The sequence below is a fragment of the Methylomonas albis genome, assembly GCF_014850955.1.
GTDB classification, from domain to species: Bacteria; Pseudomonadota; Gammaproteobacteria; order Methylococcales; family Methylomonadaceae; genus Methylomonas; species Methylomonas albis.
This window is the reverse complement of sequence record NZ_JACXSS010000001.1, coordinates 1,902,041-1,959,711: the sequence shown is the minus strand read 5'-3', so window position 1 is coordinate 1,959,711 and position 57,671 is coordinate 1,902,041. Positions and strand designations below refer to the sequence as shown.

The 57,671-nt window shown below is 52.6% G+C and carries 47 protein-coding genes, 1 pseudogene and 1 riboswitch (1 of these 49 cut by a window edge); of the genes and pseudogenes, 8 read left to right on the top strand and 40 right to left on the bottom strand.

Translation table 11 applies throughout. From position 1 onward, the window contains the following. The first annotated feature begins 351 nt into the window (after positions 1 to 351). Positions 352 to 558 (top strand): hypothetical protein, encoded by a 207-nt coding sequence (locus EBA_RS08990; RefSeq protein WP_192374411.1) that lies wholly within the window; start codon positions 352 to 354, stop codon positions 556 to 558. A gap of 165 nt (positions 559 to 723) precedes the next feature. On the opposite strand, the gene EBA_RS08985 is transcribed toward EBA_RS08990, so the two are convergent. The 6 genes from EBA_RS08985 to EBA_RS08960 form a co-directional block, all read right to left on the bottom strand. Further along, entirely contained in the window at positions 724 to 2,856 is a 2,133-nt protein-coding gene (locus EBA_RS08985; protein WP_192374410.1) for an efflux RND transporter periplasmic adaptor subunit, read from the bottom strand. Beyond that, positions 2,841 to 4,178, bottom strand: a complete 1,338-nt coding sequence (locus EBA_RS08980; protein ID WP_229427874.1) for an efflux RND transporter periplasmic adaptor subunit — start codon at positions 4,176 to 4,178, stop codon at positions 2,841 to 2,843. Before EBA_RS08980 ends, EBA_RS08985 begins: the two co-directional genes overlap by 16 nt. A gap of 7 nt (positions 4,179 to 4,185) precedes the next feature. Further along, positions 4,186 to 4,956: an efflux RND transporter periplasmic adaptor subunit gene (locus EBA_RS08975; RefSeq protein ID WP_192374408.1), complete on the bottom strand. Its 771-nt coding sequence runs from the start codon at positions 4,954 to 4,956 to the stop codon at positions 4,186 to 4,188. Continuing rightward, positions 4,953 to 6,542: a TolC family protein gene (locus EBA_RS08970; RefSeq protein ID WP_225616047.1), complete on the bottom strand. Its 1,590-nt coding sequence runs from the start codon at positions 6,540 to 6,542 to the stop codon at positions 4,953 to 4,955. The genes EBA_RS08975 and EBA_RS08970 overlap by 4 nt, the downstream gene beginning before the upstream one ends. Positions 6,543 to 6,565: 23 nt before the next feature. Beyond that, positions 6,566 to 12,667: an autotransporter-associated beta strand repeat-containing protein gene (locus EBA_RS08965; RefSeq protein ID WP_192374406.1), complete on the bottom strand. Its 6,102-nt coding sequence runs from the start codon at positions 12,665 to 12,667 to the stop codon at positions 6,566 to 6,568. Positions 12,668 to 13,230: 563 nt separating this feature from the next. Beyond that, positions 13,231 to 13,935, bottom strand: coding sequence for a DUF4347 domain-containing protein (locus tag EBA_RS08960; RefSeq protein WP_192374405.1), 705 nt, complete (start codon positions 13,933 to 13,935; stop codon positions 13,231 to 13,233). Here EBA_RS08960 and EBA_RS08955 point away from each other — a divergent pair. Continuing rightward, positions 13,922 to 14,074 (top strand): hypothetical protein, encoded by a 153-nt coding sequence (locus EBA_RS08955; protein ID WP_192374404.1) that lies wholly within the window; start codon positions 13,922 to 13,924, stop codon positions 14,072 to 14,074. The two genes, EBA_RS08960 and EBA_RS08955, sit on opposite strands and share 14 nt — an antisense overlap. 45 nt (positions 14,075 to 14,119) lie before the next feature. Here EBA_RS08955 and EBA_RS08950 read toward each other — a convergent pair whose 3' ends face one another. Continuing rightward, positions 14,120 to 15,781, bottom strand: a complete 1,662-nt coding sequence (locus EBA_RS08950) for an ATP-binding protein (RefSeq protein ID WP_192374403.1) — start codon at positions 15,779 to 15,781, stop codon at positions 14,120 to 14,122. Between the two features lie 252 nt (positions 15,782 to 16,033). Between EBA_RS08950 and ald the strand changes: the two genes are divergently transcribed. After that, positions 16,034 to 17,149, top strand: a complete 1,116-nt coding sequence (ald, locus tag EBA_RS08945) for an alanine dehydrogenase (protein ID WP_192374402.1) — start codon at positions 16,034 to 16,036, stop codon at positions 17,147 to 17,149. An 82-nt stretch (positions 17,150 to 17,231) separates the two neighbouring features. Here ald and EBA_RS08940 read toward each other — a convergent pair whose 3' ends face one another. After that, positions 17,232 to 18,239 (bottom strand): cytochrome-c peroxidase, encoded by a 1,008-nt coding sequence (locus tag EBA_RS08940; RefSeq protein ID WP_192374401.1) that lies wholly within the window; start codon positions 18,237 to 18,239, stop codon positions 17,232 to 17,234. A gap of 1,222 nt (positions 18,240 to 19,461) precedes the next feature. Here EBA_RS08940 and EBA_RS08935 point away from each other — a divergent pair. Beyond that, positions 19,462 to 19,635, top strand: coding sequence for a hypothetical protein (locus EBA_RS08935; RefSeq protein WP_192374400.1), 174 nt, complete (start codon positions 19,462 to 19,464; stop codon positions 19,633 to 19,635). Positions 19,636 to 19,637: 2 nt separating this feature from the next. On the opposite strand, the gene EBA_RS08930 is transcribed toward EBA_RS08935, so the two are convergent. The 16 genes from EBA_RS08930 to EBA_RS08855 all read right to left on the bottom strand — a co-directional run bounded on the left by EBA_RS08930 (position 19,638) and on the right by EBA_RS08855 (position 37,418). Further along, positions 19,638 to 20,306 carry a Crp/Fnr family transcriptional regulator gene (locus EBA_RS08930; protein ID WP_192374399.1) on the bottom strand — a complete coding sequence of 223 codons (669 nt, stop codon included), beginning with the start codon at positions 20,304 to 20,306 and terminating at the stop codon, positions 19,638 to 19,640. Between the two features lie 166 nt (positions 20,307 to 20,472). After that, complete coding sequence (locus tag EBA_RS08925; protein WP_192374398.1) at positions 20,473 to 21,549, bottom strand: phosphotransferase; 1,077 nt, start codon at positions 21,547 to 21,549, stop codon at positions 20,473 to 20,475. 9 nt (positions 21,550 to 21,558) lie between these two features. Continuing rightward, positions 21,559 to 24,834, bottom strand: coding sequence for an efflux RND transporter permease subunit (locus EBA_RS08920; RefSeq protein ID WP_192374397.1), 3,276 nt, complete (start codon positions 24,832 to 24,834; stop codon positions 21,559 to 21,561). Further along, on the bottom strand, positions 24,831 to 25,928 hold the full coding sequence (locus tag EBA_RS08915; protein ID WP_192374396.1) for an efflux RND transporter periplasmic adaptor subunit: 1,098 nt from the start codon (positions 25,926 to 25,928) through the stop codon (positions 24,831 to 24,833). Before EBA_RS08915 ends, EBA_RS08920 begins: the two co-directional genes overlap by 4 nt. Before the next feature lie 10 nt (positions 25,929 to 25,938). Continuing rightward, positions 25,939 to 27,276, bottom strand: coding sequence for a TolC family protein (locus EBA_RS08910; RefSeq protein WP_192374395.1), 1,338 nt, complete (start codon positions 27,274 to 27,276; stop codon positions 25,939 to 25,941). A gap of 235 nt (positions 27,277 to 27,511) precedes the next feature. Further along, a complete protein-coding gene (locus tag EBA_RS08905) occupies positions 27,512 to 28,783 on the bottom strand; it encodes an NAD(P)/FAD-dependent oxidoreductase (protein ID WP_192374394.1) in 1,272 nt (423 codons plus the stop codon). A gap of 43 nt (positions 28,784 to 28,826) precedes the next feature. After that, a complete protein-coding gene (locus tag EBA_RS08900) occupies positions 28,827 to 29,039 on the bottom strand; it encodes a YgaP family membrane protein (RefSeq protein WP_192374393.1) in 213 nt (70 codons plus the stop codon). After that, on the bottom strand, positions 29,036 to 29,191 hold the full coding sequence (gene cydX, locus EBA_RS24720; protein ID WP_192374392.1) for a cytochrome bd-I oxidase subunit CydX: 156 nt from the start codon (positions 29,189 to 29,191) through the stop codon (positions 29,036 to 29,038). Before cydX ends, EBA_RS08900 begins: the two co-directional genes overlap by 4 nt. Positions 29,192 to 29,202: 11 nt before the next feature. Beyond that, positions 29,203 to 30,342 carry a cytochrome d ubiquinol oxidase subunit II gene (gene cydB / locus EBA_RS08890; RefSeq protein WP_192374391.1) on the bottom strand — a complete coding sequence of 380 codons (1,140 nt, stop codon included), beginning with the start codon at positions 30,340 to 30,342 and terminating at the stop codon, positions 29,203 to 29,205. Between the two features lie 24 nt (positions 30,343 to 30,366). Then, positions 30,367 to 31,917 (bottom strand): cytochrome ubiquinol oxidase subunit I, encoded by a 1,551-nt coding sequence (locus EBA_RS08885; protein ID WP_192374390.1) that lies wholly within the window; start codon positions 31,915 to 31,917, stop codon positions 30,367 to 30,369. Further along, a complete protein-coding gene (locus EBA_RS08880; protein WP_192374389.1) occupies positions 31,907 to 32,149 on the bottom strand; it encodes a hypothetical protein in 243 nt (80 codons plus the stop codon). Before EBA_RS08880 ends, EBA_RS08885 begins: the two co-directional genes overlap by 11 nt. 32 nt (positions 32,150 to 32,181) lie before the next feature. After that, positions 32,182 to 33,222, bottom strand: coding sequence for an urease accessory protein UreH domain-containing protein (locus tag EBA_RS08875; RefSeq protein ID WP_225616045.1), 1,041 nt, complete (start codon positions 33,220 to 33,222; stop codon positions 32,182 to 32,184). A gap of 109 nt (positions 33,223 to 33,331) precedes the next feature. Then, the gene (locus tag EBA_RS08870) at positions 33,332 to 35,188 is read right to left on the bottom strand and encodes a multicopper oxidase family protein (RefSeq protein WP_192374388.1); all 1,857 of its coding nucleotides are present in this window, start codon (positions 35,186 to 35,188) and stop codon (positions 33,332 to 33,334) included. 164 nt (positions 35,189 to 35,352) lie between these two features. Continuing rightward, positions 35,353 to 35,781, bottom strand: coding sequence for a phosphate-starvation-inducible protein PsiE (locus tag EBA_RS08865; protein ID WP_192374387.1), 429 nt, complete (start codon positions 35,779 to 35,781; stop codon positions 35,353 to 35,355). A gap of 17 nt (positions 35,782 to 35,798) precedes the next feature. Further along, positions 35,799 to 36,710, bottom strand: a complete 912-nt coding sequence (locus tag EBA_RS08860) for a sulfite exporter TauE/SafE family protein (RefSeq protein WP_192374386.1) — start codon at positions 36,708 to 36,710, stop codon at positions 35,799 to 35,801. A 15-nt stretch (positions 36,711 to 36,725) separates the two neighbouring features. Further along, positions 36,726 to 37,418 carry an MBL fold metallo-hydrolase gene (locus EBA_RS08855; protein ID WP_192374385.1) on the bottom strand — a complete coding sequence of 231 codons (693 nt, stop codon included), beginning with the start codon at positions 37,416 to 37,418 and terminating at the stop codon, positions 36,726 to 36,728. Positions 37,419 to 37,616: 198 nt separating this feature from the next. Between EBA_RS08855 and EBA_RS08850 the strand changes: the two genes are divergently transcribed. After that, positions 37,617 to 38,981, top strand: coding sequence for a sigma-54 interaction domain-containing protein (locus EBA_RS08850; RefSeq protein WP_192374384.1), 1,365 nt, complete (start codon positions 37,617 to 37,619; stop codon positions 38,979 to 38,981). Between the two features lie 13 nt (positions 38,982 to 38,994). On the opposite strand, the gene EBA_RS08845 is transcribed toward EBA_RS08850, so the two are convergent. The 8 genes from EBA_RS08845 to EBA_RS08810 all read right to left on the bottom strand — a co-directional run bounded on the left by EBA_RS08845 (position 38,995) and on the right by EBA_RS08810 (position 46,122). After that, positions 38,995 to 39,384 (bottom strand): sulfite exporter TauE/SafE family protein, encoded by a 390-nt coding sequence (locus EBA_RS08845; protein WP_192374383.1) that lies wholly within the window; start codon positions 39,382 to 39,384, stop codon positions 38,995 to 38,997. Positions 39,385 to 39,444: 60 nt separating this feature from the next. Next, entirely contained in the window at positions 39,445 to 40,281 is an 837-nt protein-coding gene (locus EBA_RS08840; protein ID WP_192374382.1) for a DUF4405 domain-containing protein, read from the bottom strand. Positions 40,282 to 40,582: 301 nt separating this feature from the next. Continuing rightward, positions 40,583 to 41,218 (bottom strand): carbohydrate binding domain-containing protein, encoded by a 636-nt coding sequence (locus tag EBA_RS08835; RefSeq protein WP_192374381.1) that lies wholly within the window; start codon positions 41,216 to 41,218, stop codon positions 40,583 to 40,585. Between the two features lie 79 nt (positions 41,219 to 41,297). Next, positions 41,298 to 42,425, bottom strand: coding sequence for a PEP-CTERM sorting domain-containing protein (locus tag EBA_RS08830; protein WP_192374380.1), 1,128 nt, complete (start codon positions 42,423 to 42,425; stop codon positions 41,298 to 41,300). A 66-nt stretch (positions 42,426 to 42,491) separates the two neighbouring features. After that, a riboswitch (cyclic di-GMP riboswitch) is annotated at positions 42,492 to 42,573 on the bottom strand. Positions 42,574 to 43,146: 573 nt separating this feature from the next. Next, positions 43,147 to 44,220 carry a class I SAM-dependent methyltransferase gene (locus EBA_RS08825; protein WP_192374379.1) on the bottom strand — a complete coding sequence of 358 codons (1,074 nt, stop codon included), beginning with the start codon at positions 44,218 to 44,220 and terminating at the stop codon, positions 43,147 to 43,149. 149 nt (positions 44,221 to 44,369) lie between these two features. Beyond that, positions 44,370 to 44,678 carry a YdhR family protein gene (locus EBA_RS08820; RefSeq protein ID WP_192374378.1) on the bottom strand — a complete coding sequence of 103 codons (309 nt, stop codon included), beginning with the start codon at positions 44,676 to 44,678 and terminating at the stop codon, positions 44,370 to 44,372. A 43-nt stretch (positions 44,679 to 44,721) separates the two neighbouring features. Next, a complete protein-coding gene (locus tag EBA_RS08815; protein WP_192374377.1) occupies positions 44,722 to 45,456 on the bottom strand; it encodes an SDR family NAD(P)-dependent oxidoreductase in 735 nt (244 codons plus the stop codon). 9 nt (positions 45,457 to 45,465) lie between these two features. Continuing rightward, the gene (locus tag EBA_RS08810; protein ID WP_192374376.1) at positions 45,466 to 46,122 is read right to left on the bottom strand and encodes a DUF938 domain-containing protein; all 657 of its coding nucleotides are present in this window, start codon (positions 46,120 to 46,122) and stop codon (positions 45,466 to 45,468) included. A 222-nt stretch (positions 46,123 to 46,344) separates the two neighbouring features. Here EBA_RS08810 and EBA_RS08805 point away from each other — a divergent pair, with 222 nt between their 5' ends. Continuing rightward, a complete protein-coding gene (locus tag EBA_RS08805; protein ID WP_192374375.1) occupies positions 46,345 to 47,895 on the top strand; it encodes a sigma 54-interacting transcriptional regulator in 1,551 nt (516 codons plus the stop codon). A gap of 169 nt (positions 47,896 to 48,064) precedes the next feature. On the opposite strand, the gene EBA_RS08800 is transcribed toward EBA_RS08805, so the two are convergent. Both EBA_RS08800 and EBA_RS08795 read right to left on the bottom strand, forming a co-directional pair. Next, the gene (locus tag EBA_RS08800) at positions 48,065 to 49,636 is read right to left on the bottom strand and encodes a pyridoxamine 5'-phosphate oxidase family protein (RefSeq protein ID WP_192374374.1); all 1,572 of its coding nucleotides are present in this window, start codon (positions 49,634 to 49,636) and stop codon (positions 48,065 to 48,067) included. Between the two features lie 57 nt (positions 49,637 to 49,693). Continuing rightward, the gene (locus EBA_RS08795) at positions 49,694 to 50,239 is read right to left on the bottom strand and encodes a carboxymuconolactone decarboxylase family protein (RefSeq protein WP_192374373.1); all 546 of its coding nucleotides are present in this window, start codon (positions 50,237 to 50,239) and stop codon (positions 49,694 to 49,696) included. 132 nt (positions 50,240 to 50,371) lie between these two features. Between EBA_RS08795 and EBA_RS08790 the strand changes: the two genes are divergently transcribed. Continuing rightward, positions 50,372 to 51,274: a LysR family transcriptional regulator gene (locus tag EBA_RS08790; RefSeq protein WP_192374372.1), complete on the top strand. Its 903-nt coding sequence runs from the start codon at positions 50,372 to 50,374 to the stop codon at positions 51,272 to 51,274. 146 nt (positions 51,275 to 51,420) lie between these two features. Here the strand turns inward: EBA_RS08790 and EBA_RS08785 are convergent. The 3 genes and pseudogenes from EBA_RS08785 to cysK form a co-directional block, all read right to left on the bottom strand. Then, a pseudogene (locus tag EBA_RS08785) lies at positions 51,421 to 51,567 on the bottom strand (IS5/IS1182 family transposase); the annotation flags it as partial. A 168-nt stretch (positions 51,568 to 51,735) separates the two neighbouring features. After that, positions 51,736 to 52,254 (bottom strand): hypothetical protein, encoded by a 519-nt coding sequence (locus EBA_RS08780; RefSeq protein WP_192374371.1) that lies wholly within the window; start codon positions 52,252 to 52,254, stop codon positions 51,736 to 51,738. A gap of 484 nt (positions 52,255 to 52,738) precedes the next feature. Further along, a complete protein-coding gene (gene cysK / locus EBA_RS08775; protein ID WP_192374370.1) occupies positions 52,739 to 53,716 on the bottom strand; it encodes a cysteine synthase A in 978 nt (325 codons plus the stop codon). Between the two features lie 241 nt (positions 53,717 to 53,957). Between cysK and EBA_RS08770 the strand changes: the two genes are divergently transcribed. After that, on the top strand, positions 53,958 to 54,104 hold the full coding sequence (locus EBA_RS08770) for a hypothetical protein (RefSeq protein ID WP_192374369.1): 147 nt from the start codon (positions 53,958 to 53,960) through the stop codon (positions 54,102 to 54,104). Positions 54,105 to 54,768: 664 nt separating this feature from the next. On the opposite strand, the gene EBA_RS08765 is transcribed toward EBA_RS08770, so the two are convergent. From EBA_RS08765 to hrpA, 3 genes are all read right to left on the bottom strand, one after another. Beyond that, positions 54,769 to 55,092 carry a hypothetical protein gene (locus tag EBA_RS08765; RefSeq protein WP_192374368.1) on the bottom strand — a complete coding sequence of 108 codons (324 nt, stop codon included), beginning with the start codon at positions 55,090 to 55,092 and terminating at the stop codon, positions 54,769 to 54,771. 167 nt (positions 55,093 to 55,259) lie between these two features. After that, positions 55,260 to 55,955, bottom strand: coding sequence for a rhomboid family intramembrane serine protease (locus tag EBA_RS08760; RefSeq protein WP_192374367.1), 696 nt, complete (start codon positions 55,953 to 55,955; stop codon positions 55,260 to 55,262). A 42-nt stretch (positions 55,956 to 55,997) separates the two neighbouring features. Then, positions 55,998 to 57,671 carry the 3' end of an ATP-dependent RNA helicase HrpA gene (hrpA, locus tag EBA_RS08755; protein WP_192374366.1) on the bottom strand. 2,220 nt of this gene lie beyond the right edge of the window, so the window shows 1,674 of its 3,894 coding nt (coding positions 2,221–3,894); the start codon falls outside the window, past its right edge; the stop codon is at positions 55,998 to 56,000.

The window sequence follows — 57,671 nt, the reverse complement described above, 5'->3', positions numbered from 1 at the left end:
CTCCCGCTGGTGGAAACCCAGTTTGCGTTCCGGCTTCCTGGCTGCGGCGATGACAACCACCGAGTATTTAACACGCCCCTGATAGTGAGTGATGTCGATGATTATATTGTCCTTTACAAAAAGTCGTTGTTCAGTATGCTGAATCAATGCTAATCCCTGCTTTTGGCAATAATAACGCTTAAAACTGTACGCTAGAACAATACCCGACCGGCTACCGTCAGGGCGAAGATATACGCAACACTCGCCACTTGTTATTTGCATCGCAAAATCAAGCCAAGAAAGTTGCCAAAAAACTAAATTTGTAACAGGAAGATCTGTTGTTATTCAATCCGGACTACCAAGGACATAGAAATGAAAATTTACCTGATAACGGAAGACCAATTAGAAAACATTGGAAAAAAGCACGACTCACTGCTTAAAACCGGAACCATGTGCGATCTTATGTTGGACATTGCGTTGCAAACCGATGATTTTCAAACTTTCGATGCAGCTCTAGAATTTGCCAACTGCGAATTGGACAGATTGGAACTGTTTTTCGATAACTGTGATTTAGTTTGAACCCGTAACCTTGGCCACCCTGGTATCAGGGTTAAGCAGACATTACATCACCCGATGCCAAAACAGAATTATTGATCGCCCTGGATTTATCCGAATGTCCTTCTGATCAGAATAATTAAAGCTTACAAACTCGCTAAGAAAACATTTGGTGGGTTTCTGATTCACTTAAAATCCGGATTCACGCACCAGCACTGTCGTTACCTGCCGGACGAAGCGGCGCAACAGACCACTAGCCGGCGTATCCAGTCTGACACTACCACGCCTTTCTCCCGGAAAATGCGGGAGATTCTGACTCTCAGCCTCAGGCCTCAAAATAATGCGGTAAACCGCACTTTCCGGCACAGCTTGTTGCTGGGCATCGAACCGGGCTGCAATCGCGCCGCCATGCATCGAAGCCAACATCGCCGGAACCCGAGCCGCCCCGCCTTGATCGATACGCTCCACGCGGCAGCTTATTGGTGACATCCCCGGTTGATCGGGATAAAACACCGCGCTGTCGGCCTGCCCCACCGCCTGCAAATCCTCTTCGGCCACATAGGCTTCGATCAGTTGGCTACCCGGATCGGCCACAATTAATAAGGCTTCGCCTTCCTTTAACCATTGCCCCACTTGCGCCTGCTGGTTTAAATCCAAAGCCACCCCGTCAAACGGCGCCTGTATCGTTAACTGGGTTTGCTGATGCCGAAAGCCGGCTTGCTTCGCGCCGGCCGACTCCAGTTCCTTCAATAACACCTGCCGGCGCTGATTCAAATTTTGCTCTAAGCCCTGATATGCCAGTTGCCATTCGACCAATTGCCCTTCCAGCGCGGAATTGCGGGCTTGAAAGTCCAGTTCACGCGAACTTAGTTGCGCCAATAGCTCTCCGCTTTTCACCGCTTGCCCGGTTTTAACTTGCCAAGTATCCAGGCGCGCCGCAGTGGGTAAATAGATCTCGGCGTAGCGCTCGGCCTTGATTAGCGCCGGCGCAAGCACATGGCCTTGCCACGGCACAACCAAAACTGCGATGCCGACAATTAACAGCAACAGCGTAATTCGGCTCTGCGGCTTAATCCAGGCATCAAACCCCAAGTTTCTCCACACTGCCAGCTCGGACCAGATCGGCCGCAGAATAAACCACCCCACTTCCACCGCCATCATCAATAGCCCCAGCAACTTAAAGAAAAAGTGATATACCAGTAGCGCGATGCCCAGAAACAGAAAGAAACGGTACAACCACGTACACCAGGCGTAGCCGATAAAAAACCACTGCCAGCGTTTCGGTAACGATTCCGGCGGCGCCTGCTCCAGTCCGAATAGCAAGCGCCGCAAATGCCAGCGGTTATAGGCAAATGCCCGCGGTTGCAGATTCTCGATCCCCAACCAGTCCCCCAATAGGTAATAGCCATCGAAGCGCATAAACGGACTAAGATTGATGGCCAGCGTCATGATCCAGGTCGAGGTTGCCAATAAAAACACCCCGCTGCGTAAGGGGCCGTCCGCCAGGAAATTCCAGGCCAAAGCAGCAAACACTGCCAAACCTAACTCGGCGGCAATCCCAGCCCCGGCAATCGCCACTCTTTGTCGACGCGAGCTGAGCTTCCAGGTTTCGCTGGCATCGGTATACAGCATCGGGTACATCACCATGAACGCTACGCCCATGGTTGGCACGCGGCAACCATAGCGATGCGCGGTCAAGGCATGGCCGAATTCATGTAGGGTCTTGGCCAGCATTAAGGCCAAAAAATATTGCGCCAGCCCGGACCAGTTGAAAAAATGCGGGAATGTCGCCAGGAAGCGCTCCCATTGCCGGGACAGTAAAAACCCGGCCAACAGCGCGCAACCCATCAACAACACAGCGAACTGTCCGCTGTAAATCCAGGCCAAACGCGGATACAGCCAAGCAAGTAAGGCATCGGGTTTTAGCAAGGGAATTTTAAAAAACAGATAGTTGTGCAACAGCCATTGAGCCCAGCTTTGCTTGCGCATCGCCACCTGTTGCCGCAGCCGTTGCAGCCCGGCATCACCGCTCAAGCGCAGCAGGTTGTGATTCAACAAGAATTGGGCAAATTCGCCTACCTGATCCGCATCGATGTGTAACGTGGTCTCGCGGTTCACTGCTTGGGCAATCGCTTCTGTTTGCCCCACGGCCCAGCGCGCCAGTATTTCGAATTCTTGCCAACCGATCCGAAAAAACCGGTTATTGGCCGGATCATGCAAGGTCCAGGTCGGTGCGCCATCGAAACCCTGCGGCCCGGGTAGGCAATGCAACTCTTCGCGCAGCGGCGCCAGCGCCGAGGCGGCCTCTACAACCCCAGCCATTGCCGTAAACCGGACAGCGGTCGCCTGAATAGGTAATAAAACAACGTCACCCGTTGGCCGTATAGTTTGGCGGTGCCTTTCAGACCGATGCGCGGTATTTGCTTGGGATCCGCCAAACGCGCCTTGACCCGATAAGCCAAGACCTGATCGGGGCCGACCTCGGTCTGGTAACTGAGCGAATACACCAGGGCATCCAACGGGTGTTGCGGATCGATATTCAAAAACATCACAGCATCGGCACCATCGGCCAATTCGATAAAATCCGCGACCGGCACCCGCATTTCTAGCTCAACCTGCGTCGGATCGGCCAGATTCAATATCCGTTCGCCCAAGGCCACCGGCCGGCCGATCCAATCGTGCACATCGCTGAAAATCGCTACGCCGGCATGCGGTGCCTTGATTTGCGAACGCGCCAATTGGTCCGCCAGATACTCTACTTCGGCCACGTGCTGCTCCATCCGGCCTTTCAGCACTGTCATCTCCGCCTTACTGTCTGCATCGAACATCGCCTGCTGGGCAGTCTTGCGATATTCGGCTTCGGCTACCGCCAATACTTTGCGCGAAACTTCCAGGCGATTGGCAATATCGGTGTTCTCCAACGTCAACAACAATTGCTCCGCAGCGACGGTTTGATTGGGTTGCACCTGAAATGTGTCGACCACGCCTTCCAGAGGCGCGCGAATCACGGTGGGTTGGGCAGCAATCACTTCGGCCGGTGCCAGCACGGACAGTCGTACCGGGATCAATAACAGCAAGAATGCCGCCACCGCCCCGCGTTTAACAGCCGTGGGCGTGTAAAGACCTCGCCACCAAGGTTTACGCGGCTGTAAAGCGTGCCAGGCATGGGCATAGGCATCGCTCAGCTCGGCCAGCAACACCGCTTCGCCCTCCTGCCAAGCTTGCTCACGCGCCAACAGCCAACCGCCCAGTGTCCGTCCCTGAACCTTCAACGGCAGCCATAGGCCGAACGCCGGCAGCCATTGCTGCCACTCGGCCTGTAAGGTCGCTGGCAAATCTGTGGCTTGCAATAATTGGTAGGCAAGGTTGTTATCGGTTTGACACTGCCTGCGACAAACGCCATTCAGCCAAACAATATAAGGGGCCTGCGCGTCGAGTTGGGCGATGCCGGATACCGCCGCCACCGGCTGAATTGGCCTATCCAGCCACAATGCGGCTTGGCGATATTCCACCAAGCTGCGACTCTCGTTGACGATGACAAAACCTAAGGCAGCTAAATCCTCGGCGGCACGAGCCTTGCGTTGCAACTGTAATAGCAGCGCCAGCCCCCGCAACTGGCGTTGCTGAGGGTCTTCTGGTTGCACAGCCAAATCAATGCGCCTTGTCCGGGAACAGCGCCCGGCCGCTCATGCCCGCCAACAGTTCGCTATGCTTGCCTGTGACCCGACCCGTTATCGAGACTGTTTGACTCACCGGATCGATACGGGCACCCAGTGTCACGACCTCGGCCGGATAATCTCGGTCCAGCTCGTCGATATGTACCTGAAATACCTGCTTTGGTTTTAACCAGCGTAGCCATAAGGAAGGCACGATTAATTTGATTTCCAGCTGGCTATCGTCCAGCACGTCCATGATCGGATCGCCGACCTTCAGATGTTGATGCTCATGCGCCTTCAGCGCCGCGACCCGGCCATCGAACGGTGCGTGAATCCGGCATTTTTCCAGCCCGGCCTTGGTCAGGGCGATGTCGGCCCTGGCTTCGCCTAACTTGGCTTTGGCCACGTCAACTTCCAGAGAACTGACCGATTCCAGTTGCGATAGCCTGGAATTGACATCAAAGGTCTTACCGGCACCGTCCGCGGTGGCTTGGGCTTTTTGCAACTGCGCCTGCTGGATCGAACAATCGAAACCCACCAACATTTGACCTTTCTTGAAACGCTCGCCTTCGCGTACTGCCAACTCTTTGATCACCGCCGCCACTTCTGCGGATAAAGTGGTTTCGTTGCGCGGCGTCAGCTGGGCGCGAATTTCGGTTTCGACGGTACGGTTTTGAGCCGGGGCCGGTTCGGCTGAGGCACCAGACAACAGCAAGCCTGACAATAAGGTTAGCGTCCAGGCACACAAGGGTTTTTTCAATATCACGATTTGCCTGCCCCTGTCGCCGTTTCAGTGGTATTTTCCGGCTGCGGATCGTCAGTCGCTTGCGCCGGATAATGCCCCTGGTTCCATTCCTTATCGATGGCTTCTATGGCATTGGCCAAGGTATCCACAGAGTCGTCGGCCATCGTCGCCGGCAGCGGATCGAAGCCCAAGGATACATACAATTTGCCCAAGGCATCTTGAGAGTCGGCATAAGCCTGCCGCCGCTGTAATTCCGACAATACTGAATCCACAGACACCCGAATCCGCTCCACGGAACTCATCGCTTCGGTCAACTCGCTATTCAGTACATGGTGATGAATTTTTTGATTGACATCGTCCAGTTCGGAACTGCGTTGGTACTGCTTATCAGCCAAGGCCAATTGCTGTTGGGCCAGATGCACCTGGGTCAGAATCGCCATATGCGCCGCCAAGCGCCGGGAATGCGCCAGCGACTCCTGTGTTTCGGCGGTAGCGATGGCTTGCGGCGCCGAAAGCAACTCGAACAGGTTTTTGGAAATCTGGGTACCAATTTCGCCCCAGCTTTGATTTAACAGATAAGAGTTGGAATCGTAGTTGCCGCCCAACTGCACTTCCACACCGGGCAATAAGCGCAGCATGGCTTTTTTAACTTCGGCGGAGCCGATGCGGGTTTGATACATTTCCTGACGCAGTTCCGGCCGCAGTTGCAGGGCCAAATCGCCCATTTTATCTATATCCAACTGCGGTTTGACCACCTGTGGCCAGGGATTGACGCTATCATCGGCCAGTTTAAAGTCCTGATTGGGCGGCAAGTTAATCAAACCGGCCAGCTCGGACTTAGCCATTTGCTGTTGCTCCAATAGCCCTTCCAGGCGGCGAACGATTTCCAACAGGCTTTTGCGATAACGCAGCGCCTCCAGCGGTGAACGTAGTTTTTCCGCCTCGGCTTGTTCAGCCAGCGCCAGCGCGTGTTGCGCTTCTTCCAGCACCGGCTGAATTCTGGCGGTCATCCGCTGCGCGCTCAAGGCCCGCCAATAGGCACTACGTACGTCTTTCATCAAATTGTGACTGACTTTGCGACGGCTTTCGGCGGTGACCAATGCCTTGTTGCCCTCTTGCTGGGCGCGAAAATAACTGACGCCGAAATCCAGGATGTTCCAGCGCAGGCTTAAATCGCCCATGAAACGGCTACGATCCTGGGACGTCGACGTTTCCAGCGATTGCCGACCGGTGGAAATCGAACGGCTGTTGGACGCATTGAAATTATCCCGGCTTCTATACCCGGCCGAGGCTACCACATCGGGCAAAAGATCGAATCGCGCCAATGTAGCCTGGCCTTCTGCCACAGCCCGCTCCATCATTTTCACCCGATGATCCAAGTTATATTTCAGGGCGCGCGACATGGACTGATACAAGCTAAGCGGCGCGATCACCGGCTCCTGCTGCTGAAACAACTTGACCTGATCGCTGCCGATCTGGCTTTGCCGTTCCTGTTGGGTCAACGGGGCTGGGGCCAGCGAGCAACCATTCAGTAAGACTGCGCTGATCGCCACCGCCAATAGGCTAGGAACAGAGCGATTGACGGGTATTGAAAAATCTTTAGACATAACAAGTTCCTGTTTCAATGAATTCATGCGGCATCCCGCGGTTCGGCGAACACGCGCGCCAGATTTTCCAGCAAGGCATCGGCATCCTGCTGAGTACCTTGTGCACCGAAGCCTCGCAACTGCGCGCTAAGCGGTATTTTGCCCAATTGAGCGCGCGGTTCGCCGCCGGTAGGCCGGCCCTGATTGGGTCTGCCCTGACCACCGCCTTGACCTTCCTGGCCACCCGGCCTGCCTTCGCTGTTTTGGCGCTGTCCCGGTTGTTGAGGTTCCAACACCACGGTAATCACAGTCTGGTTACCCCTGCCGTCGGTCGCAGTAATTTTAACCACCGTTCTTTCACCGCTGCCTTCATTCAGGCTCAATCTGCCGGTTGCGGAATCGAAGCGCACCCAGGCCGGCAAGCTTGCACCGTCGGCTTGAGCCGCCTGAAAACTGACGCCGGTGCTAGTATCCAAACCCAACAGTGCCTCGGCCGGCACGGTGAAATTGTTGCTACTACCACCGTCTAACTGAGCTTCCATTTGTAGCGAGGTAGTTTGAGTGCCAGTGGAAGACATACCCGCGTCGCTGAAACTGCTCGAAAAAATCGATGGGCCAAAGCCGCCACTGCCTCCACCCAGGCTACCGCCAAAACCTCCGCCTACTGCTCCGCTCAAGCCACCCGCGCTGAAGCCCGATCCACCACCTGGGCTTGTCGACAGGCCGCCGGCCCCACCGTTGCTACCAAGTCCCAAGCCGGCGTTGATGGGCTGTATCAAGTTGCTCGGGATCTGACTGCCAGTCGTAAACGAACCACCGCTGAAACCGCCTGTTGAGCCGGTATTAAACTCCACGGTTTGCGTGGCATTGGTAGTGTTGCCACTCGTCACTGCGACGGTAGCCGTCGAGCTGACGGTCTCTACTTTACCCAGACCATCAGTATAGCTGGCGGTAACGATGATGGTTTTATCGAGATACTCCAGGGCCAGAACCAAGCTGGGACCGGTCCCCAGGATATTGCCGTTACCGTCTTTCCAAGTGTAAACAATGCTACCCAGACCATCAGCATCCGCAAGCGTATTGCTGACAGAGAGCGTTTCGCCCACGATAGCAACACCGCTGATCGTCACATCCCCCGTCGGCGCGCCGTTAACATTGATGGTAATCGGCACCACCGTCGTCAGCACCACATCGTTGCCAGTGCCGCTGGCATAACTCACCGAATAAATGTCACCGTTGCTGGTTAGATTGCCACCTTCGGCCACGCTACCGAAAATACCGGTCGCGCCAGTGACGGCGTCCGTACTGTCGTTGTCGATCAGTCGATAGCTGGCGCCGTTGATCGCGGTATAACCGCCAACCCTCGCCACAGATAGGGAACCGCCGTTCAAACTGACAATACCATTGACCACCACTTGGTCAAAATCGGTACCACCCACCCCGCCGGCTCCTGCCAGCTCGGCCTCCAGGCCACCGCTAAGCCGCAGATTGCCGTTGACCGTCAGCCTGCCGATGCCGTTGTTGGTGCCGGCCACGCCGGGCGCCAGCGTCGCCCCGCTGTTAATCGTCAGATTGTTGGACGAACTGGCCGCGAAGATGCTTCCCGTCCCTGCCAATGTGGCCCCGGATGCTACCGACAAGCCACTGGTAGCACCCAGCGAACCCGTGACCAACAGCGTACCGGCCGATACGGTCGTAACGCCGGTATAGTTGGAAGTAGCGCTCATTATTAGGGTGCTGCTGCCTAGCTTGCTCAACGCAAATCCCCCCGATACCGAGCCGCTTAGCGTTAACGATCCTGCGGTAGTGCCGATGCCGCTGTCGGCGCCCAGCGTCACGCCGGCACTCAATGTGTTGATTCCGCTGACGTTAACCAGCGCCCCGGTGCCCGAAAGGCCGCTACCGCTCAACGTCAGCGTCTCGGCTAAAGTAATGCCGCCCTGAATTGCAAGGGCCGCACCTGAGGACACTGTGGTCCCGACGCCTATGGTGCCTAATGCCGCCGCATTCTTCGCCTCCAGCGTACCCGCACTCACCGTGGTGGAACCCGTGTAGGTGTTGCTACCGCTCAGAGCAAAGGTGCCGCTGCCGGTCTTCTGAAGATCGCCGTCGCCCGAGATCACGCCGGACAATTCGGTCGATGTACCGTCCCCGCCGACGGTCAGCGTACCAGAATTTAAAGACACATTGCCGGCGCCGGCAATGGAGCCTATCGTCTCATCGGTCCACGCGGTGAAAGTTGCACCTGACGCCACCGACACCGCCGTAGTGTCCGCCAGGGCGCCGCCCACCCGATCGGCAATCAGCGTCCCCGCCAGCACCGAAGTGGAGCCGGTGTAGATGTTGCTTCCGGTCAGCGTCAACGTGCCGGAACCGGTTTTGGTCAGACCGCTGGTATTGGTGGAGGAAATCGCGCCGGAAAAAACGGTGCTACTGTTATCGCCGCCCGCCGTCAACCTGTAACTAAGAATTACGTTACCGTCTCCGGCCAACGAACCTATGGTTTCATTCCCGCCGTTCAAAGTCAGGGTAGTGCCGCTGTCCAGGGTCACCGCGCTACTATCGCCGATGCTGCTACCGCCTGTCAGTGTCAAACCGCCGGCCGATACGGTGACCGCACCGGTGTGCGTGTTGGAGCCCGACAAGGTCAGTGTCCCCGCGCCAGCCTTGGTCAGCGTATTCGATCCCGACAGCACGCCTGACAGCGTGACGGCGTTAGCATTGCTAATAATGGCTGCATCGTTGTTCACCGTGATAGCGTTGCTGATGGTGGTCGCGCTAGTGACCGTCAACTTGGTGTTGAGCGTGACAGAGCCGGTGCCCAGGTTGGCGCTGCCGGCAACGCTGACCCCGTTTGCTCCACTGATCGTCGTGCCACCTGAATAGTCGTTGGTGCCCGACAGCGTCAGCAACTGTCCGCCGGTTTTGATCAACGAGCCCGTTCCGGTAATATTGCCCGACAGCGTACTGACGCCGTTGGTGACATTGATCGTACCGTTGCTCGCTCCTAGCGTAATGGCATTATCGATGGTACCAGCGTTATTGACGTTGAATATGCCGCCGTTCAACGTGAGAGTGCCCGTTCCTAGGTTGGCGTCGGCCCCCACGCTGAGCGTGCCGGCCGTCAGGCTGATGGTATTGATGCCGATACCTGTCGCTCCGCCGGTAGAGGTATTATTGGTGCCGCCCAGCACCAGCGTTCCTGCACCGGTTTTGGTCAGGGATGAAGTAACGCTGCCATCGTCGGTCAGATCGGAATTGATGGTCAATGTATCGCCGGTGCCGACATCACCGGTCAACGCGCCGGCCAAAACAAAGCCATTTGTACTGATGATTAGCGTACGGCTATCTGTATCACTGTCCATTTTCAACGTGACGCCGTCTCTCACAGTTAGATTGCCCGGCAAGGTAATGGTGCCGTTCAACGTGTCCTTGAAACGGATGGTAATAGGGCCGCTAGCATTGTTAGCGAAATTCAGCGCCTCTTTCAAATCGAGGCCGCCGTTGTCGGTGGAATCTGTCGCGTAGACGCCTGTGGGCGCGTTGCTGTCGATCGCCGTCACATCGACCACCAGCGAGCTATCGACGGTGACGATAAAATCCTTCGAATAGGTGCCGCTGGTACCACCGTCGTCTACCTGAACCGTAATCGTGTAATTCCCAGTGGTCAGACTCGATGGACTGACCGCCCTGAGCGTGGCGGTGGCCGCGCTCGCTGCGCTGGATGAGCCTGCGGCGCCAAGGTCGAAGACCGCGCCGTTGGTGTTGGTTACCGCATTATTCGACGGATCCTTGACCGCGGTAATCGTATAGGTCCATGCAGTATTATCCACATCGGCCGGCGTCAGAGTGCCCACCGTGACGTTACCGCTATCGAACGTGGAAACGCTGGCTGCACTCAAGACGATATTAGTCGGCGCGTTGTTAACCGCCACCAAGCTGACTGTGGACGCGCTGCTCAAAGTGGTGGTATCAACACCGCCGCCGGTTGTGCCGCCATTGTCCTTGACCTGAGTTAAAGTCACGACCCGGCTACTGCCGACGCTGGGATTGCTACTGCTGTTCTTGTAAGTCAGGCCATTCACCAGGGTTTGCATCGCGGCGGCAGAGATACCGCCCGCTTTGCTGATGGTGACTGTCGCCGTGCTGCCGGCAACCGCGACGCCGGCGGTCATGCTATTGGTCGTGGTGGTCACCGAAGTCGCATTGGCCAATGTGACGTCGCTGCCGTCCACCGATAATATCTCGCTGGCTCCGTCGGTCACGTTAGTCACTGTCAGCACCAACTGAGTAATGGTCTGGGCGGTATCGGGAGAGCCGATGCCGACTGTTGTCGCACTGAACAACGATGCCGCAGCGCCGCCTTCGGTGAAAGTCGGCGTCGAGGTTGTCGTACTCAGGGTCGGCGCATGGTTGATCGCGGCGACGGTGACTGTCGAGGCAACGCTAACCGTGGTGGTATCCACTCCGCTGCTGGCGGTGCCGCCGTTATCTTTGACTGAGGTCAATGTCACCACGCGGTTACCGGTGGTCAGCCCCGCACCTGTGCCGGTGTCTTTGTAGGTAAAGGCATTGACATAGCCTTGCCAATTAGCCGCCGTATCGCTCTTGGTCAGCGTGACTGTCGCCGTGGTTCCGGTCACACTGACAGTGTAAGCAATCGTGTTAGTCGCTGTATTGCCGCTGGTGCCGTTGGTCAACGCAACATCGGTACCGTTTATCACGATGATTTCGCTGGCTCCGTCCGCCAGTCCGCTGACGGTGAACACCACTTGGTCAATGGTCTGTCCCGCTTCCACGGTGCTGAGCGCCGAGGCGCTGAACACCGATACCGCTGCTCCGGTTTCAGTATAGGTCGGCGTCGAGGTGGTTGCCGTTAGGGTCGGTGCGTCGTTGACCGAAGTAACAGTCATACTGAGATCTTCCGTCAGCGTGTTGACGCCAGTATTAGCCGTGCCGCCGGAGTCAACCACCGTCCATGTAATATTGCCGGTACCGTTGCCGTCGGCGACTGTCTTATATTTCAAACCTTGCAGTTCCGAAGCGGTCACTGTTCCGCTAACCGAAACCTGAGTCGTGCCGTCACTCTTGTATAGGGTAACGAACGCAGGAATCGCGGTAATCGTATACGTCAGGGTTTGGCCCGACTCGTCCGTTCCGCCGCCCGGCGCGTAAGTCACACTGCTTAAACCCAGCGTCACCGCCGTCGCATTGGCGCTGTCTTCATTGACGGTGATAGCACTCAGACTGCCCGCTGTACGGACAGGCACATCGTTAACCGCAGTAATCGAGGTGCCGATGGTATTGGTGTTAGTCGAAATCGCCGTGGTACCGCCATTGACCGAAGCGTTTAGGGTAACCCGCGCCTCGGTACCGGCTGTCGTGCTGTAACCGGTGGCGTTGGTGTTGTCCAACGCCCGCACGGTTAAAGCGGTCGGCGTGCCGTTGTAATCGGCGACCGGCACAAAGCGCACCAGCGTAGCCGCCGACAAAGCCAACGCGGTGCTGTCGTCGGCCACGGTACCGATATCAAACCAGTTTGTACCCGCATTGGTGCTGTATTGCCAGACGCCTTGGGTGCCGCTGTTGGCGGTATTCCCCACTACCGCAACGCCGCCCAAACTGGCGCTTCCTGCGTCCGGATCGGAGAAACTCAACCCAGTCAGTGAGCTGATCGCCGCACCCGATGGCGAGGCGGTATCTTCATTGACTGCGGTCAGCGTCAGGTTGCCCAAGCCGGTCGGCGCATCGTTAACGGCGGCTACAGTCACCGTCGCAGCGATATTCGGGCTGGCCGTATTACTGCTGCTGCCGCTGTCGGTAATGCCGGTAATGGTGACGACCCGGTTACTGGCGGTGGTCGGGGCTTGGCTGCTGTCGCGGTAGGTGATGCTGTTGATCAGCGTTCCCATCTGCGTGTTGTCACGAGTCATAGCGCTTAGCGTAACGGTGGCGGTGCCGGTGGCCACTGCAACGCTGTAACTGCCGATACCGGCAATAGTACCGCTGTTGCCGTTGGTAAGAGCGACATCGGTGCCGCCGATGTTCAGATATTCAGTCGTGTCGGAAACGTGAGTGACCGTCAGCGTCATACCGCTAAAAGTCTGACCGCTATCGTTGGTGGCAGCGGTGGCGCTGCTGAACAAGCTGACGGCACTGGCGTCTTCGGTGTAAGTCGGAGTAGCGCCGGTGGCGCTTAAGGTTGGGACGGCGTTGGATACCGACGGAGTGAAAACAAAAGTATCAAAAACGCCATCTGTCCACGTCGCCCCACCACTGGTTAGAGCGACTGTAAAGCCGGTTATCCCTGTCCAATCAGTCGATTTATCCGCACCAGCAGTAGTGGCGGTGACGTTATAAGACGCAGTACCGCCACCTCCGGTACGAGTGAGTGTTAACCCAATATCCCCAGATTGATGAGCCAGTCGAAATGAGGTCAGGTCTACCGGACTGCTAAACGTAAACGTTACCTGATCGTAATCTCCTCCAGCAAAAATGGCATTACCGGAGGATCCCCCAACACCACCACCAGCTCCTACATACCAGCTGCCACCGGTACCGCCAGTTAGGGTTGCTGTTAACGTGATAGTACTGACGGTTTGTGAAGCCGTGTCAGTGCCGTCTCCGGAAGCCCCTGTTGTAAAATCAAAAGTCGCCAGCGTGTAATGGTAGCTGTCAATACCGGCGGCCGAGAAAAAGATATCCGAGTTTATATAGCCGTTGCTGCTTTCAAGGGTCCAATCCCCCCCAACGAGGCTGCGCCGGTTGGATCGTTAGACGCCGCTACATCGGCTTTAGTGACATCCGCTATCGCCCTAATAAACGCTTGTCCATCCGAACCCGCGCCAATATCGCAACCGTACAGCAAAATATCGGCATTTTGGTTCAAAGCATTGCCGATGGCGGTCAACTCGGCAGTATGCTCACTCAGGTTTTGTGAGGTTAAGGTCAGCGAACCCAATAAAAGCCCGCCTTCGGTACCGTGGGAGGCGATGTGAATAGCATCGATACCGCTACGCCCTTCCAAAACCTGCGCCATTTGCGCCAAACCATTCTGATCGGCATCCAGTACGTGAATCTCGATTCCCGGTTTAGCGCCATCGACCAAGGTTTGGTAATCGGCAACATTGTTTTCAATGAATAGTATTTCAGTGCGTGGGGCGGCATCAACCGGTTCGGTGGCCTGCGACGTGTGTAAGGCAGTTGCGTCCAGTAAGGCTTGTACATGGCTATTTCCTGTGTCCGTCGCGGTGGACGTTGGTGCCGATTCGGCAAGCGTAGCGTCCGCCGTCGCCATCGCCGCGCCGTCAAACAACATGCGTGGCTCAAGCGCAAAAGCGTAAGAACGAGGGATCACTCGAGCTGATTTGGCTTGGTCTGGTTGCTGCGTGGATTTGGGTTTGCCAAAATTCATCGTGACGCCTATAGATATTGGGTTGATTGAAACGGTCGCCGATCAGCTTATCCAAAAAACCGCGCCGACTTATACACTAACGATACAACCTTCAGCCGAGCTGAAAGCAGTGGCAAACGAGTATGCCATCGGCACCTGACTGGGGGCACAATACACTCAAAAGGATTGGTCCGCAACGCCGGACTCAATGCCGATTTTGCGTCCGCCAATTCTCGACTATGCCTTCCACATCCAGGTCATCCGGGCCTTCGCGCCAACTGGTGTAGTAATCGACGTCGTTACTTTTCGGTTCCGGATTGGGCCGATAGATTTGCACCCGAGTAGGCAAGGGTGCGGCCTCGCCCAGCACTAACGCTTCACCTCTGCCCAGCGAACTGAGAATGTCGGCCAAATCGCCTTCGGCTTCCGGCACCAAACCGCGAATGTACTGCTGGTCGTCCGGGTTGGTGGTCCGCAGGCAAATAAATGAGCTACATTGCGCCAACATGGTTTCCGACAACTCGGTGGGCCGTTGGCTGACTACGCCGATGGACACGCCATATTTCCGGCCCTCCTTGGCAATCCGTTCCATCATTTTCTTGGTGCCGTCGAACTGTCCGCCTTTTTCGCGCGGGATATAGGCATGCGCTTCTTCGCAAATCAACGTAATCGGAAACTCGCGGCGGCGCGGATTCCAATAGTTGAACTCATACGCCAGCCGCCCGACTTGCGCCGACACCGCCGGACGCACATCGGTGGGTACGGCGCTTAGATCGACTACGGTGATATTCGCTTTCTTTTCACCCAAGCCGACAAACTGCCTGAGTAAATCCGCCATGCTAGCCGAGTTGTTGCGTTTTTTGGGTTTTAACAAAAAGTCGTAACGTACGTCATTGAAGCGGCTCTGCATGGTCACCAGAAATTCATCGAATTGACCGAATAAAGCACCCTTGGTTTTACCAAAATCCTTGCGCTCCTCGTTGGCGGCTTTGAATTGCATATACATTTCCGCCAGCGAAAAATAAATCGGCGTGTCTATCGATACCACGCCCAGACCTATGGCTTTGGCCTCTTTACGTTTCAACTGCTGCAGCACTTCACGCATGAACGACATCTGCATCGAAGCGCCTCTGTCGTCTCTATCGATGAACAAGTCCACCAGCTCGGCATAAGACATCATCCAATACGGCATTTCCAAATCCATCGCATCCACGTAATTGACTTGCTCTGCCGGAAACGCCGATTCGATGCTGCCATCCGGGCGCTTCCAGCAATATTCGCCGTGCAGATCCAGCATGATCATATGAGTCTTAGGCATGGCTTTCATGGTGTGCTGGATCAAGCTGGTGACGGTCCAGGATTTACCGGAACCGGACTGGCCGATAATCGCAAAATGCCGGCCAAACAGTGCGCGCGGATCCAGGCTTAGGTGATAATCTTTATGGCTGGCCAACTGCCCAATAAAAAATTCGTAATCGCGAAATTTGGAAAAAATCGCGTTGATTTCGCTGAGCCCAACGGCATATACCGCCGCGCCCGGTGTCGGATAGTGGCGCACGCCGCGAATGAAGACATTGCTTTCGTTCAACTCACCGACCGGGATCAAAGCAATAAAGCGGTCGGTCGCACGGTTGCCGGCGGCGTCAAAGCGGTCACGTTCCCACATTTTGAACACCAGCGCCAATACGCCAATATGCGACTGCCTAATCACCACATACGAGCCAATATGGCCGGCCAGGATTTCTTCATCGCCGAGCTTGATGATAGGCGCAGCTGTCGAATGCTCTTCGGTGATACGGGCGTCCATTCCGTCGCCTCTGACTTCGGTTAAATGGCCGATCAAGATATTTTGCGTTAGCTGCGTCATGATGTCCTCTCTGGTAAAGCCGCTGGGCTAAGCTTAGACGATTTTTAAGGTCTGACCCGGCCTTCATTCGTCTGGGACCGAGCAGCGGTTTTGCGCCAAAATGGCCAACAAATCGCTACAAACGCTACAACATGGGGCCAACTCCGTCACGGCAAGCCATTGAACGTTTGGTACTTTTGACTGACGAAGCGTTGCGGTCTGATTATTGCTATCATCAAATCAGCGTTATTAAATATTACACAAGAGGTGAATATGAAAATCGGCATACCCAAGGAAATCAAACCTAACGAAAACCGGGTGTCGGTGGTACCGTCCGGCGTGGCCGCGTTGATAAGCGCAGGGCATGATGTCACGTTGGAAAGCGGCGCCGGCGTTGGCGCCGGTTTCGAAGACGCGCTATATCAAGCGGCAGGCGCGCAATTGGTGGACGGTCCGGAACCGGTTTGGGCCTCGGCCGATATGATCGTCAAGGTCAAGGAGCCGATAGAACCCGAATGGTCACGGATTCGCCCCGGCCAAACCCTATTCACCTATTTTCATTTTGCCGCCAACCGCCCTCTGGCCGAGGCGCACCTGGCATCCGGCGCTACCTGTATCGCCTATGAGACCGTGCAATTGCCGTCAGGTGAATTACCCTTGCTAACTCCGATGTCGGAAGTGGCCGGCCGGCTGGCTGTGCAAGAAGGAGCACATTATCTGGAAAAACTTTACGGCGGCCGCGGCATGTTGCTCGGCGGTGTACCGGGAGTATTGCCGGCTAAGGTCTTGATTTTGGGCGGCGGGGTCGTCGGCACGCAAGCAGCAAAAATGGCGGCCGGTTTGGGCGCACAGGTCACGGTGATGGATTTGTCACTGGAACGTCTGCGCCAGCTCAGCGATATTTTGCCGGCGAATGTGCAACTGCTGTTCTCCAGCCGTCACGCTATCCTGGAGCAAATCCGCACTGCGGACCTAGTCATTGGCGGCGTACTGGTCACGGGGGCCGCGGCACCCAAGCTGATCCGCGCCGACGATTTAAAATTGATGCAACCCGGCGCGGTCATCGTCGATGTCGCGGTGGATCAAGGCGGCTGCGTGGAAACCACTCACCCCACCACCCACGCCGATCCGATTTATGTCATCGACAATGTGGTGCATTATGCGGTGGCCAATATGCCCGGCGCGGTCCCTCGCACCTCGACACTCGCACTAACCAACGCCACCCTGCCCTATGCCCTGCAACTTGCCAACAAAGGCTGGCAGCAAGCGCTGCGGGAGAATCCAGCGTTACTAAAAGGATTAAACATCGTCGCCGGCAATGTCACTTGCCAAGGTATTTCGGATGCGTTCGGCTTTAACTACCTGGCCCCTGAGCAGTTTCTGAATTAAAACACTTCAATCAGCCGCACTGCCGGAGACATAAAAAAGGGGCCTAATCGGCCCCTTTCTATTTACCGGACTTTTTTAACCTTTAGTTAAAACTCGAACCCGGTGTTCCTGGCAATTGCGGCATGGTTTGCGCGGGGAATTCGCCGGTCAGCGCGTTCAAAAACGCGACAATATCGGCTACTTCGGCGTCTGACAGCTCTTTGTTCAATTGCAATTTAGCCATCAGCCAAACCGCTTTGTCCAAAGTTTTTACCGAACCGTTGTGCATATAAGGTGCGGTCAAAGCAATGTTACGCAGAGTCGGAACTTTAAACAGGTGCTCGTCGCTTTCCTTTTTGGTGACTTCGGCCAGGCCTTTGTCTTTTTGGAAGTGATATTGCGCTTCGAAAAATCCGCTGGAGTTAATCGGGAATTTTTGGAACACGCCAGGACCGTTAAAGGCAGGACCGCTATGGCAGCTGGTGCAACCCACTTCCACGGCTTTTTTCAGGCCGCGTTCTTGCTGTTCGGTCAATGCGTCTTTATCACCTTTGACATATTTGTCGTAAGCGCTATTTGGGGTAATCAGGGTTCTTTCGTAGGCGGCAATCGCTTTAGTCGCGTTGTCTTTGGTAATGGCTTCGGCGTCGCTACCGAAGGCTACTTCGAAGGCATGACGGTACCCTTTGATGGTTTTTAAACGCGCCACCACATCATCCCAGCTTTTCATGCCCATTTCGATCGGGTTGGTGACTGGGCCAGCCGCTTGCGCTTCCAGACTGTCGGCACGACCGTCCCAGAATTGCACTTTATTGAACGCCGAGTTCCAGACAGTGGGCGCACTGCGACCGCCGGTTTGACCATTAACGCCCATGGAGTTTGGCCGATTATCTTCGCCGCCTAACATGGTATTGTGGCAGGACGCACAAGCAACGGTGCCGGTAGAAGACAAGCGTGGATCGTGGTAAAGCATTTTACCCAGTTCAACCTTTTCGGCCGTGGTAGGGTTATCGGCGGGCGCCGGTGCAGTGGTTGGCAGTGGTTCGGCCGCCATTACGGACATAGAACCAGTCAGCGCTATCGCGGAAACCAGCATACGAAATTTAAACATGAGATCCTCCTAAGTAATTATAGTTAGCCAAGGGCTGCCGAATTGTAAGATATTGGCGCTCGGCAGGTAAATTAAATTGCATTGTCACCGCCGGCCTGCGCCAAAACCGTGAGTTTACAAACCGCACCTATTCCGCGAACGATGCGATTTACTTCGTTCGCTGAAAATCTTGGAAACGGAGCGCAAGCGAAGTGAAGATTTTTAGTCCCCGATAGCCGTAGCGCCGGGCGGGTTTTCGCAGCGAAGCGGAGAAAACCTGCAAGGCATCGCGACACGGCGTCAAGTCATGCGAGAGCCGATGTTTCGACCCCCTGTTGGGTCGAAATGAGGTGACGCGGACGAATCGGGGCCGCCGAAGGCATAAACTGCCAGCAAATTTTTCGCGCTGAAATCGGATGGGACCCATTTCAGCTTTACCGAAAAATGCTGGCGCTCTTGTACCGTATTCCCAACTGCTCTGGCCGCATACAGACAAGATGAAGCGGCAAGCAACCCGCCGGATCCCTAATCGATTCTTGCAAGCCTCCGAGCTATTCGGTTTTCGCTTATAGTCTTGCGCGCGAGGCTATTACGCTTACGCACAAGGCGTTTTTGTTTGCGTCCAAGCGAATGACACTTTCGCGACCAGCAAAAATGCGATTAACGCTCGGCGCTAAGACTTGCGAATGGGAAACTGCCTATCTCCCATCCGAAAATAAGGCTCATAACTGTCCATCCGTTCGGGAATTGGGTGTAACCGCTCACTGTATTGGTGGTGGACTTAGATGGTCAAATGACCTATCGGTATTCTTTATTTCGAGAGACCTACCAACATTTTCTGATTCGTTATTCGTTGGGGGGATGATGTTTTAAAACTGGATATTTACTTTGAACGCATTCTGGCAGCGTTGGAAAAATACTGAAATATCGCCGTCGAAGTCGCTAAGCCGAGCCAATATACCTTCCCTAAATCCTCGGAACTTGAGGATTATGTGGTTTCAATGCGGCTAATTTCCTTGGCGATTGTTTTAAATATTGATGAGGCGAAATTCATCCGTCTAGCCGATTGTATTGGAAATATTGGGGAAGACTAATTTATTTTTTATTCTTCTGTGACTTCGTCACTGACAAGTAATGTGCATTCACTTATATTGCATTCGCCACTAAATGATTTGTTTGGCATAAAAATCAATAATCATTACCGGGCAATAACTCATAAAAACAATATAAGGTAGGAATTGCAATGTTAGATTTAATCTTAAAATTCGCATCAAGTATTTTACAAATGAACCTCAGAGACCATCACGATATACCATTTGCTTTGCCCTTGGTGTTCGCGGCAGTATTAGGTTTTGTCATAGGGTTCATTATTCTAAAGTTCATAGGAAATGAACAAAAACAAGATGCAGAGCAATAAAACTAATTATTTTCTGTAGACTTTAATATCTTGTTTAACGCCTCAAAATTGATATTTTGGATGCAGCCTCTACTTAATGTTAACCAACCATAACTTTCAAAGCGTTTAAGATGGCGCGAAACCACTTCCCGAGCTGAGCCTAACTCCAAGGCCAGCTCATTATGTGTTTTATAAATAGTGTCATCACCGATCGCTATAAGCACCTTGGCAAGTTTTTGGTCGACCGAGCCGAATGAAATGCTTTCCATTCGCTTGATGACATCGGCTAGTCGCTTGGAAAAATTGCGAAATACAAATTCACGAAAAAAAGTCGATTGCTCCAAGCAACGATGGAAAATGTGCGCGGGAATCGCAAAAGCACTCACTTCTGATTCAGTATATCCCTCCGCCGGATAATTATTATCGCCTAACAAACAGGAAGTTGTTAATACGCAAGAATCTCCCGCTTGAACATGATAGAGCAATATCTCTCTCCCATCTGCTGAAATAATTTGCGCCCTTATACTGCCAGACAACATCAATAAATAATTATCACACGCCTTTCCAGGATAAAAAACTTGTTGCCGAGAAGGCAGATCAACTACAACGGCCGCATCCATTAATTGCCGGATAACATTATCATTACTACCCATGAACTCTGGAAAATGCAGTTTCCATAATTTCTCGTTCATCATTTCCCACCTTGACAGGTTAATTAAACCCAATAGATATTCTTATGTTTTAAACATGAAAGTTATTATTTTTGTTTCAACATTGATTAAGCAAAACAACCAACAAATCAGCTGATTTTCTTCGGACCTCACCTTACAGACCGAGTTGCGCTCAAGACAAACCCGGCTAAACGCCTACCGCAATGGCCGCTAGACTGTCATGATCCTCAACTGCAGCCGACGTCCGTTTGATTAACTCGATGTTGCTGCTACGCTCCATCATGCCGCCGATGGCTAGCGTAACGATCATGGCTTCAAACGCATACGAAAGATGCGCACGATAACGTTGAAAAAGCGTGTTCTCGTCAATCTCATCCACCCGATGCTTGGCCAATGATGCTTGATAAAGATTCAATAGTTCCGATTCATGTGCACGGCGACAATCCGGTTTGAGCGAGGTGGCTAAAAAATAGGCCACATCGCCTATGCCTTCTCCCATACGCACCAGCTGCCAATCCAGAAATCCCGGTTGTGCGTCTTGCCAGAATAGGTTGCCGGGGTGGCAATCGTGATGAACCAGCGTTTGTGGACCTGTGGCAAGCGATTGGGTGATGCGATGGCGATTAGCCGCATAGCCCAGCGCAGGAAGATGCAGCTTGCTGGGTACCAGGTTGCCGGCGAGCTTAAGACCCTGTTTCATTAAAGGTACGGCAAGCAGGTTACCCATGTAATGCTCGACATTATTATTGAAACCGCTGAGCCAACGATGGGTATGCAGTAAATGGCGATGATTCCAGTAGTGCGCATGAAATCTAGCGAGTTGCTGAATCACTTGTCGAGCCTGGTGCAGCGACAAGGCATCACCTGGTTGGCCAGGTGTAAAACCGTATTCGCTCAGATCGGTCATCACCAAGGTAGAGCCGCGACCAAACCGGGTTTGCGCCGCCAATATGTTTGGCAACTTGACTGGCGAGGCCTTTGAAAGCGACTGATAAAAGAGTACTTCCTTGTATAACAAGCGCGGCAATGCCGTTATCAGGCGCGACCTCATGGCCAGAGACGGGGTTTTTACAAACCATCGCAAAGGCACTATATCGGGCGCATCATGATTAACCAACACCCGAAGGCGCGTTGAGGTACCAATGCTGACAGACTGAATACTAATGTCTGAGACTTTGGCGTCGGCTGCATAGTGATTAACAATGCCTTGCGCCCATCGCCGCGACAAGTCCGCCGGGCGACGTACCACAATATTCTGATTCATGACTCCCCACTATTCATCGACAGCCACATGCTTAGGCATATCGCGATTAATCAAAAAATACACTACCGGAATCACCACCAGCGAAAACAGTGTCGAGGCGATGATGCCGAAAATAAAGCTCCAGGCCAGGCCGGAAAAAATCGGATCCAGCACAATCATCACCGAACCGAGCACTGCCGAGGCGGCGGTCAAAAAGATCGGGTTCAAACGGGTCGCGCCGGCTTCGATAATCGCATCGGCCAGACTGATGTCCGGGTTGCCGCGATAGATGTTTTCGATGAAGTCGATCAGGATGATGGAATTACGCACCACGATACCGGCCAGTGCAATCATGCCTATCATCGCCGTGGCGGTGAAATACACCGGATCGGCATATTGACCAACATCCGCCGCGAACAAGTTGATGAACCAAAAGCCGGGCATGATGCCTATCACCGTCAGTGGAATAGCGATCATCATGATCAGCGGCACGCCGAGCGAACCGGTCTGACCGACCAATAGAATATAGATCATCACCATCGCCGCCGCAAAGGCGAGACCCAGATCCCGGAACACATCGACCGTGATTTTCCACTCCCCTTCCCCGGCCATTTCTGCGCTATAACCGGCCGGTAGCGGTTGTTTATCTAAAACAGACTGCAAATCCCAAACTGCTTCCACTGGACTACGACCCGCCATTTCACCCAGCACATAGGATACCGGCTGAAGATTCTTGTGATAAATGGTCTGGTCGCCATTTTCATGCGCGAAATGACCGAGTTCGCTCAAACGCACCAAGTCGCCATTGGCCGACTTCACCGACAGATTCAGCAAATCGGCTTCGGAGGACCTGGCGGCTCTGGGCAATTGCAGGTCAATTAAGAGCGGCTGGCGTTCGCTGGCGATATGCAGGGTACCGGCCATGCCGCCTTCTACCGCTAGTTTCAGACTGTTGGAAACTTGCAGATTGCTGATGCCCAACAAGGCCGCTTTGTCCTGATCGAGAACAAAGTGCAGTTGTTCCTGAGGCGCCTGGACGTAATCGTCGACATCGACGACACCTGCGGTTTTCTCCAACTCGGCTCTTACCCGTTTCGACACGGTAATGATGTCAGCGTAACTGGCTTCCGGCGGGCCATAGACTTCCGCAACCACGCTGGATAACACCGGCGGTCCCGGTGGCATTTCGACAATCTTGATGTTGGCGTTGTAATGTTTACCAATACGCTCTATATCCGGCCGCATTCGTAGTGCAATGCCATGTGACTGTTGCTCTCGGTGGGCTTTGTCAACCAACACCATACGAATGTCGCCGACGTAAGCGCCCTGGCGCAGATAGTAATGCCGCACCAGACCGTTAAAATCCATGGGCGAAGCCAGACCGACATAAGTTTGATAGCTGCTGATTTCGTTCACGGTAGCAAGATATTGGCCTAAAGCCGTGGCCACTTCATTAGTCGCTTCCAACGACGAGCCGCGCGGCATGTCGATCATCAATTGCAGTTCGTTTTTATTATCGAACGGCAGCAGTTTCAAGGGCACGACCCGTGTGACAGCCATCATCGTCGACAAGACAAAAGCGACGAACACCACCAGCAAAAACCATAAGGCTTTGGCTTTGTTATTGAGTAAAGGCGCCATAATGGCCTGATAAAGTTTGAAGCCGCCGGTGTCCTGTAAGTTGAATTCAGGTCCGTGATCTTTACCGTAATCGCCCTTCAACAATTTATAACTGGCCCAGGGTGTCACCGTGAAGGCGATCAGCAACGACATCAGCATCGCAATTGGTACGTTGAAGGCCATCGGCGCCATGTAGGGACCCATCATGCCGGTGATGAAAAACATCGGCACGAAGGACATGATCACGGCAAAGGTCGCCAGTATCGTCGGCGGACGAATTTCGTTAACTGCGGTGAGCAGTGCCTGCAGAGGCGGTTCTTTACGCATCTTATAATGGCGGTGGATATTTTCGACATCGACGATAGGATCGTCCACCAGCAAGCCGAGTGACAAGATCAACGCGAACAGCGTGACCCGGTTGATGGTGTAACCGAAAATCAAATCCAGCATCAAGGTTACCGCAAAGGTCATCGGCACCGCCAAGGATACGATCAGCGATTCCTTGAAACCCAGCGACAAAGCCAGCAACACGATGATGGTCAATATGGCGATGCTTAAATGCATCACCAGTTCGTTGACTTTATGATCCGCCGTTTCGCCGTAATTGCGGGTGACGGTGACCAGGACATCGTCGGGAATCAAGGTGCCGTGCAGTTGTTCGGTGAGTTCCAAGACCTGCTCGGCGACACCTACCGCATTACTGCCCCGGCGCTTGGCAATGGCGAGGGTGACCATTTGCCGCTCTTCACCGACAACAGGTAATACCTCAGCGCCATGCCCTACGGTTTTCATCTGCTCGACGCCCGGCCCGAAGCCGATGCGGGTGTAATAATCGGTATCCTTAGCGCCGTCGATAATTTCGGCTACGTCGCGCAAATAGACCAGCCGACCGCCGACGTTTTTCAGTACCGTTGCCCCTAATTGTTCGACCGATTGGTAATTCGGGCCGGCTTCCAAAAGGATTTCGCGGTTGTTTTGATTCAGACGACCCGCCTGCAGATTGATGTTGCTTTGCGCCAATGTCTGTTGCAGTTCCAACAGGCTGATGCCTGTCGCCTGTAATTTGGCGGGATCGGGATGTAGCGAAATTTGCCGAGGCGCGGCGCCGAGCACCGAACTTTCGCCCACATCGTCAATGGCGCGCAAACGCTCTATCAGTTCTTCAGCAATGCGGCGGACGGCCATGATGTCTTCGCTGCCTTTGGGCATCGACAGGCTTAACAGCAAAATCGGCACATCGTCGATTTCCACCGGCTTAACCACCCAGTCGCTGACGCCGGCCGGAATGATATCCAGATTAGCCTGCAGTTTGTCCCGGGTTTTAATCAAGCTGTCTTCGATGCTTTCGCCCACCCGATAGCGCACCGTCACCAATGACTGGCCCGGACTGGATGCCGAGTAGACATATTCCACCCCTTGAATCTGCTTGAGCAGCACTTCCAGCGGCGTGGTGACGCGCTTTTCGACTTCCTCGGCGCTTGCGCCCGGATAATGCACGAACACATCCATTACCGGCACGATGATTTGCGGATCTTCCTCGCGCGGCGTCAATATTAGCGCAGCGGCGCCGGCCAACAAGGAAATCAGCAGGAACAGCAGTGACAGATGTGAGGTGGTAAATAAGCGGACAATGGCGACGGTCAGGCTGTCCTTTGGAGTTTCGCCCGATTTAATAACCTCTTTCATTGCAGCAACCCACCATTACTTAATAAGGTTTCGCCTTCATGTAAGCCGGACAACACCTCAACTTGCTCGCCATAGGTTTTCCCGGTGCGAATATGCCGGGTCGTCAGTCGCTGACCCTCAACGATTTTGACCGCTTCCAACTGGCCATAACGTATAACGGCGGCAGTGGGAATCATTAAGGCGGGTTGCGCCGTCTCACAACCGAGTTCCAGCCAACCGAACTGGCCATGCTGCAAGCCTTCGATTTTCGGTAACTTGACTTTGATGTCCTGAGTGCGAGTTTGTGGGTCGATTTCCGGCGACATTTCGTCTATCGTCGCACTCACCGCTTGCTGGAGCGCATCGAAACGCACTTTGACCGGCATGCCCAATTTAACCGACGCGGCGCAGTGGCTGGCAATCGAGGCTTCCAGGCGTAAATCGTCGGGTTTGTATAAGCTGACGATAGGCTGATTCGGTAAGCCCATGTCGCCAGGTTCTTGCAAGCGCTCGCCGATCACGCCGTCAAATGGCGCGTAAAGCACGTTTTCACCGAGCATAACTTTAGCTTGTTGCGCCGCACCGGCGGCTTGGCCGGCCATCGCCCGAGCCGCTTTGGCTTGGGCAATCCCCGCATCGTAACTCTGCCGGGTTGCCGCCTGTTTTTCATACAGTTCGACCGTGCGTTTTTCATCGGCACTGGCTTGCGCCGCTTGGGCTTGGGCGGCGTTATGCGCCGCACTGGCCGCCTGATAGGCAGCGCGCAAATCCCTATCATCCATGCGAGCAATGACATCGCCTTTTTTCACTTTATCGCCAGGATGCACGGTGATTTCAAGAATACGGGCATTCAATTTTGGCGCTATTTTTGCCGCTAAGCGGGATCGCACCACGCCTTGCCAAGACAAACCATTGTCTGCGGTTTGCTTGCCGATTATTTGCGTTTTTGCGCCACTGGGTAAGCCGAAGCCGTTCGCTGTGGTGTTACCGGGTTCCGTTTTTTTATCGCCGCCCAAGATGCCTAGCGCAAATAAAATCACCAACAGCAAAGCCGTTATCGCTGCTGCGGGGATAAACCATTTCGGCATGTTTGATTCAGAAAAATGTTCGGTCATCTTGACTCCTTTATTGCCAGAAACCGGTGGCTTGTTTGAGGTCTGCTTCGGCGCGCAAAGCGTCGAAACGGGCGGTGATTTGTCGGGTGTGGGCCTTATCGCGTGCGACTTCCGCTTCGATATAACGGGTCACGGTCACCACGCCGGCTTGTCGCTGCTCATTCACCAAGCGCAAGGCTTCTTCAGCGGCTTTAACCGCCACTACGCTGACCTCGGCGCGGCTAAGGGCATTTTGTAAATTGAGTTGTGCCGATTTCAGCTGATTTTCGATGCGTAGTCGGGTTTGTCTGGCGGCTTCCTGGGCGGCAGTCAGTTCGTGCTCGGCTTTTTTGATTTTTTCCTGGGTGGCAAAGCCGGAAAACACATCCACTTCCACCATCACACCGGCGCTGACATTGTCGCGATTGCTGCTGAAGGCCAAATCTTTACTGTCTGAGCCATAGCTGACAAAGGCATCGGCCCTAGGTAAATGGGCTGCTTGTGCCACATTTAGCTGTTGTTCGGCAATGGCCACGCGCTTATCGGCAGCCTTTAATTCGGGATGGCTGCTAAGCGCCTGATTAAGCAATTCGTCAAAAACCGCCGGGCCAGCCGGTAAAGCAGCGTGCTGACTGGAGCTTATGGCAAAATTTTCGCTGGCCGATAAGCCCAGCAAGGTTTTCAACATACTTTGCGCCAGTTCTATGGTGTTGGCGGCTTGAATTTCCGAGTCCTTGGCTTCGGCCAATTGTACTTCCAGCGACAAGACATCGGATTTCAGTAAGGTACCGGCGTCAAAACGAATGCGTGATTGATTGAGCTCGCTTTGTACAGCTTCCATGGAGCGTAAGCTCACGTCGTGAGCTTCCATGGCCGCCAACTCGCCGTAATACGCTGCCGTGACGTTATTCACCAATTGATTGCGCGTTGCGGCTTTTTCCAGTTCGGATGTTTCAATACCCAGTTCCGCCGCCTGTTTCCGGTAATAATCCTGGCCGCCGCGAAACAGCGAATAAGTCGCTGTCACTTGCGGGCGATAATTATCGACACCGCCGGGATGATTGAAGTCGCTACCCGCAAAACTGAGACGGCGTTGGGCAATGATCATCGCAAAGGCCTGAGCCGGATTATCGCTGTGCTGATAGGACAAACTGGCCTTGATCTGCGGATAAAAATTGGCCAAGGATTCCCCCAATTGGGCGTTAGCCTGCTCGATACGAGCTTGCATGATGCCGAGTTCGGGATTATTGGCCAAGGCCGTATCAATGGCTTGCTCAAGTGTGTATTGACTGCGCTCCGAGTCGGCAAAAGCCGGGTTCATCGCTAGCAATAGCAGGGACGATACCAACCAAAAATGTTTATGTCTCATTGAGTAATCTGCGTCCGGTTAAAACAAATGGGATGGGATATAACAAGTAAATTCAGCACATCCTGTCATCAACTAAGGTGATTTTTGAAAAAGTTTATACCCATTGGCAATGCCAAATATGTCGTCCGCTCAGCCAACGGCAAATTGCTTGCTTTGGGTACATTTATTGCCCTAAATCGCCTAAAGTAACAGCAGCGGCGGGTCAGACTCAACACCACTGCTGTTTAAGTTTGTCTTAGCCTTTTAAGCGCATGATGCCGAACATTTTCAAGGTCAGTTTTTCATAATAAGGTTCGCTGATCCCCTTACGGACTTTGCGCATGAAGTATTTTTCATACCCAATTTTGGCCAAATGCACCCATTTACCGCTGGACGCCCACTGCACATTGCGCGGTGGAATTTGCGGCATCGCCAGGAAGGCCACACCGCTGTCGCCGAAGTCTGCCAGACACAATGCGTTCCAGGTCCCTTTATCCTTAGGTTCTTTACCATCGAGCTCAGCCCGGATGTTGTGCGCGGTAGCAGTGACCATCGATTCAATCATGTAACCGGTTTTCGGTGTACCAGTTGGTACAGGGGTTTGTTCCAGCGGCGGAATGGCGATACAAACGCCGATTGAATAGATATTTTTAAAGGTCGGGTTACGTTGATGCTCATCGACGATGACAAAACCCCGTGGATTGACCAGTTTATCGATGCCGGTCAACGCATCCACACCTTTGAAGGCTGGCAATATCATACTGTGCTTAAACGGCAGTTCGTGTTGCTTTTTCACTTGGCCATTTTCATCCACTTCGGTGACATACATCATGCCGGCTTCGATTTTGTCGATTTTGGCATTGCAAATCCAATTGATACTTTTATTCCGCAATTCGCTTTCCAGCATACCTTTGGTATCGCCCACGCCACCTAAGCCCAAATGGCCGATATAAGGTTCGGAAGTGACATAGGTCATTTTAACTTTGTCGCGAATTTTGCGTTGGCGCAGATCGGTTTCGGCGATGAACATATATTCATAAGCCGGACCAAAGCAGGACGCGCCTTGCGCAGCACCAATGATGATCGGACCGGGTTCTTCGACAAACTTGGTCCAAAACTCACCGGATTCGCCGGCATGATCCACATGGCAAACCGATTGAGTATGGCCATCAGGTCCCAAGCCCGGTACCTCGTCAAACGCCAGTTTAGGGCCGGTGGCGATAATCAGAAAATCATAATCGACCATAGCGCCGTCAGCCAATTCAATCTGGTTGTTTACCGGATGAAAACGAGTGACCTTTTGTTGAATAAACCCAATTTTCTTTTTCTTGAACATCGGCGCCAATTCAACCTTAATGTCTTCCGGTTTGCGCCAATTAACCGCCACCCAAGGGTTTGAGGGTACAAAATGAAAGGTTGGCGTGTCGGCGATCACCACCACTTCATCTTCCTTGCGTGCATTTTCTTTCATTTCCAATGCCATCGGGATACCGCCAATGCCAGCGCCTACGATTACTATTTTTGCCATGAGACTACTCCTAATTGATAAATGGATATTTTTTATGCCGGTTTTATTGGCAAGTTTGTTGTATGCCCAATTTTTTCAAGATCATTTCCAGCGGGCAGAATCGGGTAAAACCGCTTTGAAACAAATTGGCCCCGACGAACGCGGTAAACCAAAGCCAATTGCCGGACTGAAATAAGGGGCTGCCTGCAACGCCCAAACTTAAAGACAGTAAAATAAAAAAACCGGCGACGATACGGACAATGCGTTCGGCGCTCATGACTGCCGCTCTTTACTGCGTTGTGCCAAGCTCTCACAGGATTGATCGATACCGTGATGATCGATGTCACACACCGATTCCAGCCACATAGCGTTGATGATGGCAAAGGACGCCGCGAAACCGACGCCGAGTATCCAAGCGAAATACCACATGATGTGTCTCCTTAATAAAGTGTGTGACTGTCTTTAAGAACAGCGGCTTCGGTCACGCTGCCCCACATCACTCGGTAAACAAAGCGGGTGTATAGCAGCACGATGGGTAGAAAGATGATGGTGATCCAAAACCCCAGTAATAAGGTGTTATGACTGGACGTTCCGTCCCACAAAGTCAGACTTGAACCGGGAGCGGTAGACGAGATCAACAGGAAGGGAAACAGACCGAAACCGACGGTCAAGGCAATACCCACGATTCCTAGACTGCTGGCGATAAATGCGCCTATTCTCGAGTCGCCCTTGCCCAGCAGCCATGCCAAGCCGATCCCGACAAATCCGATCAAAGGCGCCAGCCACATCCAGGAATAGCGCATGAAATGCTGCAACCAGCTTGCGCCGTTGCTGATCACGGTTTTATGCAAAGGGTTAGAGGGGGCATCGGTGGCGGCCATCCGGGTAATCTCGGGACGGTCTATACCAACGAAGACCCAAAGCGTTGTGGCTGCCAGCGCAAGCAACAACATCGGTCCCAACGCATTCACGGTATTCACGGCACGTTCATGGATCACACCTTCACTTCGCCATTTCAAAAACAAAGCGCCGTGAAAAGTAGTCAGCAACAAACCGGTGACGCCGCACAACAAGGCAAACGGACTCAACAAGGCCCAGAACGAACCCTCGTAAAACGAGCGCAAATCCTGGTCGAAGTGAAATGGCAAACCCAGAATCAAATTGCCCACCAGCACACCGAGTAAGATCGGCGGCAGGCTGCTACCGATAAACAAGCTCCAATCCCAGCTATTGCGCCAGCGCGGATCTTCGATCTTGCTACGATAGTCAAAAGCCGCTGGACGAAAGAACAGCGAAAACAACACCAACAGCATTGCCGCGTACAGGCCGGAAAACAGCGTGGCATATACGGCCGGCCAAATCGCGAATATCGCACCGCCCAGTAGAACCAGCCAAACTTGGTTGCCTTCCCAGGTCGCGCCGACGGTGTTGATAATCACCCGACGCTCGACGTCGTTTTTACCAATGAACGGCAGCAAGGTGCCGACCCCAAAATCAAAGCCTTCGGTTAGCGCAAACCCGATACCGACGACACCGATAAAGACCCACCAGATCAGGCGAATGGTTTCATAATCAAACATGATAAACTCCTTTTGATAATTGGTTTAGGCGTGTTGTTGTTCGAAACAATAACGGCCGGTATGCAAGCTGCTGGGCCCCAATTTCACGTATTTCAGCATCAGATACATCTCGATGATCAGCAGCACGGTATAGAACAAGGCAAAGCCACCTATGCTGAACCAGAGTTGGTCGGCACTCAGGCTGGAGACGCTCATATGGGTAGGCAAGACGCCGGAAATGGTCCAGGGTTGGCGACCGACTTCGGCGACAAACCAACCGGTTTCGGCGGCGATCCACGGTAGTGGTATGCACCACACCGCCATCCGCAACAACCAACGTTTCTGGTCGGCAACTCGGGTGGCGCAGTAATAAAACGTCATAGCGAAGATGAACAACATGGTAAAGCCGCAGGCCACCATAATCCGGAAGGTCCAGAACAGCGGCGCGACTTTAGGTATCGTGTCGTTGGCGGCCTTAGCAATCGTTGCCGCATCGGCATCGACCACTTTCTCGGTGTATTTTTTCAACAATAAGCCGTAACCGAGATCGGCCTTGTGGGCGTCGAAAGTCGCTTTGGCACTCAGGTCGCCGCCGCGCAGTTTCTGCAACTCCGCATAAGCCACCATGCCGCTTTTGATACGTTCGACACTGTCCTCACGTAAATCTTTTAAACCCTTGACATCTTCGTCTATTGAACGCGTAGCGATCAGGCCCAGTACATAGGGTACTTTGATGGCAAAATCGGTTTTCTCATTGGCCTGATCCGGGAAACCGAACACGGTGAAGCCGGCCGGCGCCGGATGGGTTTCCCATTCCGATTCGATAGCAGCCAGCTTCATTTTTTGGGTTTCGCCGGAGGTATACCCGCTTTCGTCACCCAACACGATGACCGACAGCACGGAGGCCAAACCAAAAGCCGAAGCAATTGAGAATGATCGCCGGGCAAAGCCTATGTCGCGCTTGTTCAGCAAGTACCAGGAGCTGATGCCAAGCACGAACATTGAGCCGGTCACGTAACCTGCAGCGACGGTATGCACAAACTTGACCTGCGCCACCGGATTGAAGAACACATCGGCGAAACTGGACATTTCCATACGCAAGGTTTCGTAATTGAATTCGGCACCGACCGGATACTGCATCCAGCCGTTGGCGATCAAAATCCACAAGGCCGATAGACTGGTACCGACTGCCAACAACCAAGTAACCGTAAGATGCTGGACTTTGCTGAGCCTATCCCACCCAAAAAAGAACAAACCTACAAAGGTCGATTCCAGAAAAAACGCCATCCAGCCTTCCGCCGCCAACAGCGGCCCGAAGATGTCGCCGACGTAATGCGAGTAATAGGCCCAATTGGTGCCGAATTGAAACTCCAGGGTTAACCCGGTGGTGACACCCATGGCAAAGTTGATCCCAAACAACTTGCCCCAGAACTTGACCATGTCCTTATAGACTTCTTTGCCGGTCATGACGTACACCGACTCCATGATGCCGAGGATAAAGGTCATGCCCAAGGTCAGCGGCACGAAGAGAAAGTGATACAGCGCGGTTAGACCGAACTGCATGCGAGACAGCATGACTATATCGTCACCGAACATGGCGAGACTCCTGTTGAGGTTGAGAAGAAATATCGTTGGGGGTTGCCGTCTGCACGGCGGGTAATGCAAAGTGTTGGGCAATATCCGGCTTGCTGACCGGCTTATCCATCCAGCGGAAAATCAGAAACCAGAGGCCAATCAGCAACAGAATCTTAATCAACAGTGCCGCGCCTATCTCCCAGCGCAAAAGGCTGGATTTGGGTAAAGCCGGTTTTAAAAAATTTGTAGACATGTTTAACCCCCTGTTTGCTTATAAAAATGCCGTTAATGCGATGACTGCATGGGTTGCGTGGTGATGGTCGGCATCTTGCCAACTTTGAGCATCATCATGCCTCGTTGCGCCATCATCACCCCCATCGCTATCACCAATATGCCGGAGACACGCACCATCTGCCGCATCGCACCGTGAGACAGCAGGCTTGCGAATAGGCCGAATCCCAATAAAGGCAGCAAGGTACCCAATCCGAACATGAGCAGTATCATTCCGCCTTGAAACGGATCGCCGCTACCGGCCGCCATCACATACATCGCTTGTAAGGGTCCACAACCCAATAACAAACCGGTCAACAAACCCGTGCGCAATGCACTACGCGTCGGCTTGCGCAATTCGTCGGCAACCGCCCGATTCACGGCTTTTGGCATGCGTAGCGTAAAACGCCGCAAAAAGGCAAAAAAGTTAAGCATTTTCAAGCCATAGATCAGCAAAAAAATGCTGGCTGCCAGCGCAACCGCTCCGCGTATTTGCGGTGTGATGGCGATAGTCGCGCCTAGCAAACCAAATCCGGCGCCCAACACGGTGTATGACAGGGTTTTGCCAAAGGCATAACTCAAATGCGCCAGCAACTGCTTAGTCTTAGATACTGCTGAATCGGTATAAGCCACCACAAAGCCTCCGCACATGCCGATACAATGAAAACCGGTCAGAAAACCAATGCCCAGCAGCACCGCATAGCTCATCTGCGGTTTGATTTGCTGCATGACAGCCGGCATTTGGCTCTTACCCCAAAATGCCACACCGCCTACCACGACCAATAACAGTAAAAACAGCGCAAAACGCTTTAACGCCAACCAGGACCCGCCGGATGCTTCCGGTTTTTTAATGGCATAACCTTTGGCGATAATCGCCTGTTCAATATCGGCTGGGTGGATCTGGGCATTGTCGTACACCACCTCCACCGTTTGCCGGCTATAACTGGCGGCTACCATATCGACACCGATTAATTCACCGACCGCCTGCTGAATGGTGTCTTCGCAGCCCACACAGTACATGCCTTCGACAACAAATTTTTCCTTGTTAATTGCCATCACTTTTCTCCTAAGTGGTTGATCCGGAGAGACGCTGTTAAAACAATGCTGCCCTTGGGGAGATCAGTTTGTCTTTCTTCGCCAATCCGGATCGATTCTTTACCGACGATTATTCGACCAAGAAATCGCGCATCATGCCCATATCCTCGTGCTCCAGGTTGTGGCAGTGATACATGAATAGCCCTTTGAAGTCCTGAAACGGTTTGATGATTTTTACGGTTTCGCCGGGCATCACCAGCACGGTGTCCTTCCAGCCGCCCTGGATAAACCCGTCCTTGACCGTAGCGTAATCGTCGCCTACATCTGTGCCGACGGTACGACTGAGAATTTGAAAATACTGGCCATGTAAATGAATAGGATGCGCCATAGCCATCATCATACCCATGCCACCGCCTCCCATACCCCCCATTTTGCGGCCGCCTTCGCCACCCTCGTTGCCACCGTCACGCATGCCCATTCCCATGCGGCGACCCGGCTTGTCTTCACCATGACTCATGCCGCCCATCATGCCCATGCCACCCATCTTATGACCGCCGGATTCGGACTTGTTTTCCTCACCGTGCTGCATGCCTTGCATGGATTGAGCTTTGCCATCTCCGCCACCGTGGGCATGGAATATCTCCATTAACTGCACGGTATTAAACGGAATCCGCTCACTGGGCAGAATGTCGTTATAAGCATAAGGCCGGCCATTCAGCACCATTTTCATCGGCCCTTCGGAAATGCCGATCGGCACCGGCTTATTGGGGTTGGCGGTGTCGCCGAGTGTGTAGTGCTTAATAGTAGACAATCTATTCGGCAACGCCGGACTATCGCTAACGTTTCTAGTCACGCGTACCGTGAAGATTGGATAGTCACTGCCAACCGGCAACGCGCTGCCGTGCATCCCGCCCATGCCCATGCGATGACCTCCGCCGCCGTGCGGTTGATCGTCGCCACCGTGTTTGCCGGTCATCATCCGCTCAGCCATTCCCGGCAGCACCCCGGAAAAAGAACGGCTACGCAGTACAAGTTGTGAGCCGACTTTACGCCCGCTGAAATCCGCCCAAATATCCAAACGTTCGCCGGGAGCCAGCATCACGTAAGGTTTATTGACGGGTGTTTCCAGCAAACCGCCATCGGTACCGATGACGGTAAGAGGCGAGCTATCGTCCCAGGCCAGCTTGTAGATGCGCGCCGTTGAGCCGTTGAGGACGCGGAAGCGGTATGCTCGACTAGCCACGTCGAGCTGAAAATCGGGGCGACCGTTGATCAAAATCCGGTCGCCGTAAAAGCCCATCATGCGGTCGTGCATCTGACGGACATATTGCAGTTGATTGTTGGCGTCGAACAGCCGATCCTGAATCACGATCGGCACTTCGTATTCGCCACTGGGCAATTCCAGCCTACGCTCTTCCTGATCGTTGACCAGGATTGCACCCGCCAGACCTTGGTATACATGCGCACCTGTCAAGTTGTGCGTATGGGGATGGTAGAGGTTCATACTGGCACGATTGAGCATTTCAAACTCATAGACCAAGGTTTCGCCTTTGTCGATCGCATACAGCGGATGGCCGTCCATCTCGGCCGACACATGCAATCCGTGCCAATGGGTAATGGTCGGGGTGTCGAGTTGATTGTGCAGGTTGATGCGGATTTTTTGGCCTTTTTCGAAACGCATGATAGGCCCCAGATAAGAGCCGGGGATTTCCGTCAAGGTATTGCCTGGCCCTTTGACCAGTTTGCCTAAATACTGCAGCACCCGGGTCGGTTGGCCGGGCAGGATAGCCACCGCGGAAGGCTTGCAAACCAGATCGATTTCGACGTCGGGATGGAAGTTTGGCGACGCTTTATGCGGCGTCATTTTCGGCATATCCCCCATGCCTTCCATCGCATGTAGCCAACTAGGCATGCTTGCATAGGCCAACAATCCCGCACCGGTTCGCGCAAAAAAACGGCGGCGTGAAGAATTGATTGAGTATTTCATGGTGTCTCCTCGACCCTAACAGGTTCTTTTTGTAATCATTTTGAAAATCCCGTCTATGCGGTATTTTCATCCCCCAACAGTGACTGCTCCTTGATGGCAGCCAGGCGTGTTAACCCGGCGCAGCCCGTCGCCTCCTTACGATGGCTAAAATGCTTAGCTTCGGCTCAGTGGTATTCCGATTCCGACGGTGGTTTGCGGATCACCCGAGTGGCAATCGCCAACAGCAAAATCGCCACAGATACCCATAACATGCCCATGCCGGCCTCGTGATGCGCCTGCACATCGGCAATCACCAAGCGCGCCAGTGCAGTGATGGCGATGTAAATCAAACAACGCACCGGCATCGAATTGGTTTTGAAATAAATCCCCACCATTGCGCCCAATTCAAGATAAATGAACAGCAGCAAAATATCGCCGATTGTGGCGTGCCCTTGCAGCATCATGCCGCCGTAGGCAATCACGCCGGACCAGACCACACTGGCACCAATCACGAATAAAGCCAGATAATGAAAAACCTCAATCAGCAGGTTGCCGATGGCATCTACCCTGCTTTTCCAAATGTGGTGTAGTTCTTCAAATCGCTCGCTGTCCATCGTTGCCTCTTTGTGGTTTATCGGGGTGTCAATGCTACGGCGTCCGCCTTGTGGATCCAATGCCCTATGAGTAGCACTAAGCCACCCAGTAGTAATCCGACTAGCAACTTGCCTTGAATCTTGGCATCTCGCAACCAGGGTTCCAGATCGAGCAAAAGCTGCTGATTCAGGGATTGCGATAGTACATACCCGGCCACCGCTATCACCATTACCCCAAACACTTTGCGCAGCGCTGCCGGCTTAATGAAGGCAGACCACCAGGCGCCTAAGGCGCTACCCAAAATCGCACCCAGCATGACGACAGTGGTGAGTTCCACATTGATAGCCACATGCTGGCTATAACCGCTCAAGCCAGCCAGTGCATTCATGGCAATCACGAGTAAGGACGTACCCACCGCACCCTGCATCGGCAAGCCGACCAACAAGGTCAACGCCGGCACAATCAAAAACCCACCGCCAACCCCAACCATGCCGGTGATAACACCGACGAAGAGTCCGTCAAATAACACTCTTAAAAACGGGACTTGTAGCGGACAAACCTTGACTAGTTCGCCGGCGGATGGCATACCTGCAACAGCACGTGGACGACGCAGCATCAACAAGCCGGTGGCCAGGCTGACTAAACCAAATAAGCTCATTAACAGATCGCTGGAAAAATGCGCCGCTAAGCGTCCACCGCCGAACGCGCCTGCCATACCGGCCAGCCCGAAGAGCAACCCACTTTTCCAACACACCGAACCGCGCCTGGCGTGAGAAACCAGGGCTATCAAACTTGAAACCCCCACCACTACGAACGAGGTGACAATGGCTTGCTTGGGTTCAACGTGCAGCAGATATACCAACATCGGCACCGTTAGAATCGAGCCCCCTCCTCCCAGTAACCCCAATAGCAAGCCGATAATGACGGCCAGACTGAAAGTCAACAACATGAGTGTCTCCTTCTGCTATTCCGCAACCAGACCGCAGGACTGATTCGCTGGCAAGGCTTTATCGATAAACTTGGGATAAGCCAATTTAAGCTCCTGCATGATGGCAATGAACTCTTCCCGCGATTTGCCATGACCAAGCCGGGGGTTTTTGCCCATCTCCTGCTTGATGCTGGAGACCGTGTTACCTTGGTAATCGTGGCCTGGGTAAACCAAAGTGTCCGCCGGTAAGCTGAATAATTTATTGATAATGCTGTCGTAAAGTTTGCCCGCATCGCCTTGTTGAAAATCGGTACGGCCGCTGCCGTTGATCAATAAAGAGTCCCCGGTGAATACCCTATCGGCCATCACGTAACTAACACAGCCGCTGGTATGACCCGGCGTGTGACGTACCTCTAACTCCAGATCGCCGACCTGTAACAGCACGCCATCGGTCACCAGCAAGTCCGCACACAAAGCGCCGGCATCTCGATGCAACACGCTTTTACTGCCCAATTTTTCGCGCAGTAAACCCGAGCCGGTGATGTGATCGGCATGAACATGGGTTTCCAGGGTGTATATCAGCTTGAGATTAAGGCTTTGCAATAAATTAATATAAACATCCAGCTCGGATGCCACGGGATCGATCAACACCGCGCGGTGAGTACGCTCACACCCGAGTAGATAGCTATAGGTAGAAGTTTCGATATCGACTAATTGACGAAAAATCATAACGACCCTCACATTTTTATATTAATAAGCATAGACTAATAAACATATATCAAGTTACGTGCCAATTTTTTAAATCGCTACAGCGCGCTAATCGCGTGAAAAATAGTACAAATAAAGCATAAGCAGCGTTTCAAAGTGAAACATAGAAACAAGCATGTTACAATTGAAACAAAATATGAAACACCTTAAGACACACCCATGAGCCAATCTTCACCATTCTTCAATCGTTGGCTAAGCCAAAATGGCCCCGACCAAGTCCTCAGCATCCTGACCGACCTGGTTGACGCCGGCGCGGTATTTGCCGTTGATGCTGAAGGCAAAATTCTGTTTTGGAGCAAAGGCGCCGAGAAACTATTCGGTCTGATGGCTGAATCCGTGCTTGGTAGGGCTTGCGCCGAAGCTTTAGGCTGCGATGGCGGCCATGATCCTTGCGGCCTGGCTGAACTTGGCTCGATCAAGGCGCAAGAGGTGCAACTTAAGCGGCCTGGCGGTGAACGTCTCACCTGTTACCGAACTGCGCGCGCATTCTTTGACGCTGAGGGGCAATTTGCCGGCGCTTTGGAATTTCTTCAGCCGCAAACAGCCACTTTTGGCGCAATCGGACAATGGGATAATGACGACAGTTTTCACGGGATTTTGTCGCGTGATCCGGCCATGCTAGAAGCCATTAAGATTATTCGCAATGTCGCCGAAACCGAAGCCACCGTTTTAATTCGGGGTGAATCGGGCACCGGAAAAGAGTTGGTCGCGCGCGCGTTGCATCAAGAAAGCCCCCGCCATCAACAACCTTTCCTGGCCATCAATTGCGCGGCGCTCACGCCCAGTCTATTGGAAAGCGAGCTTTTCGGGCATGTAAAAGGCGCATTTACCGGTGCTGTACGCAATCACGCCGGAGTGTTCCAGCGTGCCGATGGTGGCACTTTGTTTTTGGATGAAGTCGCCGAATTGCCGTTGGAATTACAAGCCAAATTACTCAGAGTATTACAGGAACAAAGCTTTATCCCGGTCGGTGGTGATGAGGCAATTAGTGTTGATGTTCGGATTATTGCCGCCACGCACCGGTCATTGCGTGAGGAAGTAAAAGCCGGACGCTTTCGGGAAGACTTGATGTATCGACTGCGCGTCGTTCCGGTATTTCTGCCACCGCTACGAGAACGCCGGCTTGATGTGAACCTGTTACTTTGGCACCAAATCGATCGACATAACCTGCGTGGCCGACGTCATGTCAATAGCATTGCTCCGAATGCCATGCGGCGCTTGCTTGATTACCAATGGCCAGGCAATGTCAGAGAATTGATCAATGTAGTCGAATATGCTTTTGCGGTTGGCCGTGGCAACGAGTTGTCTATGGAGGACTTACCGCCCGAATTTCGTGAGTCCACAGCATTTACCGGCAACGAACGCTTATCACCATCTAAACACGCTAGGTCTCAAAACGAAGTGGAAATGATCCGCGATGCAATACAAGTGGCGGATGGCAACTTGGAGGCCGCAGCCAGCTACTTGGGCATGAGTCGCGCGACATTTTGGCGTAAGCGCAAAAAATATAAAATTGATTCTTAATGTACTGGGCGCCCTACATCCAATACATGCGGCGCAAAGCACTCATTATCAAATACACACCTAAAACTACAACACAGATACCAAATGCTAGCCGCAGTTGAACCTCTGGCACATGGTTGGCTAAAACAGCGCCGCACCAACCGCCAATAAAAAGAGCTGCTGCGACAATCATTGCCGCTTTTATATCGACATTACCATGGCGGTAATATTCAACAACTGCGGCCAGCCCTACCGGGGGAAGCAAAATCGCTAAACTGGTCCCCGTGGCCACATGCTGCGAGAAACCAGCTAAGTAGACCAGTCCGGGAACGATTAACATGCCACCGCCTATACCGAAAAGGCCGGATGCCACCCCCGAGAGCAAGCCAATTGCCAAAAGAAGAGCAATTAACGATAGATTCATATTTATCTCCCGATCATCTTCTTTAACCAAATGTAAAAAACTGCGGTCCCTCTAGCTTAATTATTTTGCCCCTTGGTCAATCCAGGCTTTGATACGAAATACCTCCGATTCGGCAAGCTTATGCCTGTCGGCCATAGGCATATTAGTTCTCACCCCGGAAATGATGGCAATCAACGGACTTTGACTTCCCTGTCCGGCCAAAATTAAGGGCCCGTTACCCTCATTTTTGAAAAAATCATCAACGCGATCGACACGGAAACCGGCGAATTGGTGTTCCGGGCCGTGGCAGGCAAGACAATTTTCCATCAATATCGGATAAACATCTTGCCAGACCAATTGACTACCTTGAGACGCCTGCGCTTGCTCAGACACTAATTTATTTCGTTGAGTATCGCTTTGGTTACCAGTTGTTATAGCGGAACAAACGGCCTGAGGCATTTCTTTGACATCCCTATTGGCAACCCACACAAACCCGCCACATAGCGCTATAAAAACAGCGAATGTCCAAACTGCGCTGCGGACCAGCGAAGGTTGTGCGGTTTTTACCAAGTGACAACGTTTACCGATAACCGTCACGATCCAATTCCAATGCAATGCCAGATGTATGACCAGCACGGCCAAGAGTCCGAGACTAATCCAAAAATGAATGTCTCCCCATTGGTGACGGGTTAATCCCCATAACGAATGTGATTTATTGCTGCCTGGCGGCAATGGATAACGCAGCAAATAGCCTGTTGCGATCATCCCCAAAAACAACAAGGCAGCAACCAGATCGATGATGATGTTGACAATAGTACGGTTCATGTTTATACGCCGCAGTAGTGATAGGAGACCTACACGATTTACCCAGCAATTGAGATTAGCTGGGAAGACCAAAAGCCTGGCAGGGTCGACCATTATCAGACTACATACTAAGGCAAATGACTAGACAAATTTCCTCAGCTATCAACCATAAGGCTGAAACTGAATACATGGTAAGCCTTATCATCTGCATTTTGGTGACATGACGATCAACACCTTGGGCTTATTCAGAAAACCTCCGCCATAGGCGCTATCACACCTGCATAATGGCTTGACAATAGGCACCGTTTCCGGATGATCGGAGCCGCCGCTACACAGATTGGCTGCTGTTGCCGGCGATGATGTCGCGCCTCTAAATTGCTCAGGCGTTGTTGCCTGAGCTAGTGACCGGGTTAAATCACGCAGCCAGAGCTTTACGTTTGCTCAGTGCCAGAAAGCCCATCAAACCACTCAAAAAAGTCCAAGTGGCGGCAGGTAACGGTACCGGCGCAGCTTCCAGCGATATGGCGTCCAAAGCCCAAACTCGATTGCCGCCACTCGTTGATGGATTGAAGAACTTCAATAGTGCTGACGAATCGGCGGCACTGGCGTTGAAATGATAGATGAATTGAGTGAAAGTTACGGCGTTTGCCATGGTAAGACTGTTGCCGGCAATCTCGATCTGCAACGGTGAAGCGCCGGACACGTTAGCTCTGGCCCAAAACGACAGGTCGTAAGTCGTGCCGGCAACCAGCGACACAGACGTTTGTATGGCATTACCGGTATTCAAGGCCAAGCCGTAAATTCCTTCATAAACTCTAGGAACGTAGGAACCGTTGGAACGGTTTTTATTCATCAGATAGGACTCTTCGCCTATACCGTCACTAATAGATGTCCACCCCATTACACTGGTGTCGTTGTTGGGTAAGTATTGGTAACCAGGCACTGCCGCCAAACTCGCAGGCTGTTCGAAATTGCCGTTGGCGACCAAATTTGCTTGCACGGCTGGTACCGCCATCGCCAAGCCGACACACAATCCTGTTGTCAGTTTCATATATGTTCCCTCGTTAACCGTTTTAGGTGTTAACGCCGAGCGCCCACTCTATTCGGGCACGCGGCGTTAACGGCTGAGATCACGCGTTGACTTTTCTTCTCAGTAAACCGGCAAAACCCAAGGCACTACCGAACAACCAGACCGCGCCAGGCACTGGCACTGGGGCAGCCGCCGCCACGACATTGCCTGTCAGATTCAATGTCAATTGATAGTTTTGGCGGGTGCTGCTGGCACCCAAATCCGCATCGGACAGATTAAGCAGATATTGCGCGCTGAAGGCACCGGTGTTTGCGGTCAACAGATTAGCAATAAACGACTGGCTGCCGCTTTCGGCGAGATTGGTAAATGTGGATAAGCCGGTATCGAAGGCTCCGGTATCGCCGCTACCACTCACACTATCAAAATCCAAACCGATGCGGTCGGCATTGGCCAGATTAAACAAGCTAAAATTCATCGAGTTAACGCTATTTTGGGCGACATTGCCGAAATCCAAAATCAGGGTGTTGGACTCGCCGGCACCGTCAAAAGAAGCCAAGGAATGCAACAAGTAGCTGAAGTTGGCTTGCAGCGTGCCGGCCCAGTTGACTTTATAGGTGGCACTCGAACCGCTACCTGCTTGCCCCATGGTCGACGACATGGTGGTGGTAGCCGACAAAGTCGGCAAACTCAATGAAGCATTCGCCGAACCGTTTCCTACATAATCATTAAGATTTTGCTCGTCCACCGCAACAGTGGTTGCCGTCGCGGTAGCGGCTGATGAAGTTGGCCCCCAACTGCAACTGATAGCGCCGGTTGGCCCCATGGCCAAACTACAACCCGATCCGGTTTGACTCAAATTAGGGCTAAAGCCAGCACTGACACCGGCGGCGGATAACAAGGCACTGCTGGTGCCGCTACCGTTGACGGTTCTACCCGGACCGTTGTTTTTATTGCCGGCGCCATTGATGGTTTGGGTCCGACTAGAATCCAATTGCAGATCAACGCCGGTCAACACGCCGCTAGCCGCATTAAACTGGCCTATCGCGACAGTGGCAATCGCCGCATTATTATTCGAATTGGTAGCGGATGCGACCTGCCCGCCCGTTGCGATGACCGTCGCTGTACCATTGAAACCGACCGGACCGCTGCTGGCGGTCAAGGAAGCCTGTGAGATTCCGCAGACGCTCAGTAATAAGGCAATTGCGGTTAATTGAAAGTTTGTGCTCATAATTGTTCCATTAATTCCATTAAATAAATTCTGTGATACGCGGCAAATGCCACACCCCTATCACATGGGAGCAATCCGGCTGACTTGCATTAGTGCAAGCCCCGCGACTTTCCGTACCTGCTTCACAGCAGGGTCGGCAAGGGGCGGTTTCTTTACGCACAGTGTTTCCGCGCAGACGCCTGCAACACCTTCTTGCAATCCTTCGCGACTGAATATGAAAATATTAGAATGTGATAAAGAACCAGTTAACATAAAACAATATTTGTGCCAAGCGCTTACAAAACACGTAAGTCATTATTTACAAATAAAGCTTTAACCGTTAAGACAATTCGGAATCACATCCGCGAGAACGATATTTAAGGGATTTGCCCCATAGACTGTGGCGAATAACTTATTTTGCGTGGTTTAAAATATCCGGCTGGTGTAACGGAGATTAAAAAAATAATGGGGGAATTTTGGATTCTGCCGAAGAACCGGCATTTACCGCCGGCTACGAAGACTGCATCGATGTTGAATCTCTAGCAACTGACCGACGCCGGCAGGCGACCGAAACAGCAAAAGTGGGGGCGTCGACCACCGGTCACCCCCTAAGAATGCAGTCGTAAACGTCCTGCACAAGCACACTACCAGAAACGTTAAAACCGCTATTTGCGGCATTACGGGTCAAGCAATGGCAGTGGCCAAACCTGCTTACGGCGCAATCCTGGCGAACGGCTGCAGGTTAAATTTTTGCCTCCAGCACCAGATTGGTCGGTGTCGTGGCGGCACGTCTGACTTGGCTGAAACCGGCCGCATTCAGTACTTCGGTTAGCCGTTTTTGCCCGGCCTGCGCGCCCAGTCCCAGACCTACCTCTTGCGATTTGGAGGCCGGCACGCAGACCATGGTTGAGAAGGAATAATAGATCTGCCCCAAAGGGTGCAGGTTCTCTTCCAGGCTATCGCCGGCAAACGGTTCGACCAGCATGAAGGTACCGCCTTCAGCCAGTGTGCTGGCGACATGGCTAGCCGCACCGACCGGGTCACCCATATCGTGCAGGGCGTCGAATATCGTTACCAAGTCGTAGTTTTTACCCGGATATTCCTTGGCGGTGACCACTTCGAAAATAGTGTTGCTGGCGACACCAGCCGCCCGCGCACGCTCCCGGGCATGCTCAATTGACGGCGCGTGAAAATCGAATCCATGGAAGGTGGAGTTAGGGAAGGCCTTGGCCAACAGGATGGTCGAGGAGCCGTGGCCGCAACCGACGTCCGCGACTTTGGCGCCCGCTTCAAGTTTCTCCCGCACACCGGCGAGTTCCGGCAGCCAGACATCGATCAGATTCATGGCGTACATCGGCCGAAAGAAACGCTCGGTGCCACAGAACAGGCACGGGCTATGGTCGCGCCAAGGCAAGCCCTGGCCGGACCGGAACACCTCGGTCAACTTGGGTTCATCGATATACACCGACATCACTGCTTGGAAGAAACCTTGCATGCAGGCCGGATGGCCTTCCGCAGCAAAGATCACCGCTTGTTCCGCCGACAGCGAAAACTTGCCGGACGCGGCATCATAATTGACATAGCCGGCGGCAGCATTGGCGGACAGCCATTCCCGCAGATAGCGTTCGTCCATGCCGGTGTTGTCGGCGAGTTCCCGGCTGCTGGCCGGGCTGATCTCCAACAGCGCGCTGTACAAATCCAACTTGTCGCCGATGTAGGCCGTCAGCAGGCCCAAAGATCCGGCAACATCGTTGATGACTTTTCCCTGGAGTTGCTCCAGTTTAGCGTTGTCGACTTCGTTCAAATGCAAGGTCATAAATCTTCCTGATACGGTTTTAGAATAAGAGGCGATGTAATCTACTGAATTCGTCGCGAAGGAACAATATTATTTTTTACTAATAGACATCACCGCCGGGCACCGTAAGCATTCTTTCACAGCGCCGGGCGCTGGCGTGCATGCCTCAATTACACCTTATAAAACGGCGAATCCATACCAATATTGGCGTCACGGGTGATTTCGCCATCGAACAGTTTGACCGACAGATTACCGTTCACCTGCTTGGTAAACGGCAGCAACAAACCGTCGATATAGGTTTGGGCGTTTTCTATAGAATCGAATTCGTAAAAGCCGCCAACGGTATGGTTGTTGACGCCGCTTAACCAGGTTTTCGACTTTAGCCCCGGAAATTGCTTCATTTCCACGTTGATGGGCCGCCAATCGATTTGATCGAAAGGAATGGCTACTTGGAATTCCGCGTATAAAAATATTTTCATGGGTCACTCTCGGTTAAATTAGTGGAATCAGTATTCGAACGCATCAAAACGGTTCTTTAAAGGGCCTTAAATCCAGCTCATGCGTCCAGGCGCTGGGATGTTGCCGGTGCAGCGCCCAATAGGTTTCGGCAATCGCCTCCAGCTTTAACAAGCCGTCGTCGCCCTTGGCCGAAACATAACTGGAGAACTGGTTTCTAGCGCGGTCTCCGTCGATCACGCCATCGATGACCGTATGCACGACATGCACACCATGGGGGCCGAATTCCCGCGCCATGCCTTGCGCCAACGCCCGCAAGCCGGCTTTGGCTGCGGCGAATGCAGTAAACGGCGGTCTGGCGCGCATCGACGCAGTGGCGCCGGTAAAGATCAGCGTGCCGCACCGCTGGGCTTGCATGATGGCGGCGGCCTGTTTCCCGAATAAGAATCCGCCGAGACAATTTTGTTGCCAAAGCCGAGTAAACATATCGCTGCCGGTTTCCAATAGTGGCGCGCAACTATTGCTGTCTACATTGTAAACAGCAATATTCAATGGCAAAGCCTGTTCCCGAATCGCCGCAAACAGCCTGTCGATATCCGCTTCCACCGTTGCATCGGCCACCACGGCGCTGATTTTTCCGCCACTTTGGCGGATGTTTTCAGCGACAAGCCGGAGTTTGTTCGCACTACGCCCGGCAATAAACACATGCAGACCTTGTGCCGCAAAATGTCTTGCCAGAGCGGCACCCAGCCCCCGCTCCGGCCCCACGCCCATCACAAGGGCTGAACAGACTTCGCTCATCACTTTTCCTTATGGTTTTTTGCCGAATATCAGCGAGAAATTATTGGCAGGCATATTGATTTGCTCTTTCAGTTCCATGCCGTGGTTTTCGGCGGCTTTGCGTAAATCGGCAACGTCTTTCAGGCCCCATTCCGACACGCCTGCCGAACTAAGAGTTTCGTGAAACTCTTTATTCGAATCCGTGGTAAAAGTGCCTTCGACACGGAACGGACCGTAGATCAGCAATATCCCGTCTTCGCTGAGCAAGTGCGACGCGCATTCCATCATACCGTCGGCAATTGAGATCGGCGCCACCTGAAAAATATTGATGCAAAAAATGGCGTCGAAACTGCCTTTATCGCCGGGGTTGAACCAGGTGTCAGGACTAGTCAAATCCAGATGCACCGGGTCCGCGATGTTGTCGTTAGCGTGATCGGCGGTTAATTGTTTTATGTTGTCGAATACTTCCTGGTCTTTGTCGGTCGGATGAAAGTGCAAGTGGTCGAAATGCGGCGCGAAAAAATTGATATGCATGCCGCTGCCGCTGGCCATTTCCAAGACCCGGCCGGAATCCTTGGGCAGTTTCTCCTTGAGTACCCCCAGGATCGGTTCGCGGTTGCGATTGCCGGCCCAGGCCACATATTCGCTCAATGGATGCGGGTTCAAAGGTGGTTTGTTGTCACTCATGCTGATCTCCTCGAAAGATTATTTATAGTTATGCGTTCAAGCCTAATGTGCCGGCTTGCTTGAACATCCGCGGATTGCGATGTCCGATAGATATAAAGCAAGCCGCGGGCCAACATTTCGGGAAGCCAGGCAGCAATAAAAATCAACCACTTAGCAAAACCCAATCGCCGCATACGTGAATTCATGTTTCAATAAGTGAAGTTTAATTTCACATATGCCTTTATGAGCGAACACGATTTCTCCCAGATTTCACCGGTGTTTTTCCTGCAGACCTTCATCCTGGAACTGATGCACGCCTGCGAGCAGGAAGGCGGAGACTATTGCGAATCCTTGATCGAGCGCATTGCCAAGAGCGCCGGCCTGTATTTCGAGCAGACTTATCGCGATGAATATCAAAGGCACGGCGAATTGGGCAACGAAGACTATATCGACTTAATTCTGGCGTTAAAAAATCATATCGGCGGCAATTTTTCGCTGGCCTCAGTCCAAGCCGGCACGATTACCGTGGTCAACAGTCGCTGCCCCTTCGGCGACGGCGTGACCAATTTTCCCGAGCTGTGCCGAATGACATCCAGCGTGTTCGGCGGCATAGCCGCCCGCAACTTCGGCTACGCCAAGGTGGAAATCCGCCAGAGCATCGCCAAACACAACGGTGGCTGTGAAGTATGCATTCACACCCGGCGCGACAGCGCTATCGACAAACCGGGATTGGAGTACCGCCGCGAGGACCCACCGGCAGATAAGCTGGAAATGGCGGCTCTGCATTCGCGTATCGAAGAGCGGATGCGCAATATCTGGTGGAGTTTGCCCAAACAACACGCCGCCAAGCCGGCGCCGGCCATCGTCGCCAAGTCACCGGCGATGCAAAAGGTGTTGCAACAAGTTGAAGTGATAGCGCCGACCAGGGCCACGGTGTTAATCCATGGCGAAACCGGCGTCGGCAAGGAGTTGATCGCGCGGGCAATTCACGCCATGAGCGAGCGCGGCCACAAGCCCTTTGTAGCCATCAACTGTGGCGCGATTCCGGAAAGTCTGATCGAAAGCGCGCTGTTCGGCCATGAAAAAGGCGCGTTTACCGGCGCCATCGAAGTCCATCAAGGCTTTTTCGAGCGTGCCGAAGGCGGCACCTTGTTTTTGGACGAAGTGGACGCTTTGTCGCCAGCCGCGCAGACGCGCTTGCTCAGAGTTATCCAGGAAGGCGAGATGGAGCGGGTCGGCGGCAAGCACACTTTACATGCGGATGTGCGTATTGTTTCTGCGAGTAATCGGGCGTTGGAACAACACGTCGAGCAGGGTTTGTTTCGGCAGGACTTGTTCTATCGTTTGAATGTAGTGCGATTGTGGATACCGCCGTTGGCGCAACGCCCGGAAGACCTGCCGCATCTGGTGCAATTGATCCTGAAACGCCTCAACGAAAAATACAGTAAAAACGTGCAGTCGGTCAGCCGCGAGGTGATGGGGCAAATCCGCGCCTATGCCTGGCCCGGCAACGTGCGCGAGCTGGAAAATATGCTGGAACGCAGCGTACTGTTCAGTAAAGGCAGTGAATTGACCCGTCTGGAGTTGGATCGGAAACCGGCCGCCGCGACCGGCAGCGACTGGAACTCACACAAGCTAAATCTACTAAACGACGCCGAACAAGCATTCTTGAAGCAAACCATGCAAAGCCATCGCGGCGATGTCAAGCAAGTCGCAATCACGATGGGATTGACGCCCAGAGCGGTCTACGGCAAATTAAAAAAATACGGCATCAGCGCCAGCCAGTTTAGATAGCTAACTCTCGCATGTTGCCCATGCCTCGGCTTTATGTTGCCGTTCGCTGCCATTGACGCCGATGCTGCGATATTCAAGCCCCAGCAGCAATGACATCAGCCGGACTTTACGGCAATTTCCGAATTAGGCAAATTCGTAAAGGCTAATCATGCGGTGTCCTCTCGTTAAATTACAGATCGAGTACCAGTCGCTCTGAACGGGCGCGCGACACGCAAATACACATCAAGCGGGCACGATCCTTTTCGGCCTGGCTCAACACACTATCGCGATGATCCGGCACGCCGTCCAACACCTTGACGGCGCAGCTGCCACAATTGCCGACTCGGCAATCGTGCAGCGCATCGACACCGGCTGCGCAGACGGCTGCAAGTATCGATTGCCCGGCTTCTACCTGGATCAGCCGTTTTGAGCGTTTTAACTCGACAATAACCGGCTGATCGGTCGCTGCTGTCAGCACCGAAAATCTTTCCAGGCGCAGGTCTTTATTTTGTAACTGGGCGGCGGCAGTGACGGCTTCGATGAGTCGGTTAGGGCCGCACAGATAAAACACCGCGTCAGCCGGGCTTGCTGATAAGAGCTCTTCCGGGTTCAGCCGGTGATGTTGGTCTGCCGCATAAACCGTCAGCCGGTCGCCAAAGGCCTGCTTCAAGGGATCGAGATAGGCCGCTTCGGTTTCGCTACGCACAGCGTAATGGATCTGAAATTCACGCGCCTGTGCCTGTAAGCTGTGCGTCATCGCCTTAATGGGCGTGATGCCTATGCCGCCAGCAATCAGTATCGCAGGGCGGGAGTCGGTATGGAGCACAAAATTGTTCTTAGGCAAACTGCAGTTTAAGCGCAGCCCCAAAGCGAATAGTTCATGCACCGCGACCGAGCCGCCCTGCCCGCTTGCTTCCCGCAAAACAGCAATTTCATAAACCCGTTTGTTCGCAGGATCAGAGCAGATCGAGTAATGGCGCGTCGTTAACTCGCCATTGCTCAGTCGCACAGGCACAGTCAGGTGAGCCCCGGCTTCAAAACCGGGCAATTCAGCACCGTTAGTGCTACTCAACTCAAAAGCCCGAACACGCTTGGTAAGCTGACGTATGCCGGTAATCGCCAGTTCAAGCGGGCCATCCCCCAGGATTAGATCAGTGTTTGGCGTTGCCGAAGCCTGCGCTTTCAGTAGGCGGTTTTCTTCGCGCAGGGGCCCAAGCAAACCTTCGATTTCGGCTTCCGTATAACGGGGCGTAATGTGTTGCGGGCAATTCCAGTCGTAGGCTTCGACATAAATCACGATGCCGCGCTCGACACGAGCCCGATAAGTGGCCACTTCCAGTTTCTCGATCAAATCCGGCTCGTCACTTTCATGCACAATGCGGACACGGCCCCATATTTTCAGGCGCCTGCGGTTGGGGTAATCCATCAATATTAGTGAAATTCGGTCGTTGGCATTCAAGTTGCCGACGCTCAAATACTGAATGTTGCCGCGAAAGTCCGCAAAGCCCAGGGTACGGTCATCCAATACTTTTAAAAAGCCTTTGGGGCCACCGCGATGTTGCACATAGGGCCAGCCTGATTCCGACACCGTGGCTTGATAGAAACTGTCGCGCTCCGCGATAAATTCCGCTTCGCGCTCGCCTAGGCTATTGCGGGCATCCTCAGACAGCTCGAAGCCTCTATTGGCTTGCCTACTGCCATACAAACTTTGCGCCGCTTTCACGCTAGGGGTAAAACAAATGTCAGCAAAGGCGGTAGGCATGATCGTTCTCCAGTGAATCGGCGATATGAAACATACCGCCGATAGCAACATATAAAGTTACGCGGCGAGTTTTAATGCCACTTTAGGAAAGTCGATTTCAATACGACTGGCTTTACCTATCATATTGGTCAACACATTCATGCCGACATGGGTGATTATTTCGACAATTTCGGCATCGCTATAACCGGCATTACGGATTTCGGTAATCTCGGCCGTAGTCACCTCGCCGGTATTTTCAGCAATTGAACGGGCAAACCTAACCGCCACTGCGGCTCTGGCATCCTGGCTGCTGCCGGCTCTATTGGCTTCGATTTCAGCGCCACTCAAACCCGCTTTCCGGCCAATAGCCGTATGTGCGGACAAGCAGTATTCACAAGAATTCTGCTGAGCCAAACCGAGGGCGATACGCTCGCGGGTTTGTGGATCGAGACTGCCTGCGCTGGCAACTCCGTGCAAACCCAGGAAAGCACGCAGCGCTACGGGTGAGTTGGCGAATACTTTTAAAAAGTTGGGCACCATGCCTAACTGAGCTTGAATGGCATCCAACAAGGCTTTTTGTTCAGTGTTGGCAGTTTCGTTGGTAACGACGTTAATACGGCTCATGGTAAATCTCCAATAAAGTGTTTTGGGTTTGTGTTACCCGCTTTGCAGCAGGTGGTTACACTTTAAAGAATTGCCGTCTAGAGAAGAATACTCATAGAATGCAATATATTATTGCAACCATAGGAATAGTTGATGGCTCGTTTAGAGATGATGGAGATCTTCGTGGCCGTAGCGGAAGAACAAAGTTTTGCCGGAGGCGCACGACGCCTCAACCTGTCAGCGCCGGCAGTGACCCGCGCCGTCGCCGCGCTTGAAGAGCGACTGGGCGTCAAGCTGCTGACTCGGACCACGCGCTATGTGCGCGTAACCGATGCCGGGCAGCGTTATCTTGAAGATGCCCGGCGCGTCCTGCATGACGCCAACGAAGCCGATGAGGCGGCCGCCGGCATCAATGCAGAACCGCGCGGCCATCTAGCGGTTACCGCGCCGGTATTATTCGGCAGAATGTTTGTGATGCCAGGCATCGTCGCTTACCTGCAACGCTTTCAGGCTATGGAGGTATCGGCGATATTCCTGGATCGCGTCGTCAATATGTTGGAGGAAGGCATTGATGTAGGCATTCGTATAGGTGAGTTGCCGGATTCCAGTATGCGGGCGATACGCGTGGGCCATGTGCGCCAGGTTTTATGCGCATCTCCGAGTTATCTGGCGGCAAAAGGCATCCCAAGGTCTCCCACTGAATTAAGCCACCACAGTCTGATTGTTGCTGCCACTGGCTCCTGGTCGGCCATTGAATGGAAATTTTTAGATGGCGATAAAACAATGACCCAAAAAATAAAGCCCAGACTCCGCGTCACCAGCAATGACGCCGCGATAGCGGCGGCCATCGACGGTCTGGGCATCACCCGTGTGTTGTCTTACCAGGTTGCTCCGTTTTTAGGCTCGGGGCAGGTGCAAACTTTGTTAAGCGACTATGAACCCAATCGCTTACCGATACATGTCCTGCATCGTGAAGGGCGTTATGCTTCCGCCAAGGTCAGAACGTTTGTCGATCTAATGGTGGAGAGGCTGAGAGCGGATCAGATATTAAATTAATGCAGCCAAAGCTCGGCTCAGTGTAATGTGGCGCGAAGCGCTCAAGCAACTCGACAGCCTGCAGCGTACGCAACCACACTGCGAACGAGTCGAAAAAGATCGAGCCTTGGGGCAACTTTTACAGATATTCGAATTGCCTTATCACCCCCTTTGAATCCTAATTTGTCTAGGTCGAGTTGCTCGACAAAGACATCAACGACTCGAACATGATTGTCCTCAGCCACATAGTCTTCCAGTTGCTCAGGAAAGAGGACTACCTTACTTCGGTCTGTACTTTGAATGAAGCGCTTCATCTGCACTCCCGGTTGATTGGCCGTAAGCTTATTTTACAAAATCTCGCGTTTTTACACAGCCTGGGTCTATTACAGTAAATCAACTGCGTGATTGCATTTACTTGCACACCTAAGTGCACCACTTGCACACCCACGGATTGACAAGGTACACATCCCCCTTGAATCCCGTTATGCTTTTTCATCGATAAAAACGCCACTCCCCATGTTGTTTATAAACTCATCCATGCTATACAGCGTGTGAAGAGTGTCGCCCAAAAATTTCCTGGCATCGTTCATTCCTTGTTCGCCTTGGGCGATAAGCTTGTCAACGAAAGTGTAGCTATCTTCAAAAAACTTGATCATATCTATGGGGGCATTGGCATCCATACCATCTATAGTGAAAGCTGAAAGGGAAAATTCAGTAGCAGAAATGTCCGATATTTCACCGTTTCCATTCAAATAACCGCCCAGCATGCCTAAGTCATGCGGTGATATATTTCTTAAATCGACATTCGCCAAGAGCTGTTTTACTTTGTCGGGTTTTAATACCGCTTGTTGGGCATCGAATCCTTGACCAATGGGCTGCGTTTTCGAGGTGGTAAACCGATTTTGCCAAGGTATTGCCTCAGCTTTATCAAGAAGCCTATATTGGTTCGCACTTCCCGTTATATTCAAGCCGACTATCATTGCATCCTCCTTAGCGCTCATTGGTCCTGCGATGGTGAAGAGTGTTTACTTGTTATCGGTCGGCCACAGACAGTCTTTAGCGCCAATTGTAAGTGGCTTTACTCATTAACTTCATTGAAGCGAACACCAAATCGTATAGTGCGCGGCTGATGCCGTTAGACAATTCAACTGAGTAACTCTACCCCTAGGGAATAAGCTGTGCATATTGATGCAATGAATGTGCTCCCCGTAACACCACCGCTGTGCAATTCATACAGTCTCAGGCGTGCAAGTGGTATGCAATTTTGCAATCAATAATCTCAACCCTATTTTGCACAGAACACCCGATTTTTCTGTTGATTATTCAAGCTCAATTTGCACAGTACAGAAATATTTTCAGCTATCGGCCAAGCTGATGTTTCAACCTTGGAATGCAAATAGTCGAAATAACAAAGGAGGGCAGCAGTCAGTTTGCCTGGCTTTTACAAAGGCCTGAACCGCCGCCGCCCTCAACTTTAGCGCCGACTCAGACCGCCACGCCCTGCGCATCGAACAATCCTTCGAATAAGGCCGAACTCAAATAGCGTTCGCCAGAATCCGGTAGTATCACCACGATAGTCTTACCGACATTTTCCGGGCGTTTTGCCACACGTACGGCCACCGCCACCGCCGCACCGCAGGAAATCCCGGATAACAAGCCCTCCTCCCGCGCCAAACGCCTGGCATACTCAATCGCCTCGTCATTGCTGACTTGCTCGATTGTATCGACCATAGACAAATCCAATACGTCCGGCACGAATCCGGCACCGATGCCCTGAATTTTATGCGGCCCCGGCTGTATATCCTGGCCAGTCCGAAATTGGCTCAGTACTGGACTGGCTTCCGGCTCAACCGCGATGGAAACGATAGGTTTGCCTTGCGTGAGTTTGATATAACGCGACACGCCGGTAATGGTGCCGCCTGTGCCAACACCGGAAACCAATATGTCGACCGCACCGTCGCTATCGTGCCAAATTTCCGGGCCGGTGGTTTGTTCGTGAATTTGTGGGTTGGCGGGGTTTTTGAACTGCTGCAACAGCACATAGCGCTCCGGATCGGAAGCGACTATCTCTTCCGCCTTGGCGATAGCGCCTTTCATGCCTTTGGCGCCCTCGGTCAATACCAGTTTGGCACCGTAGGCCACCAGCAATTTTCGCCGCTCGATACTCATGGTATCCGGCATGGTCAAGGTCAACGGGATGCCGCGCGCTGCAGCGACAAAAGCCAGCGCAATGCCGGTATTACCACTGGTCGGTTCGATCAACTCCTTGCCAGGGCCAAGCAGTCCGCGCTGTTGCGCATCGTTAATCATCGCCGCGCCGATCCGGCATTTCACCGAATATCCGGGATTGCGCCCTTCGACTTTAGCCAGTAAGGTGACTTGCGCACCGTCGGTAATACGGTTAAGTCTGACCAGCGGTGTTTTGCCAATCGACTGGGAATTGTCAGGGTACCAATATGCCATAGGGTTTTCCTCCAAATTTGATTAGGCCAAAAAAAAGCCAGTGCGTTTTTACGTACACTGGCTTCCGGTTTTGCGGTTAATTTCGTTAAACTGCGCACACTGCTCCGCGCGGCTAAAAGCAAGCGCTAGGCTAAAAAGCCCAAGCAGTTTCTCTGTCCAGAAAGTTCAGATTGCGCCTCTTCGAAAAATTTTGCAACATGCAAAACAGACTAATTAAACACACGCCCCTAAGCATGCGGGTATGAGTTTGTTGAATAAGGCGAAATTCATAGCAAGCACATTTCTCGGTATTGAACAACTTAAAAGTATCCGCCGTGTTTCTGCTGCTGTCGTCAGCAATGGCAGAACAGTGGCTTTAAACTTCCACGCCCATGCAGAAAGCCGCTAGCACGCCGGGATACCAGCGTGCTGCTATTTATGGACTATTTTCTGGATGATCTTAGTATCGACGTCAAATGCCGACCGCACTGGGCACAAACAAAATTCCCCGTAGGCACGCCTAATACAAATTCTTTAGCCAAAGACGGATGATCACATTGCTCATCGCTACGGCTTTTAGTGGATGTTTCGGTTTTCTGTGTGTCCATAATCGTCTCCTCGCTTTGCGTTTAAACTTATGATTATTTAACAAACTCTGTTGTTAAAAATCCAAGCAAAAAACATACACACAAAACATAAGACACTGTAATTAATCGAGTTTATTTAGCGTTTCATTTCAGAGCCAGCAGGGCACATCTAAAACTGTAAAGTTTTTCGACTTAACCTCAAATTAACCGATAGAGGAATTTTTAGCTCGTCATCCGAAAAAAATCGCTTCCATAACCCTATTTAGTATAGTTAGTCCAAATTCTCACCGATATAGCCGCTACCCCTCGGGTGAAAAATGCCTCGCACATTCAAAGCCGGAAAAAAAGGCTGTAAAAATTTTTGACAGGTCCGGTAGCTCAAGCGGCATTGCTGGCTGACCACAACGCCAAAACGCATAAAGTCCGCCAATATTGCAGACACAAAAAAGGGGCTAAAAGCCCCTTTCCTTCGCTTGCGTTAAACTGTTATTTAACGGCTTCAGCAATTTTATTAAACGCTTCAACCCGTTGTTTACCGGTATTGGCCAAATCGATGCCGTTCTCAACGATCATCTGAATCAAACCTGGTATGCCGTAAACGATTTTACCGCAGTAAGCGACCACAGGTACCGCAACAATCGCCCCGAACAATGTACCAATGCCCAACATGTGCAGCATTTTTGTAATCAGCACCACGATATCCAGTGGCAACAGAATCAAAGTACCGAAGTACAACAGCACAATGAATGTAAACAGCGCGAACACTACAAACTGCAGCAGTCTTACCAATGCGACATTAAGGTTTTTCATGTTTATTTGTCTCGAATGAATGAAGAATCTTTTGCAAACACAGGCAACGGCCTTGATTTTCGTTGCCTTTTTAGCCGTTAGCCAACTGGCGGCATTATAAAATAAAAGCCCTACTTGTTTCTTGCTTTTTTGCCGGCTAAATGCGGCTTAGGCGAGTAAGCATCAGGCTAGAATTGGTATTCTTCGTGTTTCTTCTCGATAAAAAACGGATGTAACAGCGCCCCGGCGGCGAAACCGCCCAAATGCGCCCACCATGCCGAATCCACCGCCACATTATCTAAAAAGGTCGCCGTGAGCACGTCGCCGATCTGGATAATCACCCAAAACCCCAAAAAGGCTATCGCCGGCACATGGAAAAATAAGGGGTAAAACAGGATAGGCACCAGTATCACCACCGTAGCCTGCGGAAAGCGGAAAAAATACGCCCCCAACACCCCGGCAATGGCCCCCGAGGCACCCACCACCGGCACCGCCATCTTCGGATAGAAATACCATTGGGCATAGGTTGCCAACAGGCCGCACAATACGTAAAACATCACAAAACGCTTATGCCCCATCAAGTCTTCGATGTTGTCCGCGAATATCCATAAAAACACCATGTTCATCAACAGATGCAGGAAACCGCCGTGCAGGAACAAACTGGTGAAAAACGACAGATAATGATCCGGCGGCAAACCAAAGCTATAAGCCCAATCCGGGTTGGAATAGCGAATCGGCACCATGCCGTACATATAGACAAAATGTTGGCCCACCTCGTCCGGCATAAACAACATCGCCACGTACACCACTATACAAATAGCGATGATGCCCCAGGTCACATAAGGCTTGATGTTGCAAGGTATCGAATCTCGAATGGGTATCATCTTAGGCTTCCTAGTTTAGTGAGCACACGAGTCAGAGGCTGTTTAAAACTTTTCGTTCCAAGTCTTTTCCAGGCGCTGCACCGACACCGGAAAAGCGGTTTTTAATTGCTGTGCGAACAAGGACACCCGCAACTCCTCCAAACTCCAGCGAAAGACATCGCGTTCCGGCGTCGGCACCATGGTTTTCATTTGCTTTTCGACTGCTTGCCAAAAGCGTTGCGACAGTCTGTGTAAACCTTGAATATCAGCCGAATCGGGCTTTTGCTTATCCAAGCGACACTCTATCGCTTTTAAATAACGCGGAATCGCTTGCACCTGCACCAAGGGCGTGTAGCGCAAAAAGCCGTTAAATAGCATCAGGCTTAACTGCTTTTCCAGATCCTCTCGTAAACTTGCACTGACACCGGGCTGTTTCAGCCGTTGTCTGACCGTCTGATAGTTTGCCATGATTTCCGTGACATGCTTGCCCACTTGATTGCCGACCGTGACCAGCATCGATTTTTTAGCCGCCAGCGTCGCCTCGAACTGCGCTTGACTGCGGATCGTCGCATCCACCACAAACACGCTATTGAAGACTAAGAATAGTAGATCTTCCTTAAAATCGCCGCCTAAGCGCTCCTGCAACAGAGGATGTTTGGGCAACTGGTTATAGGCTAATTGCAAGGCAGCCACAACGCCGCTGTTTTTTAACAAGTATTGCGCGTCCTTCCGACACTGCAGCCGAAATAACTTAGTCAAACCATCGAAATGCGCCAAATCAGCCTTATGCTGGGTATCGAGTATCTTGACCCCCACGGTTTCGCCTTCATCGACAATAGCCGGAAAACCGATAAAGGTCTGGCCTTTCTGCATAAACTGCCAAGTCTCCGGCAAGTCGTCAAACGCCCAGGCGATACAACCGGTGTGATTCATTTCCTCTTGCGCCAGCTTGTCGAAACTGTCGCCAGCCTTGGTGGCATAATCGGCTTGCAGCTTGGCCAGATTGCGACCATAGCCCAAGGCTCGGCCATGATCATCGACAATCCGGAAATTCATCTTCAAATGATCCGGCAAGGCGTCCGGTTGCCATTCGTTGAGTGGTATCGACTCGCCGGTCAGTTTGCGCAAGCGCCCGCTCAACCACTCGAACAACGAGCCTTTAAAATCCGGCTCGATTTCCAGACAAGCCTTGGCGGTATTCGGCACCGGCACGAAGTGCTTGCGCAAATGCTTAGGTAACGCCTTAATCAACGCCGTGACTTTTTCTTCCAGCATGCCCGGAACCAGCCAATCGAAAGGCGCTTGGCGGATTTGATTGAGCTGATGCACAGGTACGATCGCCGTCACCCCATCTTCGTCATGGCCAGGTTCAAAGCGATAATGCAATTCGATGGTTAAGTCGCCGATTTTTTTACTGTCAGGAAAATCCCAATCGTTAATCTGATTCTCGTCGCTGCGGGTCAGATCTTCTTTGGTTAAAAACAAAATCTTCGGGTTTTCGCGTTCGACCTTCTTCCGCCATTGATCCAGGGTAATGCCGCTCACCACCTCGGCCGGCAGTTTTTTATCGTAAAACTGATACAGCCATTCCTCGTCTTCCACCAAGTCGACGCGGCGGCCTTTGTGCTGGATATAACCCACCTCTTCCAACAAAGTTTCGTTGGCCTTAAAAAACGGCGCATTGCTGTGATAATCATGATTCACCAGCGCATGGCGAATGAACATCTCCCGCGCCGC

What these genes read in the sequence shown, in the direction of transcription:
- EBA_RS08990 (WP_192374411.1), top strand. Translation starts at nt 352, where the DNA reads ATGAAAATTTACCTGATAACGGAAGACCAATTAGAAAACATTGGAAAA.
- EBA_RS08985 (WP_192374410.1), bottom strand. Translation starts at nt 2,856, where the DNA reads ATGGCTGGGGTTGTAGAGGCCGCCTCGGCGCTGGCGCCGCTGCGCGAA.
- EBA_RS08970 (WP_225616047.1), bottom strand. Translation starts at nt 6,542, where the DNA reads ATGTCTAAAGATTTTTCAATACCCGTCAATCGCTCTGTTCCTAGCCTA.
- EBA_RS08960 (WP_192374405.1), bottom strand. Translation starts at nt 13,935, where the DNA reads ATGAATTTTGGCAAACCCAAATCCACGCAGCAACCAGACCAAGCCAAA.
- EBA_RS08950 (WP_192374403.1), bottom strand. Translation starts at nt 15,781, where the DNA reads ATGACGCAGCTAACGCAAAATATCTTGATCGGCCATTTAACCGAAGTC.
- ald (WP_192374402.1), top strand. Translation starts at nt 16,034, where the DNA reads ATGAAAATCGGCATACCCAAGGAAATCAAACCTAACGAAAACCGGGTG.
- EBA_RS08940 (WP_192374401.1), bottom strand. Translation starts at nt 18,239, where the DNA reads ATGTTTAAATTTCGTATGCTGGTTTCCGCGATAGCGCTGACTGGTTCT.
- EBA_RS08935 (WP_192374400.1), top strand. Translation starts at nt 19,462, where the DNA reads ATGTTAGATTTAATCTTAAAATTCGCATCAAGTATTTTACAAATGAAC.
- EBA_RS08930 (WP_192374399.1), bottom strand. Translation starts at nt 20,306, where the DNA reads ATGAACGAGAAATTATGGAAACTGCATTTTCCAGAGTTCATGGGTAGT.
- EBA_RS08925 (WP_192374398.1), bottom strand. Translation starts at nt 21,549, where the DNA reads ATGAATCAGAATATTGTGGTACGTCGCCCGGCGGACTTGTCGCGGCGA.
- EBA_RS08920 (WP_192374397.1), bottom strand. Translation starts at nt 24,834, where the DNA reads ATGAAAGAGGTTATTAAATCGGGCGAAACTCCAAAGGACAGCCTGACC.
- EBA_RS08915 (WP_192374396.1), bottom strand. Translation starts at nt 25,928, where the DNA reads ATGACCGAACATTTTTCTGAATCAAACATGCCGAAATGGTTTATCCCC.
- EBA_RS08910 (WP_192374395.1), bottom strand. Translation starts at nt 27,276, where the DNA reads ATGAGACATAAACATTTTTGGTTGGTATCGTCCCTGCTATTGCTAGCG.
- EBA_RS08905 (WP_192374394.1), bottom strand. Translation starts at nt 28,783, where the DNA reads ATGGCAAAAATAGTAATCGTAGGCGCTGGCATTGGCGGTATCCCGATG.
- EBA_RS08900 (WP_192374393.1), bottom strand. Translation starts at nt 29,039, where the DNA reads ATGAGCGCCGAACGCATTGTCCGTATCGTCGCCGGTTTTTTTATTTTA.
- cydX (WP_192374392.1), bottom strand. Translation starts at nt 29,191, where the DNA reads ATGTGGTATTTCGCTTGGATACTCGGCGTCGGTTTCGCGGCGTCCTTT.
- cydB (WP_192374391.1), bottom strand. Translation starts at nt 30,342, where the DNA reads ATGTTTGATTATGAAACCATTCGCCTGATCTGGTGGGTCTTTATCGGT.
- EBA_RS08885 (WP_192374390.1), bottom strand. Translation starts at nt 31,917, where the DNA reads ATGTTCGGTGACGATATAGTCATGCTGTCTCGCATGCAGTTCGGTCTA.
- EBA_RS08880 (WP_192374389.1), bottom strand. Translation starts at nt 32,149, where the DNA reads ATGTCTACAAATTTTTTAAAACCGGCTTTACCCAAATCCAGCCTTTTG.
- EBA_RS08875 (WP_225616045.1), bottom strand. Translation starts at nt 33,222, where the DNA reads ATGGCAATTAACAAGGAAAAATTTGTTGTCGAAGGCATGTACTGTGTG.
- EBA_RS08870 (WP_192374388.1), bottom strand. Translation starts at nt 35,188, where the DNA reads ATGAAATACTCAATCAATTCTTCACGCCGCCGTTTTTTTGCGCGAACC.
- EBA_RS08865 (WP_192374387.1), bottom strand. Translation starts at nt 35,781, where the DNA reads ATGGACAGCGAGCGATTTGAAGAACTACACCACATTTGGAAAAGCAGG.
- EBA_RS08860 (WP_192374386.1), bottom strand. Translation starts at nt 36,710, where the DNA reads ATGTTGTTGACTTTCAGTCTGGCCGTCATTATCGGCTTGCTATTGGGG.
- EBA_RS08855 (WP_192374385.1), bottom strand. Translation starts at nt 37,418, where the DNA reads ATGATTTTTCGTCAATTAGTCGATATCGAAACTTCTACCTATAGCTAT.
- EBA_RS08850 (WP_192374384.1), top strand. Translation starts at nt 37,617, where the DNA reads ATGAGCCAATCTTCACCATTCTTCAATCGTTGGCTAAGCCAAAATGGC.
- EBA_RS08845 (WP_192374383.1), bottom strand. Translation starts at nt 39,384, where the DNA reads ATGAATCTATCGTTAATTGCTCTTCTTTTGGCAATTGGCTTGCTCTCG.
- EBA_RS08840 (WP_192374382.1), bottom strand. Translation starts at nt 40,281, where the DNA reads ATGGTCGACCCTGCCAGGCTTTTGGTCTTCCCAGCTAATCTCAATTGC.
- EBA_RS08835 (WP_192374381.1), bottom strand. Translation starts at nt 41,218, where the DNA reads ATGAAACTGACAACAGGATTGTGTGTCGGCTTGGCGATGGCGGTACCA.
- EBA_RS08830 (WP_192374380.1), bottom strand. Translation starts at nt 42,425, where the DNA reads ATGAGCACAAACTTTCAATTAACCGCAATTGCCTTATTACTGAGCGTC.
- EBA_RS08825 (WP_192374379.1), bottom strand. Translation starts at nt 44,220, where the DNA reads ATGACCTTGCATTTGAACGAAGTCGACAACGCTAAACTGGAGCAACTC.
- EBA_RS08820 (WP_192374378.1), bottom strand. Translation starts at nt 44,678, where the DNA reads ATGAAAATATTTTTATACGCGGAATTCCAAGTAGCCATTCCTTTCGAT.
- EBA_RS08815 (WP_192374377.1), bottom strand. Translation starts at nt 45,456, where the DNA reads ATGAGCGAAGTCTGTTCAGCCCTTGTGATGGGCGTGGGGCCGGAGCGG.
- EBA_RS08810 (WP_192374376.1), bottom strand. Translation starts at nt 46,122, where the DNA reads ATGAGTGACAACAAACCACCTTTGAACCCGCATCCATTGAGCGAATAT.
- EBA_RS08805 (WP_192374375.1), top strand. Translation starts at nt 46,345, where the DNA reads ATGAGCGAACACGATTTCTCCCAGATTTCACCGGTGTTTTTCCTGCAG.
- EBA_RS08800 (WP_192374374.1), bottom strand. Translation starts at nt 49,636, where the DNA reads ATGCCTACCGCCTTTGCTGACATTTGTTTTACCCCTAGCGTGAAAGCG.
- EBA_RS08795 (WP_192374373.1), bottom strand. Translation starts at nt 50,239, where the DNA reads ATGAGCCGTATTAACGTCGTTACCAACGAAACTGCCAACACTGAACAA.
- EBA_RS08790 (WP_192374372.1), top strand. Translation starts at nt 50,372, where the DNA reads ATGGCTCGTTTAGAGATGATGGAGATCTTCGTGGCCGTAGCGGAAGAA.
- EBA_RS08780 (WP_192374371.1), bottom strand. Translation starts at nt 52,254, where the DNA reads ATGAGCGCTAAGGAGGATGCAATGATAGTCGGCTTGAATATAACGGGA.
- cysK (WP_192374370.1), bottom strand. Translation starts at nt 53,716, where the DNA reads ATGGCATATTGGTACCCTGACAATTCCCAGTCGATTGGCAAAACACCG.
- EBA_RS08770 (WP_192374369.1), top strand. Translation starts at nt 53,958, where the DNA reads ATGAGTTTGTTGAATAAGGCGAAATTCATAGCAAGCACATTTCTCGGT.
- EBA_RS08765 (WP_192374368.1), bottom strand. Translation starts at nt 55,092, where the DNA reads ATGAAAAACCTTAATGTCGCATTGGTAAGACTGCTGCAGTTTGTAGTG.
- EBA_RS08760 (WP_192374367.1), bottom strand. Translation starts at nt 55,955, where the DNA reads ATGATACCCATTCGAGATTCGATACCTTGCAACATCAAGCCTTATGTG.